The sequence below is a fragment of the Mycobacterium sp. BK086 genome, from assembly GCA_004362315.1.
Taxonomy (GTDB): domain Bacteria; phylum Actinomycetota; class Actinomycetes; order Mycobacteriales; family Mycobacteriaceae; genus Mycobacterium.
Genome location: SNWL01000004.1, coordinates 1,081,038 through 1,138,708, shown reverse-complemented (window position 1 = coordinate 1,138,708; position 57,671 = coordinate 1,081,038). Strand labels below are relative to the sequence as shown.

At 66.4% G+C, this 57,671-nt stretch carries 50 protein-coding genes (2 of these 50 cut by a window edge); 23 read left to right on the top strand and 27 right to left on the bottom strand.

The window, feature by feature from the left end:
• Positions 1–3,970, top strand: partial view of a Calx-beta domain-containing protein gene (locus EV580_RS16235; RefSeq protein WP_286171577.1) — the 3' portion only. The gene continues 626 nt to the left of window position 1, outside the view; 3,970 of the gene's 4,596 nt are visible here — the last part of the coding sequence; its start codon lies beyond the left edge, outside the window; the stop codon is at positions 3,968–3,970.
• 10 nt (positions 3,971–3,980) lie between these two features.
• Here EV580_RS16235 and EV580_RS16230 read toward each other — a convergent pair whose 3' ends face one another.
• From EV580_RS16230 to EV580_RS16195, 8 genes are all read right to left on the bottom strand, one after another.
• Entirely contained in the window at positions 3,981–5,303 is a 1,323-nt protein-coding gene (locus tag EV580_RS16230) for a maltokinase N-terminal cap-like domain-containing protein (RefSeq protein WP_133692161.1), read from the bottom strand.
• On the bottom strand, positions 5,300–7,054 hold the full coding sequence (treS, locus tag EV580_RS16225; RefSeq protein ID WP_133692160.1) for a maltose alpha-D-glucosyltransferase: 1,755 nt from the start codon (positions 7,052–7,054) through the stop codon (positions 5,300–5,302). The genes EV580_RS16230 and treS overlap by 4 nt, the downstream gene beginning before the upstream one ends.
• A gap of 128 nt (positions 7,055–7,182) precedes the next feature.
• On the bottom strand, positions 7,183–8,163 hold the full coding sequence (locus tag EV580_RS16220; protein WP_133692159.1) for an NADPH:quinone oxidoreductase family protein: 981 nt from the start codon (positions 8,161–8,163) through the stop codon (positions 7,183–7,185).
• A gap of 7 nt (positions 8,164–8,170) precedes the next feature.
• A complete protein-coding gene (locus EV580_RS16215) occupies positions 8,171–8,647 on the bottom strand; it encodes a GreA/GreB family elongation factor (protein ID WP_133692158.1) in 477 nt (158 codons plus the stop codon).
• 58 nt (positions 8,648–8,705) lie between these two features.
• Entirely contained in the window at positions 8,706–9,746 is a 1,041-nt protein-coding gene (locus EV580_RS16210; RefSeq protein WP_133692157.1) for an ABC transporter ATP-binding protein, read from the bottom strand.
• Entirely contained in the window at positions 9,743–10,507 is a 765-nt protein-coding gene (locus tag EV580_RS16205) for an ABC transporter permease (protein WP_133692275.1), read from the bottom strand. The genes EV580_RS16210 and EV580_RS16205 overlap by 4 nt, the downstream gene beginning before the upstream one ends.
• Complete coding sequence (locus EV580_RS16200) at positions 10,504–11,349, bottom strand: ABC transporter permease subunit (RefSeq protein WP_166654719.1); 846 nt, start codon at positions 11,347–11,349, stop codon at positions 10,504–10,506. The genes EV580_RS16205 and EV580_RS16200 overlap by 4 nt, the downstream gene beginning before the upstream one ends.
• Positions 11,350–11,368: 19 nt before the next feature.
• Entirely contained in the window at positions 11,369–12,493 is a 1,125-nt protein-coding gene (locus tag EV580_RS16195; protein ID WP_133692155.1) for an ABC transporter substrate-binding protein, read from the bottom strand.
• Between the two features lie 79 nt (positions 12,494–12,572).
• Here EV580_RS16195 and EV580_RS16190 point away from each other — a divergent pair, with 79 nt between their 5' ends.
• Positions 12,573–13,373: a HugZ family pyridoxamine 5'-phosphate oxidase gene (locus EV580_RS16190; protein WP_133692154.1), complete on the top strand. Its 801-nt coding sequence runs from the start codon at positions 12,573–12,575 to the stop codon at positions 13,371–13,373.
• A 1-nt stretch (position 13,374) separates the two neighbouring features.
• Here the strand turns inward: EV580_RS16190 and EV580_RS16185 are convergent, their stop codons facing one another.
• Together EV580_RS16185 and EV580_RS16180 are read right to left on the bottom strand one after the other, a co-directional pair.
• Positions 13,375–13,620 (bottom strand): hypothetical protein, encoded by a 246-nt coding sequence (locus tag EV580_RS16185; protein WP_133692153.1) that lies wholly within the window; start codon positions 13,618–13,620, stop codon positions 13,375–13,377.
• 37 nt (positions 13,621–13,657) lie between these two features.
• Positions 13,658–14,668 (bottom strand): VWA domain-containing protein, encoded by a 1,011-nt coding sequence (locus tag EV580_RS16180; protein ID WP_133692274.1) that lies wholly within the window; start codon positions 14,666–14,668, stop codon positions 13,658–13,660.
• A gap of 105 nt (positions 14,669–14,773) precedes the next feature.
• Between EV580_RS16180 and EV580_RS16175 the strand changes: the two genes are divergently transcribed.
• The gene (locus EV580_RS16175) at positions 14,774–15,769 is read left to right on the top strand and encodes a VWA domain-containing protein (protein ID WP_183504165.1); all 996 of its coding nucleotides are present in this window, start codon (positions 14,774–14,776) and stop codon (positions 15,767–15,769) included.
• 26 nt (positions 15,770–15,795) lie between these two features.
• On the opposite strand, the gene EV580_RS16170 is transcribed toward EV580_RS16175, so the two are convergent.
• Entirely contained in the window at positions 15,796–17,154 is a 1,359-nt protein-coding gene (locus tag EV580_RS16170; RefSeq protein ID WP_133692152.1) for a cytochrome P450, read from the bottom strand.
• A 151-nt stretch (positions 17,155–17,305) separates the two neighbouring features.
• Here EV580_RS16170 and EV580_RS16165 point away from each other — a divergent pair, with 151 nt between their 5' ends.
• Complete coding sequence (locus tag EV580_RS16165) at positions 17,306–17,530, top strand: hypothetical protein (RefSeq protein ID WP_133692151.1); 225 nt, start codon at positions 17,306–17,308, stop codon at positions 17,528–17,530.
• On the opposite strand, the gene EV580_RS16160 is transcribed toward EV580_RS16165, so the two are convergent.
• On the bottom strand, positions 17,520–18,143 hold the full coding sequence (locus EV580_RS16160) for a TetR/AcrR family transcriptional regulator (RefSeq protein WP_370581505.1): 624 nt from the start codon (positions 18,141–18,143) through the stop codon (positions 17,520–17,522). The two genes, EV580_RS16165 and EV580_RS16160, sit on opposite strands and share 11 nt — an antisense overlap.
• 78 nt (positions 18,144–18,221) lie before the next feature.
• Here EV580_RS16160 and EV580_RS16155 point away from each other — a divergent pair, with 78 nt between their 5' ends.
• Complete coding sequence (locus tag EV580_RS16155; RefSeq protein ID WP_255525236.1) at positions 18,222–19,025, top strand: SGNH/GDSL hydrolase family protein; 804 nt, start codon at positions 18,222–18,224, stop codon at positions 19,023–19,025.
• Positions 19,026–19,203: 178 nt separating this feature from the next.
• Positions 19,204–20,445: an MCE family protein gene (locus EV580_RS16150; RefSeq protein WP_133692148.1), complete on the top strand. Its 1,242-nt coding sequence runs from the start codon at positions 19,204–19,206 to the stop codon at positions 20,443–20,445.
• Here the strand turns inward: EV580_RS16150 and EV580_RS16145 are convergent.
• Both EV580_RS16145 and EV580_RS16140 read right to left on the bottom strand, forming a co-directional pair.
• A complete protein-coding gene (locus tag EV580_RS16145; RefSeq protein ID WP_133692147.1) occupies positions 20,435–21,343 on the bottom strand; it encodes an LLM class F420-dependent oxidoreductase in 909 nt (302 codons plus the stop codon). The genes EV580_RS16150 and EV580_RS16145 overlap by 11 nt on opposite strands.
• A gap of 13 nt (positions 21,344–21,356) precedes the next feature.
• The gene (locus EV580_RS16140) at positions 21,357–22,088 is read right to left on the bottom strand and encodes a TetR/AcrR family transcriptional regulator (RefSeq protein WP_221217421.1); all 732 of its coding nucleotides are present in this window, start codon (positions 22,086–22,088) and stop codon (positions 21,357–21,359) included.
• Positions 22,089–22,151: 63 nt separating this feature from the next.
• Here EV580_RS16140 and EV580_RS16135 point away from each other — a divergent pair, with 63 nt between their 5' ends.
• The gene (locus tag EV580_RS16135; RefSeq protein ID WP_133692146.1) at positions 22,152–23,717 is read left to right on the top strand and encodes an MFS transporter; all 1,566 of its coding nucleotides are present in this window, start codon (positions 22,152–22,154) and stop codon (positions 23,715–23,717) included.
• Positions 23,718–23,794: 77 nt separating this feature from the next.
• Positions 23,795–25,462, top strand: coding sequence for an acyl-CoA synthetase (locus EV580_RS16130; RefSeq protein WP_133692145.1), 1,668 nt, complete (start codon positions 23,795–23,797; stop codon positions 25,460–25,462).
• On the opposite strand, the gene EV580_RS16125 is transcribed toward EV580_RS16130, so the two are convergent.
• The gene (locus tag EV580_RS16125) at positions 25,459–26,283 is read right to left on the bottom strand and encodes a mycofactocin-coupled SDR family oxidoreductase (RefSeq protein WP_133692144.1); all 825 of its coding nucleotides are present in this window, start codon (positions 26,281–26,283) and stop codon (positions 25,459–25,461) included. The two genes, EV580_RS16130 and EV580_RS16125, sit on opposite strands and share 4 nt — an antisense overlap.
• 73 nt (positions 26,284–26,356) lie before the next feature.
• On the opposite strand from EV580_RS16125, the gene EV580_RS16120 reads away from it, so the two are divergent.
• Entirely contained in the window at positions 26,357–27,151 is a 795-nt protein-coding gene (locus EV580_RS16120) for an SDR family NAD(P)-dependent oxidoreductase (protein ID WP_133692271.1), read from the top strand.
• On the opposite strand, the gene EV580_RS16115 is transcribed toward EV580_RS16120, so the two are convergent.
• A complete protein-coding gene (locus tag EV580_RS16115; RefSeq protein ID WP_133692143.1) occupies positions 27,148–27,951 on the bottom strand; it encodes an SDR family NAD(P)-dependent oxidoreductase in 804 nt (267 codons plus the stop codon). The genes EV580_RS16120 and EV580_RS16115 overlap by 4 nt on opposite strands.
• A 4-nt stretch (positions 27,952–27,955) precedes the next feature.
• Complete coding sequence (locus EV580_RS16110) at positions 27,956–28,801, bottom strand: TIGR03619 family F420-dependent LLM class oxidoreductase (protein ID WP_133692142.1); 846 nt, start codon at positions 28,799–28,801, stop codon at positions 27,956–27,958.
• Positions 28,802–28,898: 97 nt separating this feature from the next.
• On the opposite strand from EV580_RS16110, the gene EV580_RS16105 reads away from it, so the two are divergent.
• The 3 genes from EV580_RS16105 (at position 28,899) to EV580_RS16095 (ending at position 32,974) form a co-directional block, all read left to right on the top strand.
• Positions 28,899–30,374: an adenylate/guanylate cyclase domain-containing protein gene (locus EV580_RS16105; RefSeq protein WP_133692141.1), complete on the top strand. Its 1,476-nt coding sequence runs from the start codon at positions 28,899–28,901 to the stop codon at positions 30,372–30,374.
• Between the two features lie 64 nt (positions 30,375–30,438).
• A complete protein-coding gene (locus EV580_RS16100; RefSeq protein ID WP_133692140.1) occupies positions 30,439–32,562 on the top strand; it encodes an elongation factor G-like protein EF-G2 in 2,124 nt (707 codons plus the stop codon).
• Between the two features lie 28 nt (positions 32,563–32,590).
• Positions 32,591–32,974, top strand: a complete 384-nt coding sequence (locus tag EV580_RS16095; protein ID WP_133692139.1) for a PaaI family thioesterase — start codon at positions 32,591–32,593, stop codon at positions 32,972–32,974.
• Between the two features lie 8 nt (positions 32,975–32,982).
• Here the strand turns inward: EV580_RS16095 and EV580_RS16090 are convergent, their stop codons facing one another.
• Positions 32,983–33,768 (bottom strand): thioesterase family protein, encoded by a 786-nt coding sequence (locus tag EV580_RS16090; protein WP_133692138.1) that lies wholly within the window; start codon positions 33,766–33,768, stop codon positions 32,983–32,985.
• Between the two features lie 79 nt (positions 33,769–33,847).
• On the opposite strand from EV580_RS16090, the gene EV580_RS16085 reads away from it, so the two are divergent.
• From EV580_RS16085 to EV580_RS16045, 9 genes are all read left to right on the top strand, one after another.
• A complete protein-coding gene (locus EV580_RS16085) occupies positions 33,848–34,414 on the top strand; it encodes a TetR/AcrR family transcriptional regulator (RefSeq protein ID WP_133692137.1) in 567 nt (188 codons plus the stop codon).
• 14 nt (positions 34,415–34,428) lie between these two features.
• Positions 34,429–36,678, top strand: coding sequence for a molybdopterin-dependent oxidoreductase (locus EV580_RS16080; RefSeq protein WP_133692136.1), 2,250 nt, complete (start codon positions 34,429–34,431; stop codon positions 36,676–36,678).
• Positions 36,679–36,789: 111 nt separating this feature from the next.
• Positions 36,790–37,971: a cytochrome P450 gene (locus EV580_RS16075; RefSeq protein WP_133692270.1), complete on the top strand. Its 1,182-nt coding sequence runs from the start codon at positions 36,790–36,792 to the stop codon at positions 37,969–37,971.
• Positions 37,968–38,921: an SDR family oxidoreductase gene (locus tag EV580_RS16070; protein WP_133692135.1), complete on the top strand. Its 954-nt coding sequence runs from the start codon at positions 37,968–37,970 to the stop codon at positions 38,919–38,921. The genes EV580_RS16075 and EV580_RS16070 overlap by 4 nt, the downstream gene beginning before the upstream one ends.
• Positions 38,915–39,427, top strand: a complete 513-nt coding sequence (locus EV580_RS16065; RefSeq protein ID WP_133692134.1) for a hypothetical protein — start codon at positions 38,915–38,917, stop codon at positions 39,425–39,427. The genes EV580_RS16070 and EV580_RS16065 overlap by 7 nt, the downstream gene beginning before the upstream one ends.
• A gap of 95 nt (positions 39,428–39,522) precedes the next feature.
• A complete protein-coding gene (locus EV580_RS16060) occupies positions 39,523–40,491 on the top strand; it encodes an enoyl-CoA hydratase/isomerase family protein (protein ID WP_133692133.1) in 969 nt (322 codons plus the stop codon).
• Between the two features lie 12 nt (positions 40,492–40,503).
• The gene (locus EV580_RS16055; RefSeq protein WP_133692132.1) at positions 40,504–42,852 is read left to right on the top strand and encodes a CaiB/BaiF CoA transferase family protein; all 2,349 of its coding nucleotides are present in this window, start codon (positions 40,504–40,506) and stop codon (positions 42,850–42,852) included.
• Positions 42,849–43,613, top strand: coding sequence for an SDR family NAD(P)-dependent oxidoreductase (locus EV580_RS16050; RefSeq protein WP_133692131.1), 765 nt, complete (start codon positions 42,849–42,851; stop codon positions 43,611–43,613). Before EV580_RS16055 ends, EV580_RS16050 begins: the two co-directional genes overlap by 4 nt.
• A gap of 17 nt (positions 43,614–43,630) precedes the next feature.
• Positions 43,631–44,893 (top strand): hypothetical protein, encoded by a 1,263-nt coding sequence (locus EV580_RS16045; protein ID WP_370629518.1) that lies wholly within the window; start codon positions 43,631–43,633, stop codon positions 44,891–44,893.
• Here the strand turns inward: EV580_RS16045 and EV580_RS16040 are convergent.
• From EV580_RS16040 to EV580_RS16020, 5 genes are read right to left on the bottom strand one after another with little or no spacing between them, the layout of a single operon-like run.
• A complete protein-coding gene (locus EV580_RS16040) occupies positions 44,873–45,991 on the bottom strand; it encodes a M24 family metallopeptidase (RefSeq protein WP_133692130.1) in 1,119 nt (372 codons plus the stop codon). The genes EV580_RS16045 and EV580_RS16040 overlap by 21 nt on opposite strands.
• Positions 45,981–47,189, bottom strand: coding sequence for a M24 family metallopeptidase (locus tag EV580_RS16035; RefSeq protein ID WP_286171574.1), 1,209 nt, complete (start codon positions 47,187–47,189; stop codon positions 45,981–45,983). The genes EV580_RS16040 and EV580_RS16035 overlap by 11 nt, the downstream gene beginning before the upstream one ends.
• Positions 47,186–48,367 carry an amidohydrolase family protein gene (locus EV580_RS16030; RefSeq protein ID WP_133692129.1) on the bottom strand — a complete coding sequence of 394 codons (1,182 nt, stop codon included), beginning with the start codon at positions 48,365–48,367 and terminating at the stop codon, positions 47,186–47,188. Before EV580_RS16030 ends, EV580_RS16035 begins: the two co-directional genes overlap by 4 nt.
• 29 nt (positions 48,368–48,396) lie before the next feature.
• Positions 48,397–51,891 carry a carboxylic acid reductase gene (gene car / locus EV580_RS16025; RefSeq protein WP_133692128.1) on the bottom strand — a complete coding sequence of 1,165 codons (3,495 nt, stop codon included), beginning with the start codon at positions 51,889–51,891 and terminating at the stop codon, positions 48,397–48,399.
• 12 nt (positions 51,892–51,903) lie between these two features.
• The gene (locus EV580_RS16020) at positions 51,904–52,599 is read right to left on the bottom strand and encodes a TetR/AcrR family transcriptional regulator (protein ID WP_166654718.1); all 696 of its coding nucleotides are present in this window, start codon (positions 52,597–52,599) and stop codon (positions 51,904–51,906) included.
• A 93-nt stretch (positions 52,600–52,692) separates the two neighbouring features.
• Between EV580_RS16020 and EV580_RS16015 the strand changes: the two genes are divergently transcribed.
• On the top strand, positions 52,693–53,601 hold the full coding sequence (locus EV580_RS16015; RefSeq protein WP_133692127.1) for an alpha/beta fold hydrolase: 909 nt from the start codon (positions 52,693–52,695) through the stop codon (positions 53,599–53,601).
• The gene (locus tag EV580_RS16010; protein WP_133692126.1) at positions 53,598–54,791 is read left to right on the top strand and encodes a cytochrome P450; all 1,194 of its coding nucleotides are present in this window, start codon (positions 53,598–53,600) and stop codon (positions 54,789–54,791) included. The genes EV580_RS16015 and EV580_RS16010 overlap by 4 nt, the downstream gene beginning before the upstream one ends.
• A 1-nt stretch (position 54,792) precedes the next feature.
• On the opposite strand, the gene EV580_RS16005 is transcribed toward EV580_RS16010, so the two are convergent.
• The 4 genes in view from EV580_RS16005 to EV580_RS15990 are tightly spaced (at most 14 nt apart) and all read right to left on the bottom strand, a layout consistent with a single transcriptional unit that may run on beyond the window.
• A complete protein-coding gene (locus tag EV580_RS16005; protein WP_208114616.1) occupies positions 54,793–56,016 on the bottom strand; it encodes a cytochrome P450 in 1,224 nt (407 codons plus the stop codon).
• The gene (locus EV580_RS16000) at positions 56,016–56,720 is read right to left on the bottom strand and encodes an NIPSNAP family protein (protein WP_133692125.1); all 705 of its coding nucleotides are present in this window, start codon (positions 56,718–56,720) and stop codon (positions 56,016–56,018) included. Before EV580_RS16000 ends, EV580_RS16005 begins: the two co-directional genes overlap by 1 nt.
• A 3-nt stretch (positions 56,721–56,723) precedes the next feature.
• On the bottom strand, positions 56,724–56,918 hold the full coding sequence (locus tag EV580_RS15995) for a ferredoxin (protein ID WP_133692124.1): 195 nt from the start codon (positions 56,916–56,918) through the stop codon (positions 56,724–56,726).
• A 14-nt stretch (positions 56,919–56,932) separates the two neighbouring features.
• Positions 56,933–57,671, bottom strand: partial view of a cytochrome P450 gene (locus EV580_RS15990; RefSeq protein WP_133692123.1) — the 3' portion only. It continues 503 nt past the right edge of the window; the window shows 739 of its 1,242 coding nt (coding positions 504–1,242); its start codon lies off the right edge, out of view — the gene reads right to left on this strand; the stop codon is at positions 56,933–56,935.

The following is a 57,671-nucleotide window of genomic DNA, read 5'->3' as shown; positions in this document are numbered from 1 at the left end:
GTTCAAGCAGACACAGTCGCTACTGGCGGTACCGCAGACAAGCGGAAAGGCAGTCGCGCTCAGTGCGACCACGACGAGTTCGACACCGTCCGTCACCTACAGCGTCGTCAGCGATTGGGGTTCGGGTCATACCTCCAACATGACCGTGACCGCGGGCAGCACCGCGCTCAACGGCTGGACGGTCGAGTTCGACTCCCCGGCCCAGATCTCCAACATCTGGAACGGGCGGATCACCAGCCATGTCGGCACCCACTACGTGATCAGCAACATGGCCTACAACGGCGCCGTCGCCGCCGGCCAGAGCACCACGTTCGGGTATCAAGCCAGCCCGGGCGCTCTCGCGTCGGCCCCGACCAACCTCAAGGTCAACGGGGTCGCGGTCAGCACCCCGCCCACCACGCCGAGCATTTCCATCTCCGATACCAGTGTCGCCGAAGGCAATTCCGGTTCCGGTAACGCCACCTTCACCGTCACGTTGTCCAAGGCCGCCACGACTCCGGTGACGGTCGGGTATTCGACCGCGAACGGCACCGCCACCGCGGGCGCGGATTACACCAGCACCACAGGCACTCTCACCTTCAACCCCGGCGTGACCTCCCAAACCGTCACCGTCAAGGTCACCGGGGACACGGGAGTTGAATCCAACGAGACGTTCACCGTCGCCCTGTCCAACCCATCCGGGGCGACGATCTCCCGCGGCACCGCCACCGGCACCATCACCAACGACGACGTCGCCGCTCCGAGCATTTTGATCACCGATGCGACTGTGGCAGAGGGCAATTCCGGCTCCAGTAACGCCACCTTCACCGTCACTCTGTCCAGCGCCTCGACCACACCGGTCACGGTCGGCTATTCGACGGCCAACGGGACCGCCACCGCGGGCGCCGACTACACCAGCACCACAGGCACTCTCACCTTCAACCCCGGCGTGACCTCCCAAACCGTCACCGTCAAGGTCACCGGCGACACTGCCGTCGAAGCAGGCGAAACGTTCACCGTCGCCCTGTCCAACCCATCCGGGGCGACGATCTCGCGCGGCACCGCCACCGGCACCATCACCAACGACGACGTCGCGACGAACCCCGGCAACAACAATTCCGTCACCTACAGCGTGACCAATGACTGGGGCTCCGGTCACAACGCCAACATCACGGTGACGGCCGGCCAGAACCTCAACGGCTGGACCGTCGAATTCGACACTCCCGCACAGATAACCAACATCTGGAACGGCCAGATCACCAGCCACGTCGGTACCCACTATGTGATCAGCAACCTCGCCTACAACGGCGCCGTCGCGGCCGGCCAGAGCACCAGTTTCGGCTATCAAGCCACCCCCGGAGCGGTCGGCTCGGCACCGACCAACCTGAAGGTCAACGGCGTCGCGGTCAGCACACCACCCACCACGCCGAGTATCTCGATCTCTGATACCAGTGTCGCCGAGGGCAATTCCGGCTCGAGTAACACCACCTTCACGGTCACCCTGTCCAAGGCCTCGACCACACCGGTCACCGTCGGCTACACGACGGCCAACGGGACCGCCACCGCGGGCGCCGACTACACCAGCACCACAGGCACTCTCACCTTCAACCCCGGCGTGACCTCCCAAACCGTCACCGTCAAGATCACCGGCGACACCACGACCGAGGCCAACGAAACCTTCACCGTCGCCCTGTCCAACCCATCTGGGGCGACGATCTCCCGGGGCACCGCGACCGGCACCATCACCAACGACGACACCGTTGCGACCACGCCCGGGCTGAGCATCTCCGATGCGTCAGCGACAGAGCCCGGTTCGTCCGGTATCGCAGCCGGCTTCCTGCACACGTCGGGCAACCAGATTCTGGATTCCCAGGGCAAGCCCGTCCAGATCTCAGGAGTCAACTGGTTCGGCGCGGAAAGCCCGAACGGCGTGCCGGACGGGCTGTGGACACGCAACTACAAGGACATGATCGACCAGATGGCGGCCCAGGGATTCAACACCATTCGGATCCCCTACTCGAGCCAGATGCTGCACACCAGTGCCGCGCCCTCGGGCATCAACTACAACGCGAACCCAGAGCTGCAAGGCCTTTCGCGTCTGGAGGTGCTCGACGCGATCATCGCCTACGCCGGCCAGGACGGGATGCGGGTCATCCTCGACCACCACCGCAGCACCGAAGGTGCCGGAGCCAGCGAGAACGGTCTCTGGTACAACTCCCAATATTCGGAGGACCAGTGGGTTGCCGACTGGCAAGCGCTGGCGACCCGCTACAAGAACAACCCGACCGTCATCGGCTTCGACCTGCACAACGAGCCGTACAACGGGACCTGGGGCGGCGGCGGCGCCAACGACTGGGCGCGCGCGGCAGAGCGCGCCGGAAACGCTGTGCTACAAGTGAATCCGAATCTGTTGATCTTCGTCGAGGGCGTGGCCAACTACCAGGGCCAGAGCTACTGGTGGGGCGGCAACCTGATGGGCGTCAAGGATCGCCCGATCGTCCTCACCGTGCCCGACCGAGTTGTCTACTCCCCGCACGACTATCCGAACTCGGTGTACGCCCAGCCGTGGTTCCAGGGCAGCAACTTCGGCGCCAATCTGCCCAACGTCTTCCGCAACGCGTGGGGCTACATCTACGAGCAGAACATCGCGCCGATCTATATCGGTGAGTTCGGCACCAAACTCCAAGATCCCAAAGATGCCGTGTGGTTCGAGGCGATCACCTCGTACCTGTCCGGTGACTTCGACAACAACGGGACGATCGACATTCGGTCCGGGACCGAGGACATGAGTTGGACGTTCTGGTCGTGGAATCCGAATTCCAGTGATACCGGCGGCATTCTGGCCGACGACTGGAGGACCATCAACCAGAACAAGATGGCCTATCTGACACCGATCGAGTTCACAGGAGGCAGCGGCACCTCGCTCGCGTCGTTTGTGGTGACGCTGGCCGCCCCGTCCACCCAGACCGTGACGGTGCAGTACGCGACCTCGAACGGCACCGCGACGGCAGGCGCGGATTACATCTCGGTGGCGGGCACCATCACCTTTGCCCCGGGCGAAACCCAGAAGATCATCACGGTTCCGGTGAAGAGCGATGCGCTGGCGGAGAGCAACGAGACGTTCACCGTGATGCTGTCGAACCCAATTGGGGCGACCGTCAGCGACGCGACCGGCACGGGAACCGTCCTCGACCGCCCAGTCGGCTCGACAACCGGCGGCGGCACGCAGACGCCGCCGGGTGACACCGGGATGCCGATGCCCGATACCGGCAGTGGTCAATACACCGACATCATGGCGTTCGGCATGTTCCATGGAAGCTCCCACACCGGCATGGACGCGCTCGCGGGCGGCCGAACCGCCATTACGACCGAGGCGCTGGTCGCCTACAACAACCAGCGCGCATTCGCCGGCCTGGCACCGGTCACCCTCGAAGACGTCGGCACGTGGGCGTTCGCCAACAAGCTGACCAACAACGCGCAGGCGTGGGGCGACGACCTGCGAGGCGTCGGGCTCTACTACGCCATGCAGGGCGCCAAAGTGGGATGGATCGACGACAACAAGTTCGACCCGCAAATCGTCGCGGATATCGAGCGAACGGCGCGGCTCGGCTCGGCAGCAGCGGTGATGTCGTTGGTGGCCGAGTACGGACATGACGGCTTCGCGGAGTACCTGATGAGCAGCGGCGGCGAGACCGCCTTCATCGACACCCTGAAGATGGAGCCGCACTATGGCGGATGGATGCACGACCGGGCGAACGGCCGGCTCGTCCTCGAAGGCTCAGCCACCGCCCATGACGTGAATCACCTCACGGTTCTCAGTCACGATCAGCTGCAACCGTTCATGAACGACACCTGGGATTGGCCGCAGTGGCCGGCGCTCAACGTCTCGCGCAAACGGGTGATCGAGTACTTCCAGAGCATGGTCACACTCGGCAATCCGCTGGGCAATAGCCTGACCGCGCTCGACAACACGGCAGCAATGTCGCTCTGAGTTCTGGCCCTTACCCGACCAACCTGGCGATCGACCGCATCGGGATATGCAGCCAGCTCGGGCGGAACTTCGCCTCGTAGGCCGCCTCGTAGACCGCCTTGTCCAACTCGTAGGCGGCGAGCACCGCCGCGGAGTCGCGCGGGTCGGTTTCGGATTCCGCGGCGTACCCGTCGCAGAACGACGCGCAGTTGCGGTCGACCCATTCCTTGGCGCGAGCCGCCAGCTGCCGGTCGTCGGACTGGTCGATCAGCTGTTGGTAGGCCGCGTATTCGAACGAGCGGAGCATTCCGGCAACGTCACGCAGGGCGGAGTCCGGCTTGCGCCGCTCCTCCGACGGCTGGCCCGGCTCGCCCTCGAAGTCGATCAGCAGCCAGCCCTCCGGGGTGCGCAGCGCCTGACCCAGGTGCAGGTCGCCGTGCACGCGTTGCACCGTGACCGGCTCGTCGGCCACCTTCGCGTAGCTTTCCTCGATAGCCGAGAGATACGTCGCGAGCTCGGGCACCGCGGCGGCGGCGGTGGCCAGCCGCTCCCGCATCACGCCGACGGGCAGAACCGCGGTCGAGGTGCCCAGCTCCAGAGCTAGAGTGGCGTGCACCGACGCCACCGCCTCCCCCAATCGGTATGCCTCACCGGCGAAGTCACCACCGACCTCATAGGCGTACAGGTCGCCCTCGGCGTACAGGTCGCGGGTGCTCGCGGTGGCCATTTTCCAGCCCTCCGCGGAATTCGCGGCGTAGGCGGTCACCATGCCCAGCGGACACGGCTGGCCGTCGTCGGTCGTTTCGAACGACCCGAGAAGCCTTGCCACATGCGGGTTTCCGGCCCGACCCAAGACGCGGTTGAGTTCGATGTCGGGGTTGATCCCGGCCGAGACCCGGCGGAACAGTTTGAAGATCGCCTGGTCGTCGAACACCACACTGGTGTTGCTCTGCTCGGCACCCGACACCCGCGGCGCGGCCTCGACCGGCAGAGTGACATCCGGTTCCCTGGTGAAGGTGAGCGAACCGATCGTGGCGCCCGAGTCCACCAGCGACAGCAGGAACTGCGCCGATGACGGATCGTAGAGGCCGTCGTAGGCGGTGTGGTCCTCGTCGGAACCGATCGTGGCCACGGTGTCGTATTCCGCCAACGGCGCCGAATCCCATTGGACCACAATCTGATAGCGCTCCGAGGAGCCGTCGGTGTAGCTGACGTCGAGCAGGATCAGATCCAGGTTTGGGCGCAGCGAAACTACCTCGGCGGTTTCGGTCGAGGACAGGGTGCGGCTGCGGCCGGCGTACCACCGTTGAGTGGGGAGCCAGTCAGCCCAGGGCAGATTCACCGGTGAGGTCATTGCGTCTCCTCCGGCGGATTGAGCTTGAACCAGTAGAACCCGTGCCCCGGCAGGGTCAGCAGATACGGCAGCTGGCCGATTCGTGGGAACGCCACGTGCCCCGTCAACTCCACCGGTGTGTAGGAATTCCAATGCTGAAGATTCAACTCGATCGGCTGCGGAAAGCGGGACAGATTGTTCACACACAACACCGTGTCGCCGTCGTCGATCTCGCGCACATACGTCAGCACCGACGGATTGGAACCACTCAGTTCCCGGAACGTGCCGGTGGCGAACGCGTCGTAGCGCCGCCGGACCGCCAGCATGGTGCGCGTCCAGCTCAGCAGCGACGTCGACATGTCCCGCTGCGCTTCGACGTTCACCGACTGGTAGCCGTAGATCGGATCCTGGTTCGGCGGAAGATAGAGCCGCCCCGGATTGGCGGTGGAGAATCCCGCGTTGCGGTCTGGGGTCCACTGCATCGGGGTACGAACGCCGTCGCGGTCACCCAGCCAGATGATGTCGCCCATCCCAATCTCGTCGCCGTAGTAGAGCACCGGCGAGCCGGGCAGCGACAGCAAGAGCGCGGTGAAGAGCTCGATCTGGTTGCGGTCGTTCTCCAACAGCGGTGCCAGCCGCCGCCGGATCCCCACGTTGGCCTTCATCCGCGGGTCTTTGGCGTACTCGGCGTACATGTAGTCGCGCTCTTCGTCGGTGACCATCTCCAGCGTCAACTCGTCGTGGTTACGCAGGAAGATGCCCCACTGCGCCATCTCCGGGATCTCCGGGGTCTGCGCCAGGATTTCCGAGATGGGGAAACGGGATTCGCGGCGGACCGCCATGAAGATGCGCGGCATCAGCGGGAAGTGGAACGCCATATGGCATTCGTCGCCGCCGGTAGCCGGGTCGCCGAAGTACTCGACGACGTCAGCCGGCCACTGGTTGGCCTCGGCCAACAGCACCCGGCCCGGGTATTCGTCGTCGATCACCTTGCGGCAGTGCTTGAGGAACGCGTGCGTCTCGGGCAGGTTCTCGCAGTTGGTGCCCTCCCGCGCGTAGAGATAGGGCACGGCGTCCAGCCGAAAGCCGTCGATGCCAAGATCGAGCCAGAACCGGAGCACGTCGATCATGGCTTCCTGAACGGCGGGACTGTCGTAGTTCAGGTCGGGCTGATGGCTGAAGAACCGGTGCCAGTAGAACTGCTTGCGCACCGGGTCGTACGTCCAGTTGGACTCCTCGGTGTCGACGAAAATGATCCTGGCGTCGGCGTATTTGTCGTCGGTGTCGCTCCACATGTAGAAGTCGCCGTACGGCCCGTCCGGGTTGTGCCGCGACTCCTGAAACCACTCGTGGCTGTCGGAGGTGTGGTTCATCACCAGGTCGGTGATCACACGGATGCCGCGGCGGTGTGCCGCGTCCAGCAGGGCGACGAAGTCGTCCACGGTGCCGAACTCCGGCAGCACCTTGTAGAAGTCACGGATGTCGTAACCGCCGTCGCGCAGCGGTGAATCGTAGAACGGCGGCAACCACAGGCAGTCGACGCCGAGCCACTGCAGGTAATCAAGCCGATCGATCAGTCCCCGCAGATCGCCGCTGCCGTCGGAATTCGAGTCGTTGAACGCCCGGACCAGCACCTCGTAGAACACGGCGCTCTTGAACCAGGTGCGGTCGGCGGGCAGCGCCCGTGCCTGCCCGAAGTCGTCGGCGGAGGGGTGTTCGACGACACCGCCCTCGACGTGGCTGCCTTCTGCCGGATCGTTGGTCAACTCCATCTCAGTTCCACTACCCCACACTGGCCGAGCCGAATCGTCATCGACGTCTTTGTCGTCCGCCAACCGTTGTAGTAGCCAGGCCGAGCGCAGGCAACCCGACTGTCGAAAATGCTTGGAGCAGTAAGGATTTACCCCGTCTCTCGGACGCGGACGACGACCTTGCCCTTGGCGGTGCGATTTTCCAGTGCGGAGACGGCGGCCGCGGCCTGGTCCAGCGGATAGATTTCGGGCTGCGGCGCCGCCAGCCTGCCGGAGGTGAGCAGCTCAGCCAGGCCGTCCCATTGCTGACGTAGCGCGCCGGGATGCGACATCGTCCAGGCCCCCCAGCCGACGCCGACGACATCGATGTTGTTCAGGAGCAGCCGGTTCACCTTGACGGTGGGGATTTCGCCGCCGGTGAAGCCGACCACCAGCAGCCGCCCGGCCGGGGCCAGCGATCGCAGCGAATCGGTGAATCGGTCGCCGCCGACCGGGTCCATCACGATGTCGACGCCCTTACCGCCGGTCAGCTCGGCGACCGCATCCTTGAAACCGTCCGCCAGCACGACGTCGGTGGCGCCGTTGGCCCGTGCGACATCGGCCTTGTCCTCGGTGCTCACCACCGCGATCACTCGGCTGGCGCCCAGCGCCGGGGCCAGCCGCAGCGTCGAGGTGCCGATCCCCCCGGCCGCCCCGTGCACCAGGATCGTCTCCCCTGCGGACAGCCGGGCACGCACGGTCAGCGCGAAGTAGACGGTCAGGTCGTTGAACAGCAGCCCGGCGCCAGCCTCGAAGCTGATGTTGTCGGGCAGCGGGAACACCCGCTCTTCGGTGAGCTCCACCGTCTCGGCCATCGCACCGGTGATCATCGTCAGGCCGGCCACCCGATCACCCGCCTTGACGGGTGCGTCATCGGGTGCGGAGCGCACGACACCGGCGACCTCGGCGCCGAGGGTGAACGGCAGCTCCGGCTTGTACTGGTAGAGCCCGCGCGTCAGCAGGGCGTCGGGGAAGGCCACACCGGCGGCATGAACATCGACCAGGATCGCGCCGTCACCCGACGGTTCGTCGATCTCGACCAGCTGCACCGACTCCGGGCCGGCCAGCTCGGTAACCCTTATCGCCCGCATCGCACCTCTATCGCTCGTTCGGATACTCGATGGCGAGCAGGTCGACCTGCAGTTCGCCGCGTGGCGTCGAGTAGGTGACGAGCTCGCCGGCTCGTCGCCCGAACAACGCTAAGCCCAGCGGACTGTCGGAGGTCAGGGTGGTGTCCTCTTCGCCGGCCGGCGTCTCCTCCAGGAAGTGGACGATCCGCATCTGGATCGGTGCGTCACCGGGGAAGCGCAACGTCACCGTCGTGCCGTTGGGCAGCTGGCCCGGGTTGTCGGCATTGCCGCCGGCCAGCAACCAGGTCAGCCGGTTGATCCCCTCCTCGATACCGGCCAGATCCTCGGACCGCTGCAACGCGTCGGCGGCGTCACCGCGATCGCCGACGGTGTCGGCGTCGCCCTGGAGTTCGGCGCGCATCTCATCTCGACGGCGGCGCAGGTCGGCCAGCTCCTCCTCGAGTCGGTCGCGTTCCTCACCGGTGAAATCGTTGTCCTGGCCCATCCCGCCAACGTACTGCGCGACGGCCTCGGAAATGCGGTCTTGCCGGTTTGGCGCACACCTAGTTCGACGGCACCACCAGCACGGCGGGCTGTTCGACACCGACGGCGATGCGATCACCGGGCGACAGTGCGGTGGCCTGCGCACTGGAGGTCTGTGCGATCAGCCGCGTTCCATTGTCAAAGATGGAGTGCACCAGCGATATCGGCCCGAGAAACGATACCGAGGCGACGGTGGCCGGTCCGGCGGGATCGGCGCTGACCCGCACCGACTCCGGCCGGATCAGCGCCACGCCGGCGCCGGTGGTGATCGAGCCCTCGGCCGCAGCCAGCGAGGTTCCCAGCAACCGCACTCGGCCGTCGGCCACCTCGGCGTCGACTTTGTTGTTGAGGCCGACGAACTCGGCGACGAACGGGGTGGCGGGATGGGCGTAGACATCCGCGGGTGCGGAAATCTGTTCCAGGCGACCCTGATTCATCACACCGACTCGATCAGCGACGGCCAGCGCCTCTTCCTGGTCGTGGGTGACGAACAGTGTCGTCGTGCCGACTTCGAGCTGCACACGCCGGATCTCGTCGCGAAGCTGTGCACGCACCTTCGCGTCCAGTGCGGACAGCGGCTCGTCCAGGAGCAGCACCCGGGGCTGGATCGCCAACGCGCGGGCCAGTGCGACCCGCTGCTGCTGACCGCCGGAGAGTTGACTGGCGTACTTCTGCTTGTGTTCCGCGAGCCCAACCAGGTCGAGCATGTCACCGGCCAGCGTGGTGCGTTCGGCCTTGCTCTTGCCGCGCAGCTTGAGCCCGAACGCGACGTTGTCGAGAACGGTCAGATGCGGAAAGAGGCTGTACGCCTGAAACACCATGCCCATATCGCGCTTGTTCGGTGGCACGTCGGTGATGTCGATGGCGTCGACCGCGACCCGCCCCGATGTCGGCGCGTCGAGTCCGGCCAGGATGCGCAGTGCGGTGGTCTTGCCGCAGCCCGACGGCCCGAGAAGGGCGACCATCTCGCCGGGTCGCAGGTCCAGCGTCAGTCCGTCGAGAGCACGCACCGCCCCGTAGATCCGTGTCACGTCAGCGAAATCAACGGAGACGCCCGTCATGATCGGCCCTTCCTACGGGTCACCAGCGACAGTGTCAGCAGCAGTATGAATCCGAAGACCAGCGTCGCCAGCGATGCCGCCACCGACGTCGGCCCATCACTCTTACCGAGCGCGACGATCACCACCTGGAGGTTTTCGTATCCGCTCAGCGAGGCGATGGTGTACTCGCCGAGCACCACCGCGATCGAGATGAACGCGGCCGACAAGATGCCCGACCAGATGTTGGGCACGATCACCCGCACGATCGTCGTGGTCCATCCCGCACCCAGCGAACGAGCCGCCTCGGCAAGGGTTTTCAGGTCGATCGCGGACAGTGCGCCGTCGAGGGACCGGTAGGCGAACGGCAGCACCAGCACGACGTAGATGAACGTCAGGGTCAGCGCGGATTCGCCCAGGAAATAGACCACCCACAGGTAGACGTTGCGCAGGCCGACGACGATCACCAGTGCGGGGATGGTCAGCGGCAGAAGGCACAGGAACTCCACCGGGCGCCTGCCCCAGGGGGCGCGCAGCCGGACCCAGATCATCGTCGGCACCAGGATCGTCAACATCAACACGACGGTGAATACCGCCAGCAACAGGGAGATGACGATCGCCTGATACAGCATCTCGTTCTGTACCAAGTTCTTCCACGCCTGCAGCGTGCGCCCACCGTGGATCAGATCCCGGGTGCTGAAATCGGCCATCGCGTACAGCGGGAACAAAAAGAACAACCCGAACAGCGCCAGCGCCGCCCCTCGTCCGATCCGGCCGGCCTTCATTGCAGCCATCTCGACGTGCGCCGCACCAGCAGGTTGTAGGCGATCATGACCACCGCGACCACGACCACCATCTCCAGGGCCAGCGCGTAGGCGAAGCCGGATTGCCCGAGGACCACCTCAGAGGTCAGCGCCGTGCGGATCAGCAGGGGCAGGATCGGGCTGCCCTGACTGACCAGCGCGGCGGCGGTGGCATACGCGGCAAAGGCATTGGCGAACAACAGCAATGCCGACCCGAGAAACGCCGGCAGCAGCAGCGGGAAGCCGACCTCGCGCCAGTACGCCCACCGCGACGCGCCGAGACTGACCGCCGCTTCCCGCCATTCGGCGCGCAGTCCTTCCAGCGCGGGCGTGAACACGATGACCATCAGCGGGATCTGGAAGTAGGTGTAGACCAGGATCAGACCGCGCAGCGAGTAGAGCCAGCCGTCGCCTGACAGGTTGAACCCGAACCAGTCGGACACCCACAGGGTGAGCACGCCGTTGAGGCCGATCGTCGCCAGGAACGCGAAAGCCAAAGCCACTCCACCGAATTGGGCCAGCACGCTGCACAGCGACAGCACTACACGACGCAACCGCGACGTGGGTGAACTGGTGACGACCAGCCATGCCAGCACCGCCCCGAGGATCGCACCGATCGCGGCGGTGCTCGCCGAGAGCAGCACGCTCTTGCCCAGTGCGGCCAACGCGGTATCGGAGAACAGCAACCCGATGCGCTGCAGCGAGAACACGCCGTCGAGATAGAAGGCGGACACGATCACCGTCACCGTCGGGACGATCAGGAAGATCGTGACGAAGACTCCGAAAGGCAGTAGCGGAACGAGTTCTCGGACACGTCGGCCCACGGTGCCCGCCGCCACGATGTCAGCCGACTGCCTTGGCCCAGGTGTCGGCCAGGTACTTGGTGGCGGCGTCGGTCTGTGTCTGGTTGAGAATCACCGGCTTTCCGCTGACCGGCGGGAGCTTCTCGTACGCCGCCGCGTCGATGGTCCCCGACTTGACCATCGCATCGGCACGGACCGGGCGCGCACCACCCTGCAGGTACAGGTTCTGCCCTTCGTCGCTGTAGAGGAACTCCTGCCACAGCCGTGCCGCCGCCGGGTGCGGGGCGTCCTTGTTGATCGCCTGGAAGTAGTACCCGCCCAGCACCGCGCCCTGGGGCACGAACACCTTCCAGCTCGGCAGCTTCTTGGTCTGCGCGGCGTTCAGGTAATCCCAGTCGATGACGACGGGCGTCTGCCCCGATTCGATGGTCGCCGGCGTCGGGTCGACGGGAAGGAAGTTGCCCGCCTGCTTGAGCCGTTCGAAGAACGAGACACCCGCGGAGATGTCGTCGGCCGAGCCGCCCTGCGACAGCGCCACCATCGCAACGCCCGAGAACGCGGCACCGGCCTGGGTGGGATCCCCGTTGAGTGCGACCTTGCCCTTGTACGCGGGGTCCATCAGGTCGTTGACGGTGCTCAAGTCGGGGACCTTGGCCGAGTCGTAGCCGATCGACATGTAACCGCCGTAGTCGTTGACCAGCAGTCCGTCCACCGCCTTCATCGCGTCCGGGATGCTGTCGAACGTCGCCACCTTGTAGGGCGCGAACATCGACTTGTTGGCCAATGCCACCGACTGGCCCAGATCGAACACGTCGGGTGCGGTGCTGCGGCCCTTCTGCTGGACTGCGGCATTGATCTCGTCCTGGCTGGAGGCGTCGGGCTGCGCGGAGTTCACCTTGATGCCGTATTTGTCGCTGAACGCCTTGATGATGGCGGCGTAATTCGCCCAGTCCGGTGGAAGGGCGATGACGTTGAGCTCGCCCTCCTTCTTCGCCGCGGCGATCAGCCCGTCCATCCCGCCGAAGTCGAACGAGGAGGTCGCCAGGGCGGCCGACACCCCGGTGTTGGTTTTGTCCCCACCGCTCTTCTTCTCCGGTGGTGCGCAGGCGATGGCGGTGACCATGACGACGGCCGCGAGGGCCGAGAGCAGACGTACGTTCTTCATGACCGAACCTTCTCTGATAGGAAGCGATGCGGTGACGTCACTTGCATTCCCATAGTAGTGAGCGCGGTATGTTCCACCCGTGGTTACCCGCGATCATGGCGACCCCGGCGACGCGCCCTCGGTTCCGCCGCCGCTGACCGACATCGTCGACGACACCCGCCCCTCGGCGGCCGAAGAGGCGCGCAGCATCGCCGCGTCGACCAATACCGCGACGCTCGCCTCATTGACCGCAACCGGCGATCCGTGGGCGTCCTTCGTCACCTACGGGCTGCTCGGTGGCGCGCCGGTGCTCTGCGTTTCGAACATGGCCGAGCACGGCCGCAACCTGGCCGGCGATCCGCGTGCCAGCCTCGCCATCGTCGCGCCGACAACGGAATCCGACCCGCTGGCCAGCGGACGGATCACCTTGGCCGGTGTGGCCGAACGCCCCACCGGCGACGAGCTGGCGGCGGCACGCGACGCGCACCTGGCAGCGGTCACGGCAGCGAAGTACTACATCGACTACTCCGACTTCACGGTGTGGGTGCTGCGAGTACAACGGGTGCGCTGGGTCGGCGGGTACGGCCGGATGGACTCGGCGACCGCCGCCGACTACGACGCGGCCGCCCCGGACCCCGTTCGCCCGAACGCCGGCGGCGCGCTCGCCCACCTCAATGCCGACCACGCCGATTCCCTTGCCGAGATGGCGCGGGCGCTGGGCGGGTACCCCGACACGACGGTCGCGGTGTGCACCGGCATCGACCGCTACGGGCTGGATCTTCGCGTCGAGACTCCCCGCGGTATGGGCTACACCCGGGTCGGCTTCGGAGCGCCGCTGTCCTCGGCCGACGAATTACGGACGGCGTCAGTAGATCTCGTGCAGCGCGCGCGGGCGCGCTGACCTAGCCGCCGAGTTCGTCGACGGCCATCTCGAGGGCTGCGGCCTGCTCGAGAAGCTCCCGATCCGACAGCTCCTCGCCACCGGCCTGCTCGATCAGTTCCTCGCGGGTGATGACCTGCAGTGCCCCGCGGTATTCGTCGGTGTCCAACGCTGCCGGGTCGATGACGTGGATGCGGCCCTCGACCAGGACCAGCACCGCATCGATCTCGCTGTCGAGTAGTTGGCGGACATTGTCGGCGGTGATCATCGGGCTTCTCCTCCTGCTCTGCTGACGTCCCTACCCATCATGCGGGCAGATTTCGATTCACCGCCAGACCCAGGAACACCGCGATCGTCGCGACAAGGACGGCCAGGCGCAGCCACGCCGTGCCCGCCGGTGCGCTGATCGTTTGGTAACCAACCTGCTGCAGCACGGAACCGTAGCTCTTGTTGAGCTCGTCGATATTGGTGGCCCGGTAGCTCTGTCCCCCGGACAGTTCGGCGATCCGCTTCATCTGCCGGTCATCCGACGGCACCGGGATCGTGTCGTCTTTCAGCGTGACGACTCCACCCTGCGTGCCGAAGGTGATGGTGGAGACCGGGACGCCCTGGTCTTTGGCCGCCCGGGCCGCGGTGTAGGCCCCGCGCGGATTGTCGGGGTTGGCCGGCTTGTTCTCCCCGCCGTCGGACAGCAGCACGATGCGCGCCGGCGGCGGTGTCGCATCTCCTGCGGAGAGCACCGTGCTCACGGTCTGGATGGACTCCAGCGCGGTGAAGAGGGCCTCTCCGGTGGCGGTGGAATTGTCCGGCTGCAACTTGTCCAGTGCGGTGACGGTGGCGCCGTGGTCCGGTGTCGGGGACACCAGCAGGTTGACGTTGCCGCCGAAGGACACCAGGCCCAGGTTCACGCCGGGGGTCAGCTGTTGGGCGAAGGTTTTGGCGGCGTCCTGTGCCGCGCGCAGCCGGGTCGGGGGAACGTCTTTGGCCTGCATGGATTGTGAGACGTCGATGACCAGCATCACCACCGCGCGGTTGCGGGGGATACGAGCCTGATGGGTGGGGCCGGCCAGTGCGAAGACCAGCAGCAGCAGGGCTAGGGCTGCCAGCGCAATCGGCAAGTGCCGCAAGCGATGTGGTCGCTTGGGAGCAAGCCGGCCCAGCGCTGTCGGATCGCTGAATTGGCGCAGGCGCCGCCGCCGCTGGATCTGCATCACCGCGTACAGCGCGATCAGCGCGACGGGCACCAGCGCCAGCAGCAGAAGGCTCGGATGCGCCAGTCCGGCCAGAGTCAACGACCCGATGCCGGGCACCGTCATCACGCTCGACCCACTCCTGTCCTCGCTCTCGGCCAGCCCGTCTTCAGAAAGCGTGGCTACGGTGTCCTTTGTACCGGCGGAAGTTGAGAGGAGGTCACACCGGCTGTGAGTTCACTGTCGCTCTCGGGTTTCACAACCCCGTGGCTGTTCCTGTACCTGCTGATCATCGCGGTCGCCGTGGTGGTCTACCTCCTCGTCCAGCGGGTACGGACCAGGCGGGTGTTGCGCTTCGCGAACATGGCACTGCTGGAACAGGTTGCCGCAGGCCAGAAGCCGCGCAGATGGCGACACCTCCCCGCTGCCTTGCTCGTGGCGGCGCTCGCATTGTTGACCACCGCGATGGCAGGCCCGACACAGGATGTGCGCATCCCCCGCAACCGGGCGGTGGTGATGCTCGTGATCGACGTCTCGGAGTCGATGTCGGCAACCGACGTGGCCCCCAGCAGGATCGAGGCGGCCCGCGAGGCGGGCAAGCATTTCGCCGACCTACTCACCCCGGGCATCAATCTCGGATTGGTCAAATTCTCCTCGGGCGCAACGCTATTGGTGGCGCCCACGATCGATCGCCAGCAGGTCAAGCAGGCGATCGACAAGCTGGTTCCCGAGCCGCGCACCGCCACCGGCGAAGGCATTTTCACGGCGCTGCAGGCCATCGCCACCACCGGCGCGGTGATGGGCGGCGGTGACGGGCCGCCGCCGGCCCGCATCGTGCTGGAGTCCGACGGTAAGGAGACGGTGCCGCCCGATCTGGAGTCGCCGCGTGGGGCGTTCACAGCCGCCCGAGCCGCCAAGGAACAGGGCGTGCCGATCTCGACGATCTCGTTCGGCACGCCGGACGGGATCGTCACCGTCGACGGCCAGCCGATCCCCGTTCCCACCGACGACACATCGCTGGCGCAGATCGCCGATCTCAGTGGCGGCCAAGCATTTCGGGCGACCAGTCTGGGTGAACTGAACCGGGTGTACTCGACACTCGATGAGCAGATCGGCTACCAGGTCGTGCGCGGTGACGCGAGCGGAGGCTGGGTCGCCCTCGGCGCATTGGCGCTGGCGTTGTCCATCGGTGCGGGAATCGTGGTGAACCGTCGCCTCCCCTCCTGACGCGATTCCCAGCAGATTCCCAGGAGCTACCCAGTGATCGATTGTGCGCTCAGCGAATCGACCCGCCGCGTCGCCGTGGAGCGGCGGTGGACGACCGCGAGCCCGCCGTCCCCCGGCGCGTTGGCGATTCCCCGTGAGTGGTAGGCCTCGCCCGCCGCGGCGGTCGGTTCAAAGGTGAACTCGCGCAGCAATGTTCGCAGGGTCACGCGCATCTCCATGTTGGCGAACGCGGCGCCGATGCACCGGCGGATGCCCCCGCCGAAGGGAATCCAGGTGTAGTTGTCCGGCGGGTTGCCGACGAACCGGTCCGGGTTGAATGTCGAGGCGTTCTCGAATCGGTCGCGGTTGGCGTGCGCCGAGGCGATGCTCACGATCACCACATGCTTCTCGGGAATCACCCACTCGCCCAGCCTCATTCGCTGCAGCGTCAGCCGAGAGGTCCCGTCGATGACGGGCCGAGTCCGCTGCACCTCCCAGATCGTCGCCTGTTGGAGATCAGACCCGCCTGCGTCAGCCTCCTTGGCCAGCCGACGCAAGAGCTCCGGGTGCCTGCGCACTCGCTCGACCAGCCAGGCCAGGGTGGTTGCCGTGGTTTCGTGCCCGGCACTGAGCAGGGTGAGGAGTTCGTCGGCGATGTGCTGGTCGGAGATCGCGGATCCGTCTTCGTAGCGTGCCCGCAGCATCAGCGACAGCACATCGGCGCGTTCGGAGAACGCCGGGTCGTTGCGGGCGTCGGCGATCAGCAAGTCGATGATCTCGTCGTAGCGGCGCCGGTAGCGCTGCATCGTCCCGCCGGGGCTGCGCGGGCCGAAGTCGCGGCGGAAGAATTTCGGGAGCAATGCCATCCGGGAGCCGACCACGACGGTCTTGGGCAGCAGCTCGCGCAGCTCGTCGAACGCCGCACCCTCGGCGCCGAACACCGCACGCAGAATCGCATTGAGCGTGATGTGCATCATCGACGGCAGCGTCTCGAACTCGACACCCTCGGGCCAGCCGGTGATCTCGCGCATCACCTCTTCCTCGACGATCGCTTCGTAGCCCTGCATCCGCTTGCCGTGAAACGGCGGGACCAGCAGCTTGCGCCGTTCGCGGTGCTCCTCGCCGTCCAGGCTGAACGTGGAGCCCGGGCCGAGCACCTCACCCAGATTGGTCGCCCGGCCCACCAGGTCACTGCCGGTGGTGAACAGCTCCTTGACCAGGACCGGGTCGCTGATCAGCACCGCCTTGCCGAAGATCGGAAGGTTCAGGGTGACCGCCGGGCCGTAGCGTCTGGTCAGGCCACCGACCGCTGAGCGCCGGGAAGTGAAGAACTGGAGGCCCTGGATCAGCTTCGGAACGCGCGGACCGGGTGGCAGTCGAATCGGATCGCTCGTCGCCTGTGCCATCGTCCTCGCCCCTTCGCTTCGCTTCGGTACGTCACTGTACCGGCCACGGTACGCCGATGTACCGATCGGCACAACGTGGGTCCGAAGGGTGCGCCACAGTAGTGTTGGCCGTCGGGGCCTCATACCCATGCCCCACGAGGAGTGATCACTGATGTCTGGCACCGACGAGCGCGCGGCCCTTGCCGAGGCCGGCGAAGAGAAGGGCTGGCAGCGCCGGGAAAGCGACCGCGTCGACATCTACCTCCGCGACCGCTACCGGGTCCGGGTGATCTGGCAGGGCAACGAGGCGATCAGCGGAGCCTCGTTCTTCGACAACGAGATGTACGAGGGTTACACCCGCGATCTCGCCAGAGTCCGGACCTGGCTCAAGAAGTAGCCGCACGGGGCGGCCCGAGCAGGGCGATAGCCGCGTCGACCGCCTCGTCGGTCACATCGCTCATCCGGCCCCCGCTCTCGACCGTCACCGCGGTCAGTTCTCGCAACCCGCCGATCAACATCAGCGCCCGCTGCCGGGACACCATCGGGATGCCGGCGGCCCGCAATTCTTCGGTGTCCGACAGCGTCCGGACCATCGTGATGAACGACTCCGTCACCTCACGCTGCAGTTCACGGGCGGCCATCCCGAGCGCGGGAACGTCGCGAATCCAGCTCAGCATCACCGCCGGCTGGGACTCGGCGTTGGCGACCCACGCCTGCACCGCCTGCCTGATCTGCGCCTCCCACGGCAACGCTGGGTCGACGGCTGCCGAGATGGTGCCCACGGCACGGCGGTTGGTGTCGGCGAGCAATGCGACCAGGCACGCTTCCCGATCGGTGAAGTTCTCGTAGAAGGTGCGCCGCGAGGTGCGTGCGCGGCGGACGATGTCGGCGACGGTGGTGGCGGAGTAGCCGATGTCGGTGATCGAGTCGGCCAGCGCGTCGATGAGCCGCTGACGCGAGTTCGGGGCGGGTCGGGCCGCGGGCGATGCCGTGGATTCGGCTGTCTCCACCGACTTCACCGTTTGTACACCCTGCCTTCCCCTCGCCTGCCGATGGTACTGCCGTACCTGGCACTAAACTCGAAGATCATGTCGGACATGGGCTTCTCCCGATATGTCGCGATCGGCGACAGCCAGACCGAAGGCCTCTGGGACGGCGACGACACCGTCGGTGTGATCGGGTTCGCCGACCGCCTCGCCGCTCTCCTGGACGACCGCAACCCCGGATTGCTCTACGCCAACCTCGCCATCCGCGGCAAGCGCGTGATCGACGTGCTCGACAACCAACTACCTCGTGCTTTGGCCATGGATCCCGATCTGGTCACCGTCTGCGTCGGCATGAACGACGTGACGAGACCGGGCCGGACGTTCACCAAGGCCATGGCCGACCTCGAGAACGTCTACCAACAGCTGGCGGATTCCGGTGCGACGGTGGTGACGACGTCGTTTCCCGACGTCGCGAAGATGCTGCCGGTAGGCCGGCTGATCGGGTCACGCATCCAGCAGGTCAACGAAGTCATCGTGAGCGCGGCGCAGCGGCACGGTTTCGGGCTGGTCGACCTCTACAACGCGGAAGCGATGAGTGAGCCCTCGATCTGGAGCCACGACCGCATGCACGCGTCGACCAAGGGCCACATCCTGTTCGCCGAAGCCGCCGCCGAAGCGCTGAAACTTCCCGGCAGCAACCATGATTGGGCGCGGTCCAGTGGCGAGAACGTCCAAGACAGCTTCGCGGAACGGATGTACGCGCAGGCCCAGTGGACCAGGAGTCTGCTAATCCCGTGGATCTGGCGGCATGCTCGCGGCCGCTCATCCGGGGACGGTAGAGAGCCCAAAATCGGTGAACTGCAGCCGGTTTCAGAGCACCTCCGAACGGCCCACCAAACCGCCTAGCCAAGGCGATGTGACCGGCGTCACGCCAGTCCCGGGACCACGAGATCATCACTGATATCGATTGGTCTGAAAACCCAGATGGCCCCCACGTGCGTGGGATAGTGGCAACACGAACGGGCAATGTGGCAGCTGAGCTGCTGTCGGTGGGGGGATTCAGTGACCGGTAGGCGCGGACCTGATGACTGAGGATAAATCCGCGCCGCCGAACTGGTTCGAGACCAAGGGCCGACACTGGCAGTACTCGCCACCCCTGAAGACCGCATTCGCTGTGACAACCGTCGTTTTCACCATCATCGTGGTCGCCGCATTCATGCAGTTTCGCGGCGATTTCACGCCCATGACCCAGCTGACGCTGATTTCGCAGCGGGCCGGCCTGGTGATGGATCCCGGCTCCAAGGTCACCTACAACGGCGTGCAGATCGGCCGCGTCACCGGCGTCGACCCGATCGAGCGCGACGGCACCACCAAAGCCAAGCTGTCGCTGGACGTCGAGCCCAAATACATCCCGCTGATTCCCGCCAACGCCATCGCGGAGGTCAAGGCCAGCACCGTCTTCGGCAACAAGTACGTGTCCTTCCGCAGCCCGCCCAACCCGACGCCCCAGCGCATCTCCAGCAAGGACGTGCTCGACGTCTCCCACGTGACCACCGAGTTCAATACGTTGTTCGAGACGTTGACGTCGATCTCGGAGAAGGTGGATCCGGTCAAGCTGAATCTGACGTTGTCGGCGGCGGCCGAGGCGTTGGATGGTCTGGGGACCAAGTTCGGGCAGTCGATCGTCAACGGCAATGCGGTGCTCGATGACGTCAATCCGCAGATGCCGCAGATTCGCACGAACATTCAGCAGCTCTCGAAGCTGGCCGATGTGTACACCAAGGCCAGCCCTGATCTGTGGGACTTCCTCGATCACGCGGTGACCACCGCGCGCACGCTCAATGAGCAGCAGAAGGATCTCGACGCGGCGTTGTTGGCCTCGACCGGGTTCGGCAATACCGGTGCCGACATCTTCGAGCGCGGCGGCCCCTACTTCGTGCGCGGCCAGGCCGACCTGATCCCCACCGCCAAACTCCTGGACACCTACAGCCCCGCGATCATGTGCACCATCCGCAATTACGCGACCTCCAACGCCAAGGACAGCGCCGGCGGCAACGGCTACTCGATCGACTTCCACATCGGGCTGACCGGTGCGCCGAATCCCTACGTGTATCCCGACAACCTGCCGCGGGTGAACGCCAAGGGCGGTCCCGGTGGCGCGCCCGGCTGCTGGCAGGAAGTCAATCGCAACTTCTGGCCGGCACCGTTCCTGGTGGCCGATTACGGCGCATCGCTGGCGCCGTACAACCACTTCGAACTCGGCCAGCCGCTCCTGACCGAGTACGTCTGGGGACGTCAGGTCGGCGAGAACACCATCAACCCCTGAGGCTCAGCACCCCGGCCAGTTCGCGCAGCGCCGGACGCGGGTCCCAGGTGGGATCGCCATCGCCGAGAACCTGAACCACCACATGGTCGGCGCCTGCGTCGAGGTGCGCGGTCACCGACGCGGCGGCCTGTTCCACCGAACCCTGCCCGACGATGCGGCCGGCCAGCCGATCCGAGCCGCCGCGGACGAGATCGGATTCGTCGAAGCCCTGCCGCAGCCAGGAGTTGCGATAGTTCGGCAGGCCCGAATAGACCTCGAGATGCAGGTGCGCCCGGCGCAGCTGCTCCTCGGCGCTCTCACCGACGACGATGGCCTGCTCGGACACGATCCACTTGTCCGGCCCCAGGATCTCCCGGGTGGTGGCGGTCTGCTCGGGCAACACGAGGTAGGGATGCGCGCCGTCGGCGTGCGTGCCCGACAGTTCGATCATCTTGGGGCCGAGCGCGGCCAGCAGGCGGGTGGGCCGGCCCGAGCCGGGCTCGACGAAATCCGGCAGCGCAGCCATCCGCTCGAGGTAACCCCGCATGGTGGCCAGTGGCTTCTCGTAGGTACCGCCCATCATGTTCTCCACCAGCGGGCCGTGGCTGACCCCGAGGCCGAGGATGAACCGGCCCGGGTAGGCCGCGGTGATGCTGCGGCCACCGCCTTCGGCGATCATCGCCAGCCGGGCGTGGATGTTCGCGATCCCGGTTCCCAGAACCAGACGCTTGGTGCCGGCCAAGAAGATCGCCGACTGCACCATCGCGTCCTTGAGCCCGACCTCGGGGATGAACAGCGACCCGTAGCCGAGCTCTTCGATCTCCTGGGCGACCTCGACCGCAGCGGGCATCGACCAACTCTCGCTGGCCCACCACACGCCGATTCGGGACGGAAAGTCGATCGTCGGGCGATCAGTCACGGGCCACTCCTGCTCAGTCGTCGGCGAGGGATTCGATCCTCAATGTGTCACCCGTCAGCATGGCGATCGAACTTCGGAGCTCTTCAGCGGGGGTCGGTGGTGGCAGCGGTCGATGAGGCCCGATCCGGAACGAGTCGACCATCAGCGCGGCGAATCTGCGCCACGCCTCTGGCGCGTGTTCCCGGGTTGCCTCGAGCACGCCGGCATCGGCCAGCAACATCACCACGATGTCGCCGACGCCGATGTCCGGCCGCAGCGTCCCCTCCTGCTGTGCGCGCGCGATGACCTGGCCGAGCTTGGCGATGGCCTCGGTGGCGCGCTGTTCGATCACGGAACTGGCCGGGAACGCGGTGGTGAGCAGGGCCCGCAGGCCGGGGTCGGAGGCCTGCAGCGCGCACACCTCGTAGACGAGGTTCTGGAAGCCCTCCCAGGGCTGTGGATTGTTCAGTGCCTTCTCGACCGCCTCCTCGTAGGAGGACATGTTGCGTTCGAAGGCCGCGATGGCCAGGTCGGTGCGGGTCGGGAAGCGCCGGTAGAGGGTCGCCACACCCACGCCCGCGGCGCGAGCCACATCTTCGAGCGGGACGGACAAGCCCTGCTCAGCAAACAGCCGAGCGGCCGCGGTCACGATCCGTTCGCGGTTGCGTTCGGCGTCAGCCCGTAGTGGCCTGGATCGCTCGACACCCCGTTGTGCGCCAGGAATCACCACCCCAGAGTACTCCCCGAAGTGGAGGCTGACCACCATTTGCAGCTAGGGTTGTGAGCAAGAAGTGGTGGAAATCCTCCACTTAACGAAAGGAGTCGAACCGTGGCCATCACCACAGTTCAGCGCCCCGCGCCCGCGCGTCACGCGCGGCCGAAACAGGGCCTGCGAGGGAATCCGTGGTGGATTCTCGCCGCCGTGTCGGTCGGCGTCATCATGGTCGGCCTCGACGCATCCGTCGTCGCCATCGCCAACCCGCGCATCGCCACCGATCTCAATGCGTCACTGTCGGATCTGCAGTGGATTACCGATGCCTATCTACTTAGCTTGGCGTCGCTGCTGATCTTCGGCGGCAAACTCGGCGACATGTTCGGCCGGCGCCTGGTCTTCCTGGTGGGCGTGGTCGGGTTCGCGGTCACCTCGGTCGGCATCGGCCTCATCGGCTCGGTCGCCGGCGTGATCACCATGCGCGCGCTGCAGGGCGTGTTCGGCGCGCTGCTGATGCCCAGCACGCTGGCGATCATTCGTCAGGCGTTCCCGCCGCACAAGCTCAATGCCGCGATCGGCATCTGGGGTGCCGCGACCGGGGTGTCGGTCGCCGCCGGTCCTGTTCTGGGCGGCGTCCTGGTCGAACACCTCAGCTGGGAGTCGGTCTTCTACATCAACGTGCCGATCGCGGTGGTCGCCGTGATCATCGGTGCCGCCGCGATCGTCGAGAGTCGCAGCGACGAGCAGGGACGCCTCGACGTGGCAGGCATCCTGACCCTGTCCGGCAGCCTGTTCCTTCTGGTGTACGGGTTGATCAAGGCCCCCGAATGGGGCTGGCTCGACCCGCGGACGGTGGCCTTCCTGATCGGTGGCGTCGTGCTGATGGGCGCCTTTGTGATCGTGGAGCGCCATACCAGCGACCCCATGCTGCCGCTGCGGCTGTTTGCCAACCCGTCGTTGTCGATCGGCGCCGCGGTGGTCACCATCAACTTCTTCGCACTCTTCGGCGCGCTGTTCTTCATGACGCTCTACCTGCAGAACCTGCAGGGCTGGAGCCCGGTGGAGACCGGTGTCCGGACCCTGCCGCTGTCCGCGGCGATGATGGTCATGGCCCCGTTGTCGGGTGTCATCACCGAACGGTTCGGCCCACGACCGGCCATGGTTTCCGGCCTGCTCGGTGTGGCGGGCGGCCTGGCCCTGCTGAGCCAGTTGCAGGCCGATTCCGGGTACGGCGCGATGTGGCCGGCCTTCGCCCTGCTGGGGGCCGGCGTCGGCCTGGTGCTGACCGCGAGCTCGGAAGCCATCGTCGGCAATGCCCCGGTCGACGACGCCGGGGTGGCCGGCGGAGTGCAGAGCACGTCGGTGCAACTCGGCGCCGTGCTGGGCACCACGATCCTGGGCTCGGTGCTGTCCAGCAAGGTCGGCTCGACCCTCGTCGACAAGCTGACCGCAGCAGGCACGCCCGAGCCGATCGCCGAAAAACTCTCTCCGGCAAAGGAACTGGTGTCCAAGGGATTGGCCCCCTCGATCCCCGGCGCCCCGCCACAGCTGAGCGCCGCGATCGCCGGCGGCAGCCACGAGGCGTTCATGGCCGGCCTGCAGCTCTCGATGTGGGTCGGCGCGGGCGCGGCGGCCGTGGGTGCGGCGTTGGCGGTGTTCGTCCGGCGCGGTCCCGCTGGGTGAAGTTCCGCAGCGAGCCGGCGTGTGGCGCCGTGGCAGACTAGAACGCGTTCTAGTTCAGGCCACGCAGAGGAGCGCCAATGAGCAGCGACGTCAGCTTCGACCTTTCGTCGGTGTTCCGTACCGTCGCCCAGACCCTGCCGGATCGCGAGGCGCTCATCTGGCGGGATCATCGCTGGACGTATGCGCAGATGGACGCCCGGATCGACGGTGTCGCGCACTATCTCGTCGCTCAGGGACTCGGCTGCCACACCGAACGTGACCAGCTCGCCCCGCACCAGTCCGGCCAGGACCACCTTGGCCTGTACCTGCGCAACGGCAACGAGTACCTGGAAGCGATGGTCGCCGGCTATCGGGCCCGCGTGGCGCCGTTCAACGTGAACTACCGCTATGTCGAGGAAGAACTCCTCTACCTGCTGACCGACTCGAAGGCCAAGGCGCTGGTCTACGGCGCCGAGTTCGCCCCGCACGTCGCCTCGATCCGCGACCGGCTGCCCGAGCTCAAGGTGCTGATCCAGGTCGCCGACGCCTCCGGCAATGAACTGCTGCCGGGCGCGGTCGATTACGAGTCGATTGTCACGACCCCCGCCCCGGCCGGCGGGATGCCCGACCCGAGCGGCGACGATCTCTACATCCTCTACACCGGAGGCACCACCGGCATGCCCAAGGGCGTGCTGTGGCGTCAGCACGACATCTTCATGTCGGCCATGGGTGGGCGGCCGTTCGGATCCGACACCTCGCTCGCGAGCTACGACGAGCTCGCCGAGCAGGCCCGCACCAATGCCGGCTTCCGGTCGATCCTGATGATCCCGCCGCTGATGCACGGCGCGGCGCAGTGGGCCGCGTTCAACATGTTCAGCACCGGCGGCTGGATGGTGCTGCCCGACGACGTCGACCGCCTCAATGCCCCCGCGGTGATGAAGCTCGCCGAACATGAACGGGTACTGAGCATTCCGGTGGTGGGCGACGCGATCGCCCGGCCGTTGCTGGACGAGATCGAGACCGGCAAGTACGACCTGTCCGGTCTGGTGACGATCACCAACGGCGGGGCACCGCTGTCGCCGACGGTGCGGGAGCGGCTGCTGGCCGCGCTGCCCAACCTGATGGTGCTCGACGCCGTCGGCGCGTCGGAGACCGGTATGCAGATGACGACGATGGCGGCCAAGGGCGTCGAGCAGAAGGCGGCCACCTTCACGCCTCAGCACGACACCGCGATCATCTCCGCCGATTTCAGCACGGTGCTCGAAGCCGGCGACGGCGAAGGCTGGCTGGCGCGGCGGGCGTATGTGCCGCTGGGTTACCTGGGCGATGCCGAGAAGTCGGCTCGCACGTTCCCAACCATCAACGGTGTCCGCTGGTCGGTGCCCGGTGACCGGGCCCGGTTCCTGGACGACGGCCAGATCGAGCTGCTCGGCCGCGATTCGGTCACCATCAACTCCGGCGGGGAGAAGATCTTCGCCGAAGAGGTGGAGCGCGCGGTCGCCAGCCACCCGGCGGTCTACGACGTGGTCGTGGCCGGGCGGCCCTCCGAGCGGTGGGGCAGCGAGGTGGTGGCCATCGTGCAGTTCGCCGAGGGGCAGAGCGCCACCGACGACGAGCTTGCCGAGGCCTGCCGTGCGCACATCGCGCAGTACAAGCTGCCGAAGGCGTTCATCCGGACCGAGAAGGTGCTGCGCTCACCGGCGGGCAAGGCCGACTACCGCTGGGCCAAGGAGCTGGCCGTCGAAAGCCTTGGCGCACAAGGCTAGACCTTCATGTAGCCCTTGTCGGCAGGGATCTGTGCGGCCGTCAACAGCGCCGAGGCGTCGCTGGCGAGGAACAGCACGACCTCGCTGACCTGATTCGGCGCGATCAGCGACTCGGTGGGCAGCGCGCCCGGCGAGAAGCTGTAGACGTAGTGCGGATGCTTCTCGAACATCGAGTACATCGACAGGTCGTTGCCCAGCGCTGTGTCAACCCCGTAGGTGTGCACCGAGTTGACCCGGATCCCGAATTCGCCGAGCTCCAGCGCCAGCGAATTCGCCAGTCCCACAACGCCGAACTTGCTGGCGCAGTAGTGCCCCGCGCCGGGAACGGCTTTGATCCCCGCCGAAGAACTGATCGCGATGATCGACCCGCCGTTGCCGGCTTCGATCATCGCCGGGACGCAGGCCTGCACGGTGTTGAAGAACCCGGTCAGGTTGATGTCGATGATCTCCTGCCACATCTCGGAAGGGATCTCCCAGGCCCGGCCCCAGCTCATCACCCCGGCGTTGGCGACGACGACGTCGAGGCGCCCGAATTGCTCGATGGCACTGGCGATTACCCGCTTCTGCCCGTCATGGTCCCGCACGTCGACGCGTTCGGCGCTGATCTTGACGCCCTCGTCCTCAACCAGGCGGACGGTATCGGCCAGGTCTTCGGGCGTCGAGGGCTCGTAGCCGATGTGCTTGCCCACCGGCCCGCAGGCGTCGATGGTCACGATGTCGGCACCGGCCTGGGCCAGGCGAACACAATGTGCGCGGCCCTGACCCCGAGCCCCGCCTGTCACGTACGCAACTTTGCCCTCCAGCGGGCGATCGTTTGTCACGGGCTCACCATACGTTCGCCTGCTTTGTGGATGGTCAGGAATGAGACAACCGCCGATATCGCTTGTGCACGGTATGCACATCAACCTCAGCGGAAAGACGGCGTTGGTCACCGGTTCGACTCAGGGCATCGGGCTCGCGATCGCCAGGGGGCTGGCGAGTTCGGGAGCGCGGGTCGCGATCAACGGGCGCTCCGAGGCCTCCGTCCAGCGAGCGATGGACACGCTGACCGCAGCCGTCGATGGCGCCGACCTGATCGCGGTACCCGCCGACGTCACCACCGATGACGGGGTGGCGACCCTGCAGGCGCAGCTGCCGACTGTCGACATCCTGGTGAACAACCTCGGGATCTTCGAAGCCGTGCCCGCCCTGGAGATCGACGACGAACAATGGCGCCGGTTCTTCGAGGTGAACGTGCTGTCGGCGGCGCGGCTGACACGCATCTACCTGCCCGGCATGACCGAGCGGTCCTGGGGCCGAATCCTCAACATTGCCAGCGACTCTGCGGTGGCGACGCCGGTGGAGATGATCCACTACGGCATGTCCAAGACAGCGTTGCTCGCGGTGAGCCGCGGCTTCGCCAAGGCCGCCGCCGGCTCCGGGGTGACCGTCAACTCCGTCATCGCCGGGCCGACCCACACCGAAGGCGTCGAGGACTTCGTCTACCAGCTCGTCGACAAGGACGTTCCGTGGGAGCAGGCGCAGCGGCAGTTCATGGTCGAACACCGGCCGCAATCGCTCCTGCAGCGGCTCATCGAGCCCGAGGAGATCGCGAACATGGTGGTGTACCTCAGCTCGCCGCTGGCGTCGGCCACGACCGGTGGGGCGCTGCGCGTCGACGGCGGCTACGTCGACGCCATCCTGCCTTAGGTCGGCCCGAACCGGGGCTCGCCCTCCGGTACGTGATACCAACCGCTGGCGGCCTGCGTTCCGCCGTCGACGTGCAGCGTCTGCCCCGTGATGTAGCGGGACATATCGGAGGCGAGAAAGACTGCGGTCGAGGCGATTTCGTCGACATCGCCGAGACGGCCCAGCGGGACCGCCTGACTGAGCTCAGGGCGGATCCCGTCCGGGGACAGCGCCAGCAGACCCTCGGTGATCGTGATGTCGGGGGCGATCGCGTTGACCCGGATGTTGTGCGGCGCCAATTCAAACGCGGCGGTGCGGGTGTAGTTGATCACCCCGGCCTTGGCCGCGGAGTACGCCGCGTAACCGGGTGCGGCGCGCACCCCCTCGATGGACGTCAGCGAAATGACACTGCCACCGCGCCCATCGGCGACCAGCTGCCGGGCGACCCGCTGCGTGCACAGCAGCACGTGGCGAAGGTTGGCCTTGTACAAGGCATCCCAGCCGTTTTCGGTGGTGTCGAGCAGCGGCGAGGAGAACACCCCGCCGGCGTTGTTGACCAGGATGTCGACTCCACCGAGCTCGACGCGAGTACGTTCCAGCGCGGCGTCGACCTGCTCGCCGTCTCGGACGTCGGCGACGATCCCGAGCACCCCCAGTTCCGCGGCGGTGGCAGCGCACGTGTCCGCGTCGCGTTCCCAGATCGCCACCTTGGCCCCGAATTGCGCTAGCCCGGAGGCGATTCCACGCCCGATCCCGGTCCCGCCGCCGGTGACGACAGCGACCCGGTCGGTCAGCAGGATGTCCGACGGTGCGATCGTCACCGCGCTAGCCTGCCCGCGAAACGATGGCGTCGGCGAAGCGCGCGATGCCGTCGAGAGCTTCGCGGGTGCGGCGCCACGGCATGACGATCATCTGGTCGATGCCCGCCTCGGCGGCCCGCGCGACGTCCTCGGGGGAATCGGCCGGTGCCGAGGTGGTGACCTCCGGCCTACCGTCGCGGCCGTGCTCGGACCACAGCGCCGACAGCTTCTGCACGGAGCCGGGGATCTGGTCCAGGGTGTGGTTCATCGGAATCCAGCCCGAGCCATAGCGCGCCACCCGCCGCAACGCCGGAAGGCCGTCACCACCGACGTGGATCGGCGGGCCGCCGGCCTGAACGGGCTTGGGCTCGAAGGCGACGGCGTCGAAATCGAAGAAGCGACCGTGGTGTTCGATGGTCGGCTCGGTCCACAGCGCCCGGCAGACTTCGAGTGCCTCGTCGACACGGGCACCGCGAGTGCTGAAGTCCAGCCCGGCGGCGTCCCACTCCTCGCGAAGCCAGCTCGCGCCGATCCCGAAGTCGAACCGGCCGCCCGAGACGATGTCCAGCGTGGTGGCGGCGCGCGCGCTGACGAACGGATGCCGCAGCCCGATATTGTAGACGTAGGTGCCCATCCGGATCGTGCTGGTCTGCCCGGCCAGATACGAGAGGTAGGCGATCGCGTCGTACATCGGGGTCTGCGACGGGATGGGCGGATGGCTGTCGCCGTGGTGCGGACTGCCCGACATATTGGCCGGCAGCACCAGGTGCTCGGGCAACCAGACCGACTCGTATCCGAGTTCCTCGGCCCGCACGGTCAGATCACGCCACAGGCCGGGGTGAACGCCACCCAGCGGTATCCCGAACTTCATTGGGCGGATGTTACGCAGGCCGCCACCGTGGCGAAAGTACAACTCTCGATTTCGGAGAGCGTGATTCTGCAAGGTCGTCCCAGTAGCGTTTGGGCCTATGACGACGGCGAGCAGATGGAAGGTCCGCTACGCCTCCGCCCTCGTCCTGGCCCAGATTCTGGCCGGGGTCGAATTGCTCGCGCTGGTCATGCCGCTGCGCAAGGATCTGGTCGACTCCGTCGACACGGTGTTCCAGGCCGACACCCTGATCGCCGCCGGCATCCTGTCGGTGTTCGGCATCGCCGGCGTCATCGTCTACGCCGTGCTGGTCGTCGACCGCAAGCTGCGCTGGTTCACCGACGGCACGCCGCCCGACGACAAGGACCGGCTGTTCGTCGAGCGCTTCCTGCGCAACCAGTCCGCTGTGCTGGCAGCGATCTGGGCCACCAGCGCCGCCGTGCTGCTCCTGCTCAATCTCGATGGCGGCGCGTCGGCGGCGTGGCTGATCGGGATGACGCTGTTACTCGGGGTCACCACCTCGACCGGTGCGGCGCTGCTGTTCATCCAGCGACCGATGCGCCCGATCATCGCCGCGGCGACCCGACTCACCGGGCGCGACAACGCACCCGGGGTTCTCCCGCGGCTGCTGCTGATGTGGATGATGAGCAGCGCGCTGCCGATCATCGGCCTCGCCGTCGTGGTCGTCATGCGATCCAACGGCTGGATCATCCAGAAGTCGGCGTCACTGGAGATCCCGGTGATCGTTCTCGCGGTGATCTCGATCTTCGTCGGGCTGCGGGGGATGGCGATCGTCGCGGTGTCGATCTCCGATCCGGTGCACGATCTCGTCGGCGCGATGGCCGAGGTCGAGCGTGGCCAGATGACCACCCGGGTCGATGTCTACGAGCGCTCCGAAATCGGGCGACTGCAAAGCGGATTCAACCGAATGGTCGCCGGCCTGGCCGAACGGGACCGGCTGCGGGATCTGTTCGGCAGGCACGTCGGGACGGACGTGGCCATCCGCGCGGTCAGCGACGCAGGCGCACTGACCGGGGAGGTCCGTGAGGCGGCCGTCCTGTTCGTCGATCTCGTCGGCTCGACCCAGCTGGCCCAAAGCCGTTCGCCGGCAGAGGTGGCCGAGGTGCTCAACCACTTCTTCCAGATCGTGGTCGACGCCGTCGACGAGCGGCGCGGACTGATCAACAAGTTCCAGGGTGATGCGGTGCTGGCGGTCTTCGGTGCGCCATTGCCCAACCCCGACTCCGCCGCCGATGCGCTGGCGACGGCCCGCGCACTCACGGTCGCGCTGCGCGGGCTTCCAGTGGTGGACTTCGGAATTGGGGTCTCCGCCGGGCCGGTGTTCGCGGGCAACATCGGCGCCAAACACCGCTACGAGTACACCGTGATCGGCGACGCGGTCAACGAGGCTGCGCGACTGGCCGATCGGGCCAAGGACTTCGCCGGACGCGCGCTGTGCTCGGATGTCGCGCTGCTGAAGGCCGATCCCGAGGAGCGCGCCCAGTGGGCCGAGTGTGCCTCCGAGGTTTTGCGCGGCCGGCTCGAGCCCACCCGGATGTCGGCGCCCGTCTCCTGAATTCCGCTGATCCCTTGTGTCACCCCGCCCACGGGTGAATGGTGGATGCACAGGAGGAGACGTCATGGCTGACAAGACGAACACTTCCCAGGCCGCCCGCTCGGCTCCCGCCGCGGACAGTCCGGCCGCAGTCCGCAATGTCGTGCTCGTCGGTCCATCGGGTGCGGGCAAGACAACGCTCGTCGAAGGACTGCTCGTGGCGTCCGGTGTGCTGTCCCGACCCGGGTCGGTGGTCGACGGCACCACGGTGTGCGACTTCGACGACGCCGCCATCCGCCAACAACGGTCGGTCGGACTCGCGCTGGCGCCCATCCCGCACGACGGCATCAAGGTCAACCTGATCGACACCCCCGGATACGCCGACTTCGTCGGCGAACTGCGCGCCGGGCTGCGGGCGGCCGAATGCGCACTGTTCGTGATCGCCGCCAATGAGGGGATCGACGAAGCGACCCGGGCCCTGTGGCACGAATGCGACGACGTCGGCATGCCGCGCGCCGTCGCCATCACCAAACTCGACCACGCGCGCGCCAGCTACGGCACCGCTCTGGCCGCCGCACAGGAGGCATTCGGCGAGAAGGTCTTGCCGCTCTACCTGCCGACCGATAGCGGCCTGGTCGGATTGTTGTCGGGCAGCCAGTACGACTACCGCGACGGCAGCCGCACCGTCCATCCGCCCGACAACACCTACACCGCCCAGATCGAGGAGCACCGCGGCACTCTGATCGAAGGCATCATCGAGGAGTCCGAGGACGAGTCGCTGATGGAGCGCTACCTCGGCGGCGAGGTGATCTACGAGGCGGTCCTGATCGACGATTTGGAGAAGGCCGTCGCGCGCGGTTCGTTCTTCCCGGTGATCCCCGTCTGCAGCACCACCGGCGTCGGTACGTACGAACTGCTGGAGGTCGCGACCCGCGGCTTCCCGTCCCCGCCCGAACACGTTCTGCCCGAGGTCTACAACCCGCATGGGGTGGCCCGCGCGGGATTGTCCTGCGATCCGGACGGACCGCTGCTGGCCGAGGTGGTCAAGACGACGTCGGACCCGTACGTCGGCAGGGTCAGCCTGGTCCGGGTGTTCTCCGGCACCATCAGGCCCGACACGACAGTTCATGTGTCGGGCCATTTTTCGGCCTTTTTCGACGCGAACACCCACGCCGACCACGACGAGGACGAGCGCATCGGCACGCTGTCGTTCCCGCTGGGCAAACAGCAGCGGCCGGCCAGCCAGGTGGTGGCGGGCGACATCTGCGCGATCGGTAAGCTGAGCCACGCCGAGACCGGAGATACGTTGTCGGACAAGGCCGATCCACTGCTGCTCAAGCCGTGGACCATGCCTGAGCCGTTGCTGCCCGTCGCGATCCAGGCCCGCGCCAAGACCGACGAGGACAAGCTGTCGGTCGGATTGCAGCGCCTGGCCGCCGAAGATCCGACGTTGCGCATCGAACAGAATCCGGAGACCCACCAGATCGTGCTGTGGTGCATGGGCGAAGCGCACTCCGGCGTCGCGCTCGACGCGCTGGCCAACCGCTACGGCGTCAACGTCGACACCGTCGAGGTACGAATCCCGTTGCGCGAGACCATTACCGGTCCGGCCAAGGGGCACGGCCGTCACGTCAAACAATCCGGCGGCCACGGCCAGTACGCGGTGTGCGATATCGAGGTGGAGCCGCTGCCGGGCGGTTCGGGCTTCGAGTTCGTCGACAAGGTCGTCGGCGGCGCGGTGCCGCGGCAGTTCATCCCCAGCGTCGAGAAGGGGGTGCGCGCCCAGATGGAGAAGGGCGTGCACGCCGGTTATCCCGTCGTCGACATCCGGGTCACCCTGGTCGACGGTAAGGCGCACAGCGTCGATTCGTCCGACATGGCTTTCCAGATGGCCGGTGCGCTCGCGCTGCGGGAAGCCGCCGCCGACACCCATCTGCTCGAGCCGGTCGACGAGGTCACCATCGTGGTGCCCGACGAGCTCGTCGGCGCGGTGATGGGCGATCTGTCCGGGCGACGCGGCCGGGTGCTGGGTACCGAGCAGGCGCGGGAGAGTCACACGGTGATCCGAGCCGAGGTGCCGCAGGTCGAGCTGACCCGCTACGTCATCGATCTGCGCAGCCTGACCCACGGCGCCGCGACGTTCACCCGGTCCTTCGCCCGCTACGAAGTGATGCCGGAAGCCGCCGCGGCGAAGGTACCGGCCGGTTAGTCGGAGATCGCGCGGTAACGTCATTCTCATGACCGCACCGCGCTCGCTTCGGGAACTGTTCGACCAGCTCGGCCTGCAGGTCGTGGAGTCGACAGAAGACACCGTCGTCATGGAGATGCCGGTGGACGAACGCACCACCAACACCGCGGGCGGCCTGCAGGGCGGGCTGATCGCCACCATGGCCGACGTGGCCGCCGGGCAGCTGGCGTCGGTCGCGACCCCGTTCGGATTCGGCATCGCCACCACCGACCTGTTCATCCGCTACCTGCGGCCGATCAAGGTCGGCCCGGCGCGCGCGGTGGCCAAGATCCTGCGGACGGGCAAGCGCTCGGTGGTGGTCCAGGTGGACATCCACCGCGGCAACGACAACGAAGTGGGTGCCACCGCCACGGTCAACTTCGCCGCGGTCTGACTCTGCGCTCAGCCTATGCCGGCGCCCGGGCGGACGGTCAGACTCTGGGAAACCGCGCCGATCGGGCCGGTTTCATCGTGAATGATGCTGTGCGTCAATCCGATTCCACTCGGTCCGATCGACACTGCGGTATCGAAGCCAACCCACTCACCGCTCGGCTCGGCGAAGAAGTGCGCGGTGAGATCCAGATTCGGGAACGCCACCTCGCGCGGATCCACGAGGACCGCCATACCGTTGGCGATGTCCAGCAGCCCGGCGACCCGAGCCAGTGAGCTGACCGGCTCGCCGTCGAGCAGCGGCACTCCGGTACGCACCCAATAGGCCGCCCGTCCCGGCTCGAGCTGAGCACGCCGCACCTCCGCCGACGCGATGAATCCGCCGGGCCACACCGAACTCGGATTCCACTCCGGCATGTCCTCGACCGGCGGGATCGGAGGCAGGCCGCTGCCGCGCACGGCCGACGTGTCGTACTGCTTCATCAGCCACGCTCGCACCAGGACGACCGCTCGACCCTGGTAAGTCAGCGTCGCTTCGACGAGCTCGATCGTGCGCCCCGGCCGAAGCACCCGAACCTCGACGTCCTCGACGACATCGACCGGCACCGGGCCCAGGATGTCGTAACTCAGCCGTCCGATCACCAAATCGGCTTGGCCCCGGCCGTCCCGGTCGGTCTCGATCGCATGCGCGAGCAGGCCGAATGACGGAGCGATGTGCTGTTCGGCGAGGTTCCACGCGCCGCCGGCGTGCTCGCTGGCCCGAAAGGAACGCTCGGACACCCTGCTGAAGTACGACATCCGCGCGACGGTACCGCTGCGCAGACTCGAGCGCATGCACCCTGGCGCCTGGCGATTATGTATGGTTGCATACATAGTCATGACGAGCCCGCGCGACCGGATGGTCGCCTCAGCCGCGCTGTTGATCCGCGAACGCGGAGCGCAGTCGACGGCCATCGCGGACGTCCTGGCGCATAGCGGCGCACCGCGCGGCTCGGCCTATCACTACTTCCCCGGCGGTCGCACCCAGTTGGTGTGCGAGGCCGTCGACTACGTCGCGGACTTCGTCGCGGCCCGGTTGGCCAAGGCGACCAACAGCGTCGAGATGCTCGACGGGCTGACCCGCTTCTATCGCAAGAACCTGATCGAGACCGACTATCGCGCCGGCTGCCCGGTGCTGGCCGTCGCCATCGAATCCGGCGAACCCGATAAGGAGAACCCGGCGATCGAGCGGGCCGCCGAGGCATTCACCCGCTGGAACGGGCTCATCGCCGCGCGACTGATGGCCGATGGCATCGCCAAGGACCGCGCCGAGGATCTGGCGGTGTCCGTGACCGCGGCGCTGGAGGGCGCCATCGTGCTGGCCCGCGCGGCCCGCGACGTCAAGCCGCTCGACGCCGTTCACCGACTCATGCGCGATCTGCTCGAAGCCGAGTGCGGCACATAGGAAAGGAAGTCCAGATGTCTGCTGACTGGCAGCCCACCGCCTGCATCCTCTGTGAGTGCAACTGCGGCATCGTGGTGCAGACCGAGGGCCAGACGCTGGCCCGCATCCGCGGCGATAAGGACAACCCCGCCTCGCAGGGCTATACCTGCAACAAGGCGCTTCGTCTGGACCACTATCAGAACAACCGCGCCCGACTGACGTCGCCGATGCGCCGCCGGGCCGACGGCAGCTACGAGGAAATCGATTGGGATACCGCCATTTCCGAGATCGCGGCGGGCTTCCAGCGGATCGCCGACACCTACGGCGGGCAGAAGATCTTCTATTACGGCGGCGGCGGTCAGGGTAACCACCTCGGCGGCGCCTACAGCGGTTCGTTCCTCAAGCTGCTCGGCTCGCGCTACCGGTCGAATGCGTTGGCGCAGGAGAAGACCGGCGAGAACTGGGTCGACATGCAGCTCTACGGCGGTCACACCCGCGGCGAGTTCGAGCACGCCGAGGTGTCGGTGTTCGTCGGCAAGAACCCCTGGATGTCGCAGAGCTTCCCGCGGGCCCGCACGGTGCTCAACGACATCGCCAAGGATCCCGCCCGCTCGATGGTCGTCATCGACCCGGTGGTCACCGACACCGCCAAGATGGCAGACTTCCACCTGCGGGTGAAGCCGGGTACCGACGCCTGGTGCCTGGCGGCGCTGGCCGGGGTGCTGGTGCAGGAAAACCTTTGCAACGAGGCGTTTCTCGCCGAGCACGTCGAGGGGACCGACGAGGTTCGTGAGGTGCTGCGGACGATCCCGGTCGGTGAGTACGCGCAGCGCAGCGGTGTCGACGAAGAGTTGTTACGGGCCGCCGCACGCCGCATGGCGGCTGCCGATTCCGTCGCCGTCTTCGAAGACCTCGGCGTGCAGCAGGCCCCCAACAGCACACTGTGCTCCTACCTCAACAAGCTGCTGTGGATCCTGACCGGCAGCTTCGCCAAACGCGGTGGGCAACATCTGCATTCGTCGTTCGCGCCGCTCTTCAGCCTCAGCGGTGTCGGGCGCTCGCCGGTGACCGGCGCGCCGATCATCGCCGGCCTGGTGCCGTCCAACGTGGTGCCCCAAGAGATCCTGACCGATCATCCCGACCGGTTCCGGGCCATGCTCGTCGAGAGCGCCAACCCCGCCCACTCCATCGCCGACTCCAAGAATTGCCGGGCCGCCTTCGAGTCGCTGGAGCTGCTGGTCGTGATCGACGTGGCGATGACGGAGACCGCGCGGCTGGCCCACTACGTCCTGCCCGCTGCCAGCCAGTTCGAAAAGCCCGAGGCCACCTTCTTCAATTTCGAGTTCCCGCGCAACGAGTTCCATCTGCGCCACCCACTGTTCGAGCCGACGCCCGGCACCCTGCCCGAGCCCGAGATCTGGGCACGACTGGTACGCGCGCTCGGAGTGATCAGCGATGACGACCTCCGGCCGCTGCGCGAGGCAGCCCAGCAGGGGCTGGAGGCCTACACGGGCGCGTTCTTCACCGAACTCGCCGCCAATCCGGCGCTGGGAAAAGTGCTGCCACACGTGCTCTACGAGACGCTCGGCCCGACGCTACCCGACCGGCTCAGAGGCGCGGCCGCGCTGTGGGGTCTGGCCCAGAAGGCATTCGTCGCCTACCCGGACGCGGTGCGCCGGGCCGGTCACGCCGACGGCAACGCCCTCTTCGACACGATTCTGGCCAGCAAGTCCGGCGTGACGTTCAGCGAGCACGAGTATGCCGACGACTGGGCGCTGATGTCCCACGCAGATCACAAGATCAAGCTGGTGATTCCGGAGATGCTCGACGACATTCGGGCGCTGGCCAGTGAGACTCGAGAGCTGACCAGCCCGGAGTTCCCGATCGTGTTGTCCGCCGGCGAGCGGCGCGCGTTCACCGCCAACGACATCCTGCGTGACCCGTCCTGGCGCAAGCGCGATGCCGACGGTGCGTTGCGGGTCAGTGTCGAAGATGCCGAAGCACTCGGACTGGTCGACGGCGCCCGCGCCCGGGTCACCACCGCCGCGGGCAGCGCCGAGACCGTCGTCGAGGTCAGCGAGACCATGCTGCCCGGCCATGCCTCCCTGCCCAATGGTTTCGGCCTGGACTTCGTCGACGCCGATGGGCAGACCCGCATCCCCGGTATCGCGCCGAACGCGCTGACCTCCACCGACTGGCGTGATCCCTATGCCGGGACGCCGTGGCACAAGCACGTCCCGGCGCGCATCGAGGCGGTGCAGGCCGACCTCGTCACGGCAGGCTGAGCCGCCGCCCGCCCAGCGGGCAATCAAATAAATTGATTGATTTACTGCGCCCGGTGCTGTTCACTGAGACCTGTGACTGCGGTTGATGCGTCGGCTGTGCCCGATTTCCCGATGAGTCGCGCCGCGGGGAAGCCGTTCGCACCACCGCCAGAGTCGTTGGGCGTCAACGAATCCGCGCAAATGGCCCGCGTCCGGATCTGGGATGGCAGCACACCGTGGCTGATCACCGGGTACGAGGCGATCCGCGCGTTGTTCGCCGACGGCCGAGCCAGCGTCGACGACCGCAAGGAGGGTTACCCGCACTGGAACGAAGGCATGAAGTCGACGGTCCACCGGCGGCCCCGATCGGTGTTCACCTCCGATGCCGAGGAGCACACCTTCTACCGGCGCATGCTGTCCAAGCCGTTCACGTTCCGGCGGGTCGAGGCCTTGCGGGCCGCGGTGCAGAAGATCGTCGACGAGCACATCGACGCGATCCTGGCCGGGCCGCAGCCCGCCGATCTGGTCAGCGCGCTCGCCCTGCCGGTTCCATCGTTGGTGATCAGCCACCTTCTCGGCGTGCCCTACGAGGACGCCGACTTCTTCCAAGAGCAGTCCAACATGGGTATGGCCCGCAATGCCTCGGCCGAAGATGCCGCGAAAGGTGCTGGCGCCCTTGCCCGATACCTCAAGTCGCTGCTCGAGAAGAAAATGGACGACCCCGCCGAAGACCTGGTCTCCGACCTCGCCGAGCGGGTGAAGGACGAGGAAATCTCGCTGAAAGAGGCAGCCCAGCTGGCCACCGGGGTGCTGATCGCCGGACACGAGACCACCGCCGGCCAGATCGCCGTCAGCATCGCGGCGCTGCTGGACAATCCCGACCAGCTGGCCATGCTGCGCGACACCGACGATCCCAAGGTCATCGCCACCGCCGTCGAGGAGCTGCTGCGGTACTGCAGCATCATCCAGACCGGCCAGCGCCGCATCGCCACCGAGGACATCGAGGTGGGCGGCGAAGTCATCCGCGCCGGCGAAGGCATCATCCTGGACGTCGCCCCGGCCAACTGGGACCCCCGTCAGTTCCCGAACCCCGACCGGTTGAAGCTCGATCGTGAGGACGGCCCCAACGTCGCGCTCGGGTACGGCCGCCATTCCTGCGTCGGCGGCCAGCTGGCCCGGATGGAACTGCAGATCGTGCTGCCCACCCTGTTCAAGCGCATTCCCACACTGCAGCAGGTCGGGCCGGTCAACGAGTTGCCGTTCAAGCACGATGCGCTGTCCTACGGCATGCACGAACTTCCGGTGACCTGGTGAACCGCCCGGACCTGACGCTGACCGTGCCGGATCTGTCCGGCAAGCACATCGTCGTCACCGGCGCCAACAGCGGCCTGGGTTTCGGCCTGGCCAAGCGTCTTTCGGCTGCCGGTGCCGATGTCGTGATGGCGGTGCGCAGCGCCTCTAAGGGCGAGGCCGCGGCAGCGCAGATCCGGCAGTCGAACCCGGCGGCAAAGGTGGATGTCAAGATCGTCGACCTGGCCTCACTGGCGAGTGTCGAAACGTTCGCCGACGGGCTTCTGGGCGACGGCCGACCGGTCGACATCCTGATCGCCAACGCCGGGGTGATGACCCCGCCGACTCGTCAGGAAACCGGTGACGGGTTCGAGCTACAGTTCGGCGCAAATCATCTGGGGCACTTCGCGCTGACCGGACGGCTGCTGCCGCTGCTGCGCGGCGGACGGGTTGTGACCGTCAGCAGCATCGCGGCCACTCAACGCAATATCCGCTTCGACGACGTCAACGCCGAGCGCGAATACAAGGCGATGTACTCCTACGGAGTCGCCAAGCTGGCGCAGCTGATGTTCGCCTTCGAGCTCGACCGGCGCAGCCGGGCAGGCGGGTGGGGCATCACCTCCAACGGCGCACATCCCGGGCTGAGCAAGACCAATCTGCTCAGCGGGGCGTCCTACGGCCTGGACAAGCCGACTTTGAGTAGCCGGCTCACCCAGCTGACCTGGAAGCTGTTGCCGTTCATGTGGCTCGACGTCGACGAGGGCATCAAGCCGACGCTGTATGCCGCGGTGTCGCCGGATGCTGCGGGGGCGACGTACTACGGACCTCGCGGGCTCTACGAGACCGCGGGCGGCGGTGTCACATTCGCGAAGCTTCCACCACTGACACTGGACGTGGACGAGTGCGGCCGCTTGTGGCAGCAGTCGGAAGCCCTGAGTAAGGTCACCTTTCCGGCCGTCGAGCCCGCATGCTGACCCGGTTCCGCATGGACCTCGTGTCCGAGACCGTTGCCGATGCGGTCGAGCATGCGGGCGGGCTGATCTGCGATCGATCGCTGACCGGTTGGGACGTGCGGGTTTTCGCGGTGCACGACGACGCTGAGTGCGAGCTCTCCTTGCGTATTCTCGGAGCCACGCGCGCCGAGGGGCTGTCACCGGACCCGGCGGCGGACACGTTACTGCGCTCGGTGCTGGTGTCGGACAGTCTGTATCGCACCGACGACGCCATCAAGCGCTGGGTCGACAAGGCCATCGACAATCCGTCGATCGAGGTTCTGGCCTGGGACGCCGGGCGACCGAATGCGCGGGGTGTGGAGATCCCCGTGAGCCGAGCCACCCGGTTCTTCCTCGACCAGGCGCGGACGGCGGCGGGCCTCGAATCGGTCGCCATCACCTCAGAACTTCTCTGCCAGTGGAGAACCGGTCGAATGCGGCAGGCACCCCGGCGGCAGCACATCCTCACGACGGCGAGCGAGGGGTAGATCGTGGACCGATTTGTTCTTGGCTTCGCCCGAATCTCGTTATGTTACAACCAGCATGCTCACATGATCACCGTCACGACAGGAGCGCAATCACGATGAACCACGACTACGAAGAGATGAAGAAGGAAGCCGAACCCTTCATCAAGTTCGAGAAGGACATCGAGAATCGGATCGCCTACATCACGTTCAACCGGCCCGATGAACTGAACTCCACCACCATGGGCATGCGGCAGAACTTCGCCGACATGATCCATAAGTGCAATGTCGACGACGACGTCAAGGTCGTGGTGATCCGCGGCGAAGGCAACGACTTCGGTAGCGGCGGCGACCTGCCCGAACAGCGCGAGATGTTGGAGAATCCGGGAGTTCCTCTGCTGCATGAGCTTTCGATCAACGATGAGAGCGTGAAGTACCCGCCGGGGGATTCCTACCGCTACCTCTACACCCTGACCGATCACTACGCCAAGGCTCGCGCCGGAAACCGGCCGCTGCAGGAGTGCAAGAAGGTCACGATCGTGGAGGCCAAGGGCTACTGCTACGGCTGGCACTTCTATCAGGCCGGCGATGCGGACCTGGTGGTGTCCTCCGACGACGCGTTGTTCGGGCACCCCGCGTTCCGCTACGTCGGTTGGGGACCCCGGCTGTGGTGGTGGGCCGAGACCATGGGCCTGCGCAAGTTTTCCGAAATGTTGTTCACCGGAAGGCCGTTCAGCGCGAAAGAGATGTACGACTGCGGCTTCGTCAACAGTGTGGTGCCACGCGAGGATCTCGAAGCCGAGACGCTGAAGTACGCGATGGCGTGTTCGAAGTCTCGTCCCACCGATACCGTCGTGGTGCAGAAGACGTTCCTCGAGCTCTACAAGCAGCACAAGGGTGAGTACTTCGGCAGCCTGCTGACCGGTGTGGTCGAGGGCATGTTGCCGATGATGACCAACGATCGCCCCAACTACCCCGACCTGACCGAGGGTACGTTCGAGAAGGGCCTGAACAACGTCGTCAAGGACAACGACCTCAACTTCCCGCCCGAATGGCGCCTGAGCCACTCCGGACGTAAGAAGCCCTGACCGAGCCGTAACATGGCGACGCTGAACGGGTTCCGGATCGTCGAACTGGCTGAAGGGGTGGCCGGCGAGTACTGCGGCAAGCTACTGGCCGACCTCGGCGCTGACGTCGTCAAGGTGGAGCGGCCCGGGCGGGGTAGTCCCACCCGGGCCATGGCTCCCCTGCTGGACATCGCATCCGATCCCGAACGCAGCGGACTGTTCGCGTACCTGAACACCAACAAGCGCTCGGTCGCCCTCGACGCGCACAGTCCCGCGGTTCAGGACCTGATCGCAAGCGCGGATGCCGTGATCGACGATCACCATCCAGTAGAACCGCCGAACCGTCGTGGCCTGGTGTTCTGCTCGATCACGCCGTTCGGGGCGAGCGCTCCCCCAGAGTTACAGAACAGCAAGAGCATCAACATCTTCCAGGCCGGCGGCTGGGGCCACCACACACCGAGTCACCCCGATCCGGCCCTGCCACCGCTGAAGGGTCCTGGCCGCTACTCCCCCGACTACGAGGCCGGCCTGGACGCCGCGCTGTGCGTCATGGCGGCACTCTTTCGCCAGATGCACACCGGTGACGGCGAATTCATCGATATCTCCCAGCACGCGGTCATGGTGGCCCGCGCCGACTGCATCCTTGGCCGGTTCATCACCGGGGAGGTGTCGCCGGAGAACACCCGCGACGACTTCGACCAGCAGGGGCCCGCGTCGATGTTCGCCTGCGCAGACGGTTTCGTCTACCTCTACATGACCAGCCGCGGCCACTGGCTCGCGCTCGAAGAGCTGCTCGACCATGCCGACTGGCTCGACGCCTTCGATGACGACTGGCTGGAATTCTCCGTCACCCCGGAGAAGGTCGCCGCATTCAAAGAACACTTCGCTGCCTGGATTTCCGACCGGCCACGCGAGGCCACGGCCGAGGCCGCGCAACGGCTGGGCGTCGCCCTGGTTCCCGTCAACGGCGCCGACGATCTGCTGTGCTCGCCGCAGTACCGCCATCGCCGGTTCTTCACCGACGTCACCCACCCCGTGCTAGGTACCGCCGCCTACCCGGGAGCACCCTATTCGCTGACCACGTCCCCGGCTGAAATCCGCACTCCGGCACCAACCCTCGGACAGCACACCGAGGAGGTCGTCGGCAGCCTCTCGGCACCGCGGGACCGTCCCACCGTCCGAGCCCCTCAACTCAAGAAACCGGCACGGCGACGCGGCGGCCCGCTGGAGGGTGTCCGGGTCGTCGAACTCACCAAAGTCTGGGCTGGTCCCTACACCGGCAAGTTGTTGGCGCTGCTGGGCGCCGAGGTGATCAAGGTGGAGTGCTCGGCACTGCCCGAAGAGATGCGGGCTTACGGTGGAACCGATATCAACCACGCGCCCTATTTCCTGAGCATCAATCCCGAGATCCTCAGTGTCGACCTGGATATCAAAACGACGCAGGGCATGGCGGCGCTGCGCGATCTGGTGGCCGACAGCGATATCGTGCTCAACAATCTGCGGCCGGGCGCGATGGAACGTCAGGGCCTCGGCTACGCCGATCTGGCGGCTGTCAAACCCGACATCATCTCGGTGTCGATCAAGATGTGGGGCAACGACGGCCCACTCGGCTATCAGACGGGCTACGCCCCGTCGTTCTCGTCGCTGGCCGGGCTGGCGTCACTCGTCGGCTACGAGGGCGGCCCGCCATTGGGTGCGAACATGCGTTACGGGGATTCCACGGTGGGAGCCGCCGCCGCGGTCGGGGCGATCGCCGCACTGCTGCACCGCGAGCGCACGGGCCAGGGCCAGTTCGTCGACATCTCCGCGGTGGAAGTGCTCTCGTCGATGGTCGGCGACCGGCTCGCCGAATACTCCATGACCGGTGTGCAGCTGCTACCGGACGGCAATCGGCATCCCGACTTCGCGCCCCACGGCTGCTACCCCTGCGGCGACCAGTGGATCAGCATCGCCATCGGTGCGGACGACGAATGGCGTTGTCTTTGTGCCGAACTCGGCGCCCCCGACCTGCTCGCCGACACCCGCTACGCCACCGCCGCCGACCGACAGGCCAACATCGACTCACTGGACGCGGCGATCACCGCGCTCACCGCACCTCACGACGCCGCGGCTCTGGCCCGACGGCTGCGCGCCGTCGGGGTGCCCGCCACCAAGAGCGCGTCCGCCGTGGAGGTCATCGAAGACGCGCTCCTATGGGAACGCGGAACCTTCCGCTTCGTCTCCGACCATCGAGAGGGCCAGCGGCCCATCCTCGGGGCGTCCTGGCTGCTGTCTCGGGCGCCGGTCACCGTCGAACGGGGCGCACCCGATCTCGGCGAGGACAATGACTATGTGCTGACAGACATCCTCGGCGCCGGCCACCGATCGGCGTCCACTACATGACCGGCACCTTGGCGGGGACCGTCGCGCTGGTGACCGGTGCGAGCAGCGGCATCGGCGAGGCGACCGCGCGCGCCCTGTCCGCCGACGGCGCCAAGGTCGCTCTGCTGGCGCGCCGCGCGGAACGCCTCGAGCACCTCCGGGTCGCCATCGAACAGTCCGGCGGACAGGCCCTTGTGGTCACCGCCGACGTGACACTCGCCGATCAGGTGCAGCGGGCGATCGACACGACCGTTGCCGAGTGGGGCCGCCTCGACACCTTGGTCAACAACGCGGGGCTGATGCGGATGGGCGCCGCCGTCGACGCACCGCTGTCGGATTGGGATGACCTTGTGTCGGTCAACATCCAAGGCGTCCTCTACACCACTCGCGCCGCCCTGCCACACCTGGTGTCCGCGGCCGCCGACTCGCCCCGTGCTGTCGCCGACGTCGTCACGATCAGTTCGACCGCCGGCTGGGTTGCCCGCCCCGGCACGGCCGTCTACTCATTGACGAAGTTCGGTGTCAACGCGTTCAGCGAGGGTCTGCGTCAAGAGCTCATCGACAAGCGGGTGCGGGTCGGCATAGTCGGACCCGGCACCGTCGACACCGAGATCGGTGACCACCTCCCGGCGCCGGCCAGGGCCGCCCTGGATGAACGCACCGCGGGCATGACGAAGCTCCGGCCTGAGGACATCGCGGATGCGGTGCGCTACATGGTCACTCGTGACCGCCGGGTCGCCGTGAATCAGATCCTCGTGCGCGCGGCCGAGCAGACCTGGTAGCCGCGGTGACCACTGCGATAACCGGCGACGACACCGCCGTCGAGTTACCGATGCATCCCGCGGCATTGTCGGCGGCGGGCAGCCGATTCCTGACGACGGCATTGCATGCCTACGGGAGCCTCTCGCCCGGCAACACCGTCACCCGCGTCACCGAATGCACCGAGATCGGCGGCGGGAGCACTGGTCGCAAGGCGCTGCTGTCCGTCGAGTACACCTGGCCTCAACCGCACTTGCCCACAACACTGTTCGCGAAGTTCTCCCGCGACCTCGACGACCCACTGCGCGACGTCGGCCGCACCCAGATGCAGCCCGAGGTGCGCTTTGCCGAGCTCGCCCGGCGTCCGGGGTTTCCGATCACGGTGCCCACCACCGTGTTCGCGGACTACCACGCCGCCTCGGGCACCGGGATCCTGATCACCGAGCGGATCCCATTCGGCGCCGATGGCGTCGAACCCCAGCACCACAAGTGCTTGGACTACGAGATGCCCTGCCCGAAAGAACATTACGACGCCGTGGTGAGAGCCCTCGGTCAGCTGGCCGGCTGGCATCGCAGCGGAGCCGCAGACGATGTGGGTGACCGGTTCCCGGTCGACTTGCAGGCGGCCACCGTCGGCGAACGCCCACCGCTGAACGAAGCCAGACTCGCGCGTCAGCTGAAACGGCTCACCGGGTTCGCCGAAACCCACCCTGACCTGCTGCCAGCCAATGTCCGCGAGCCACAGTTTCTTTCGGATCTCGCCAGCCAGATCCCGCTCATCCTCGCCGGCGAGCGGGCGCTGTGGTCGCATCTGGCCGCGAGCGCCGACCATATCGCGCTGTGCCATTGGAACGCGAACGTCGACAACGCCTGGTTCTGGCGCGACGCCGACGGCAGCCTCCGGTGCGGTCTGCTCGACTGGGGCTGTGTCAGCCAGCTGAACGTCGCGATGGCGCTATGGGGTGCCCTGTCGGCGGCCGAAACCAGCATGTGGGATGCGCATTTCGACGATCTGGTGTCCCTGTTCGCGAAGGAGTACCACGCTGCCGGCGGCCCGCCGATCGTGCCTGAAGCGCTGGCTGCTCAGGTCGTGCGGTACGCGGCGATCATGGGTGCGACCTGGCTGCTCGACGTGCCCGGGCTGATCCGCGCCCGCCTGGGCGAGGAAGCCACGACGATGACGCGGTTCGACCCGGCGATCAAGCACGACGAGGTGCTACGCGCACCCCTGCAGATGCTGACCAATGTGCTCAACCTCTGGCAGACCCGCGATGCCGGAACGCTATTGGCCGCCGTGCACTGACGTCAGCACCACCGGACCGTCCTCGGTGATGTGCACGGCGTCACGGGTGAACACCGACCCGAGACCTTCCTGCCACACATACCCGGTGACTGACAGAACCATGCCGGCGTCCAGCGTTGCGCCGGCGACCGATCGCGCCAGGTCAGCGGAGACGACGGGCGAATCGAAGCCCATGCCCAGCCCGTGGGCGACCGGCATCGGCGGCAGCGCCTCCCCCGCGCGTTCGTAGACGTCGAGCAGATCGGTGGCTGCCGCGCCGGGCCGACACGCCGCGAACAGCCTCTCCGTCAAGGCTTTCGAGCGCCCGAACAGCGCGGCGGCACCGGCCGGTTCGTCACCGGCGACCGCCGTGCGGCCGATCTCGCCGACATAGCCATCGGCGAGCGCGCCGGCCGCGAAGGCCACCAGGTCGCCGGACCGGATGCTTCCGTCAGCGGTGGCCCGGCGCCACGGATGTTCCCTCGACGTCACCCACGCGCCGTTCTGGGTGGCCGGGGTGCTGACCCCGACCATGGTCATGGCTTCCATCAAGGCACCCACCAACGCGGGTTCGCGACTGCCCGGGGCCAGCTCGCGCAGTGCGGCTGCCAGAGCGGTGCCCGCGACATCGACGGCCCTGCGCAGTGCGACGATCTCCTCGGCCGTCTTGATTCGGCGGGCCGCCCGCATCGCGGGCTCCCCGTCGACGAGTTCAGCGTTCGGGAAGGCTTGCGGCAGCAGCTGAGCGAATGTCGGTGATAGCGCGTCGGTTCCGACCCGACGGGCCTTCGGCGACGCCTCGAGGCCCTTGATCACCTCGGTCAGGGTGTACGGACTCCAGGTCAGGCCATAGAGCCGATCTCGGCCGATCTCGTCGGGCACGCCCTCGTCCCAGGTGCTGTTCAGGTGGATCTCGCCGGTGGCGCGTTCCAGCACACAGATGGGGCCAAAGGGCCGTGTGCCGGCGACCCACAGCTGCGGTGTGCCACTGACATAGCGGACGTTGGCCTGCCGGCCCAGCACCAGCAGGTCAAGGTCGTGGATCGCCATCTGGGCCAACACCTTCTCGCGACGCCCGATGCGTAGTGCCCGATCGTCGGGCAGCGTCTCAGTCGCCATAGGGGGTGTAGGGGTAGTCGGTCAACGACTGATAGCCGTCCTTGGTGATGATGACGATCTCCTCACTGCGATAACCACCGGTTCCATCGGTGTAGACCACCGGTTCGAGCACCAGGATCATTCCCTCGGGGAAGACGAAGTTGTCGTCGAACTCCTCCCCGAGATCGGTTCCGATCATGGGTGTTTCGGCAGGATAGGTGCCGATGCCGTGGCCGAGATAGAAGTGCGGCAGCCAGGGCTTGCTGCCGCCGTTGGCGGCGATCGCCGCGCGAGCCAGGTCGCCCGACGTCGCGCCGGCCTTGGTGACCGACAGCACCGCGTCCAGGATGTGCCGCCACTGCCGGTACTGGTCCTGCTGTTCGCTGGTGGGCTGGTCACCGACAATCCACGTGCGACCGAAGTCAGAACAGTAGCCGCCGTAGGTGATGCTGACGTCCGTCCACAGCACGTCGCCGAGTTCGAGGGCCCGTTCGGTCGGCAGCAATGGGAGCGCAAGATCGCCGTGCGTGGTCCACACACCCTCTGCCCGGGTCATTGGCATGACCTGCCAGATCGCCTCCAGCATGTTGGAGGTGGCCCCCAATTCGAATGCCCGCCGGACGAATTCGGCGGACAGGTCGAGCTGACGCACACCCGGGGCCAGGGCTTTCTGCACATCGACCACCGCTTCTTCGGTGATCCGGCAGGCGCGGCGGATGCATGCCATCTCGTCGGGTGTCTTCACCAGCTGCGCGCCGGCCAGTACCGCGGCGGCGTCGATCGACGTGTCGGCGAACAGTCTGCTGCCGGATTGCCGCATGGCCCCGGTCAATTCGTCCACAGCCACGACGGCGCCCGGCCGGATCAATCCCTCGGCCAGGTCGACGAATCGTTCGACCCCGTCCTCGAATTCGAGGTAGGCGGCGCGGTGCCGGTGGTCGGCGGGCACCTGGAACTCGGCGGAGGCACCCTCCCGGAACGGGAGGAACACGTGCGGGTGTTCATCGTCGGCCAGCACGATCGCGACCGGACGTTCGATGTGGGACAGCCCCGCGTCGAGTAGCGGCCAGCTGGCCCCGGTCGCGTAGCTGACGTGGCCGTTCATGAGCAGGATCAGCGCGTCAACACCGCTGTCCGCCATGGCTGTCCGGATCCGCGCGCCGACCTCGCGGTACATCCGGGCGCGGTCGGGCTCGTCGGGGATCACAAAGCCCGTCATGACACTCCCAGGAAGTTCTTGATGTTTCCGCTCACGACCTTGGCGGCGTTCTCCGGCCCCAGCGCGGCCACCACCGCCGACAGCGACTGTTCGGAATAGCCGAAAGTGCTCTCGTTGTGCGGATAGTCGCTGGACCACATCACCTTGTCCACGCCGATCTGGTCGATCAGGCTCAGGCCGAGCGGGTCGACCATGAACGAGGCGGACATGTGGGTGTCCCAGTAGTAGCGGATGTCATGGCGCGGCGGTTGGTCCAGCATGTGCCGGTAGGACGCCAGTACGTGCTCCCCGTCCTGGAGCGCGGACGGAACCCAGGCGATACCGCCCTCGAACCAGCCGACCTTCAGGCCCGGGTGACGATCGAGGATGCCGGAGAAGATATAGCGCGCGAACATGTCCCGGAACGAATCGATGTTGATCATCATCGCCACCGCGACACTGCCGAACTCGCACGGGCTCTTCGGGGGCGTCTCGCCGATGTGATGAGTGACCGGTAGGCCGGCCTCTTCGATGACGTCCCACACCGGCATCATCGCGGTGGAGCCGTAGTCGATCACCACGCCGTCGTCATCGAACCCCGGATACAGTGGCATCAGGAATGTCTTGAGGCCCAGCGACTTCAGTTCGTCCAAGGTGCGTTTGGCGCCGGCCGGCTCCCACCAGTTGATCAGCCCGACGCCGTAGAAGTGCCCGTTGGAGCGTGCCTGGATATCGGCGACGTACTCGTTGTAGATCCGAAAGATCCGCTCGCGCAACGCCTTGTCCGGGTAGTGAAAGAGGGCCAGCACAGCATTCGGAAACGCCAGCTCCTTGTCCACACCATCGTCGGCGAGCTCCTGGATCCGGGTGTCGATAGCAGCCGCCCCGGTGGCCGCACCAGGCAGATCGTCGTACTGCATCAGGACCGCACTGAAATCGCCGACGACGAACGACTGCCCCTTGACGCCGACCATGTAGGCGCCGTCCTCGTACCAGATCCTGGGCGCCTCGTCCTTGAGGTGGTCCGGGAACTTCTCGTAGAAGATGTCCGACGCCACCGACAGGTGATTGTCGGCCGAGAAGATCTCGGTACCGGGCGGCAGCCCGATCTGCTCACGGCTGGCGCGGGCGTGGCCGCGGCGGTCCTTCGGCGCACCGAATCCAGTCGGGGGGTACTGCAGCTTGGTCGGTAGTGACATCGATGTCCCTTCACTGGCTGATGTGGGGGCTAGAGCATGTCCAGAAGTCTCATGTCGTCGACGTACTTGGCGATGAGTTCGCGGGATATACCAGGGATCTCGCGGCCCGCAGATTCGACCGCGGCGCGGAACCGCGCGGCCGGGACAAGGGAGCCGGGCACCGCCGCTCCGGGATGGCGGTAGACGTCGAGCACGGTGAGCACCGACTGCTGTTTCGCGCGTTCGGGCAATGCCTGCATCGCGGTCTCGAACCGGGCCAGCCATTCGGCGTAGTCGTCGATGCGTTGGACCGGGAACCCGCTGTCGGCGATCCAGTCGACGAAACTGTCCAGGGACACCCCGTCGTCGTGCGGATTGGTGGTGTTGTACGTCGCGAAGGCGTCACCGCCGCGCAGACCCACCTCGGCGATCGCACCGGCCAGGAAGTCGACCGGGAGCCCCTCGTAATGCGCCCGGCTCGCGTCCCCGAGATAGAACGACGCCGGGGCGACACCGGTGGCGATGACGCTGAACAGCAGGCGGGTGAAGATGTCCGGCACGTTCAGCTGGCCGTCGTAGCGGCTGTCGGCCAGGATCATGCCCGGCCGGAACACCGCGACCGGCAGAGCGCACAGGTCGTGAGCCCCCCGCAGCAGTACCTCGCTGGCCCACTTGCTGACGCCGTATCCGTTGGCGTAGCCCGCGGACAGCGACACCACCGGCACCTCGAGGCGGATGTCGCGCTCCTCGCCGACGATGTGATCCGTGACGGCGGTGACACCCATCGTCGAGATGTAGTGAATGGTCTTGAGTTTCGTGGTCAGCGCCAGCCTGATCAGCTCGGCGGTGCCTGCCACGTTGGGGGCGAACAGCTGGTCATAGGGCAGCACATGGTTGACGTGCGCAGCGGGGTGCACGATCAGGTCGACCGACTCGCCCAGCCTGGCCCAGGTCGCGTCGTCCAGTCCCCAGCCCGGCTCGCCGATATCGCAGGCGATGATCTCCAGGTGGCCGTCGGCCAGGTCGCGGAAGCGCTGGAGCAACGCCGGATCCGATTCCAACGCGGCTTCGATGCGGGCGCGGGCACCCGCGGCATCTGCGCCGCGGGCCAGATAAGTCACCCTGCCGTCGACGGCGGCCATCCGCTCCAGCCACTCCAGGCCCAGGAAGCGACCGAGGAATCCGGTCACACCGGTCACCAGCACCGACCGGATCTCCTCGGCGGGACGCGGCAACGTGGTTGCGGCCTGCAGGATCTCGGTATCGATGAACTTATCCAGCGCCAGGTCGGCGGCCCTGATCTCGCGAGCGCCCGCACCGTGTACCGAACCGAACGTCATCTTCGAGGCGGAGTTGCGTTGTCGCTCGATGAATGCAGCCACCGAGGCAAGGCTGCCGGTGGGATCGGTCACCACGCCGACGGGTACCTCGGCGCCGACGATATCGGCCAGCAACCGGGAGATCGTCAGGGCCGACAAGGAATCGCCGCCGAGGTCGATGAATCGGGCGGTCGGGTCGATGTTGTCGGCCGACAGCCCCAACGTAGCCTGGACCGCGCGTGCGACGACCTCGTCGATCGGCAGGGCCGTACCCTCGGCCCGCAGTGCCCGCAGCTGCCGGGCCTGGTTGTCGGCCAGCTCTGCGTAGCGCTCTTCCAGTCGCGGCCCGTAGCGTTCTTTGAGGTTGGGGCGCAGGAACTTTCCAACTCCGGAGAGCAGTCCGTTCGCCAGGCTGAAGGGCTCGGTCTCGACGAGTAAGTCCCGCGGGATCTCGTAGCTGTTGAGCTGATTCTCGTGCGCGATCTCCAGCAGGGACTCGGCGATCGCGGAGGCTGACGAGGACGGATCGGTCGGCACCACGATGCCGAGCAGGAAGGCGCGTTCGCTGGTGCCGTAGAGGTAGATCTGCCGGATCAGCGGACTCTTGGTGTACAGCGCTTCGAGCCGGGCCACCGCGACGAACTCGCCCTGGGACAGTTTGATGACGTTGTTGCGGCGGTCCACGAACCGCAGCCGGTCGGGCGCCACCTCGGCCATGATGTCGCCGGTCCGGTAGTAGCCCTGAGCGTCGTACATGGTCGCGGTCAGGTCGGGCCGCTTGTAGTACCCCGCCATGAACCGCTGCGACTTCACCAGCAATTCGCCTCGCGGATAAGGCTTGTCGGTGTTGAAGTAGCCGAGTTCGGGGACGTCGTCGAGCTTGTAGTCGATGACCGGCGGGCGCAGCACATGCTCGTCGGCCAGCAGCATGCCACCGGCGATCTCGGTCGAGGAGTAGCCGATCATCAGGTGCTGGTCGAGCACCGACTCCATGAAGTCCTTGATCTCCGGTGACAGCGCGGCCGAGCCGCAGCCACAGGCCAGCACTCGCCCGCCGAGCACGCGCTCCCGCAAGTCCTCGCGTAGCCGCTCGCCCGCTTCCTGCTCATCGGCGCCGGCGATCGCCGCCTTGTCGAGCTCACCGAGATAGTGGTGATAGAACATCTCGCACACCCGTGGCACCAGGCTGAGCGTCGTCGGCCGAGCGGCCGCCAGGTCGTCGAACAGTGTCGAGAGATCACTACTGGCAGCGAAGTAGCTCGTCCCGCCATTGGCCAGGGTCATCAGCACGTATCCGTAGCCGATGAGGTGGCTCATCGGCATGTAGCTGAGGGTTATCACCGGTTGATCCGATTGCGCCAACCACGAACCGATGCACAGGCTTTCGGTGAGCATCGCGCCCTTGGGTGTGCCCGTCGTGCCCGAGGTGTAGAACACCCAGGCCAGCGGATCCTCGCCGTCGGCCGCGACATGCAAAGGAGCGGCGGGCAGATCCACCGCCGAGTCGGCGATCCCGTCGAGCACCTCGATCACCAAGGGACTGTCCGCGTCGGCCAGCCGCTGAACGGCACCGTCGAAGCGAGCCCGGTGGGTGTCGTCGCGCGGCTCGTAATCGAAGACGATCAACCGCTGCGGGGCAGCGCCCAGGAGCAGCGCTTCGACCGCGGTGTCCAGGGATTCGATGCTGGCCAACAGAATCCGCGGTCCGGTTTCGGTGAGGATCGGCGCATGCTGGGTCGCAGGTGCACTGGTCTGCAGCGGAACCACGACCGCGCCCAGGTGGATACAGGCGAGTTCGATCACCGCGTAGTCGACGCTGGCGAACCCGAGCACGCAGACGAAATCGCCTGTCATTAGGGGATGTTCGGGGTGATGGTGCCAGTCCGCAGCCACCACGCGTACCCGGTCCCACAGCTGGCGGTAGCTGGTGGTGACGAACTCCGGGAGAAAATGGACTTCTGTCTGTCCGGTGGCCGGGTCGGTGGTCAGATCCCTGGCACGGGCACCGAGGGCGGGCCGGTCGGCGTAGCCCTCCATGACGGTGGCCATCACCTGAGCGATTCGCAGACCCGGCTGTCGTGCAGCAGCGGCGACGTCGTCGTCCGGCGTGGCAGCGGCAAACTGGGTGTCCTCAGCGTAGAGACGTCCGCGTCTGCGGGCTATCCGATCCCACTGCTCCTGTTGCGCACCAGGGTCTTTGACATCACTGCGGCCGACAAAAGCCATGGCTTCACACCCTCAGACGGAAATGGAGGAATCCGCGTCGCGACTCGACCCTGCATTGGCGATCCGGGCGGGCGGCGCCTCCCACAATCCGACGAGCGCGGTGATCAGCTCCTCGGCGACCACCGACCAGTTCGAGCTCACCGACGGCTTGCCGATCGCCAGCTCACCCTCGATCTCGGCACAGGTGTGCATCAGGAGATTGGACGCCATCATCCAGCGACCGAGACGCACCCGCTTCGGCCGCTCCGGCAGGCATCGGTTGATCCCCCGGACCGTCTTCAGCATGAGCTCGGAGGTCAACGCACCGGCGACCACCAGATCCCGGTAGGTGGGGTCGGCCATCGCCTGCGCCGCGAAACGCGCGTACGACGTGGGAGTTCCGAGTGCCTCGAGATGCTCGGTGAAGGGGTAGACCAAGACACCGATCCAGTCCCGCAGTTCTTTGGTCTCGGTGATCTCGTCCAGCTTGCGTTGCCGGATCTCGTCGATGGCGATGCGGTGCCTGGCCTCGATCGCACGCAGGAGATCGGCCCGTGATCCGAAGTGGTAGCAGGCCGCGGCGTTGTTGCCCTGCCCGGCGGCCTCGCTGATCTGGCGGTTCGAGACCGCGTGCATGCCATGCTCGGCGAAAAGCCGCTCAGCGGCCACCAGCAGCGCGTCCCGGGTGACAGACGATCGGTCGGTGCGCTGGTCTTTGGCTGGGCTCACCGTTGTAAGTGAACACCACAGGTCAAAGTAAATCAAGGAATTTATTTAGATACCGGGCGCTCCGCACCGCCGGTTGTGTCACCATCGCAACCGATGACCACTTCACCTCAGCTCGACCCGTCGGCTGAGCACACCATCGAGGTGTGCGGCGGCAACGTCGTCTACGAAATCGTCGGTTCGACAGGCGATTTCATCGTGCTCACACCCGGCGGCCGGTTCAGCAAAGACATCCCCGACCTGCGTCCGCTGGCCGAAGCGCTGGCCGCGGGTGGTTATCGGGTCCTGCTGTGGGACCGGCCGAACTGCGGGAAGAGTGACATCCAGTTGTTCGGCGAGTCCGAGTCGCACATGCGGGCAATCATCCTCAGTGAGCTGATCACCGCGCTGGGCATCGGCCCGTGCATTCTCGCCGGCGGCTCCGGCGGCGCCCGCGATTCCATGCTGACCGCCATCCTCTTTCCGCAGCAGGTGACGCGGCTGGTGCTGTGGAACATCGTGGGCGGACTCTTCGGCACGTTTGTGCTCGGCCACGTCTATGCGATGCCCAGCATTCTTGCCGTGCGCGGCAGGGGCATGGACGGGGTGCTCGGCGTCAAGGACTGGCGGGAGTGCATCGAGGCCAACCCGGCCAACCGTGATCGCCTGCTGGCATTCACCGACGACGAATTCCTGAACATCATGTTGCGCTGGCTCAATGCGTTCGTCACCAAACCCGGCCAGACCATCCCCGGCGTCGACGACACCCTCTTCACCGACCTCGCCGTTCCGACCCTGATCATCCGGGGCGGCGAGAACGACCTCAACCACCCAAAACGGACCTCCCTGGAAGTTCAGTGCCTGATCAAGGGGTCCGAACTGATCGATCCACCCTGGCCCGAGGATGCCTGGGAGCGGGCATCGGAGGCGATGGCCCAGGGAAAGTCCAAGCGGTTCAACCTGTTCGACACCTGGGTGCAGGCAGCGCCCGACATTCTCGAGTTCCTCGGAAGGCACCGCACATGACCGACACCCTCGCCTACGACCCTTACGACATCGCACTGAACGCCGACCCCTACCCGACGTTCGCCAGGATCCGGGAGACCACTCCGCTTTACTACAACCCCGAGCACGAGTTCTATGCGCTGAGCCGGTACACCGACGTCGACGGCGCGCTGCACGATCACGAGACGTTCAGCTCCGCCCGGGGCGCGATCCTGGAGATCATCAAGTCCGGCATGGAGATTCCGTCCGGCACGCTGATCTTCGAGGACCCGCCGATCCACAATATCCACCGAAAGCTGTTGTCCCGGATCTTCACCCCCCGCAAGGTGGCGGAGCTGGAACCCCGCATCCGCGAGTTCACCGCGCGCTGCCTGGACCCGCTGATCGGCACGGGTCGGTTCGACTTCGTCAAGGATCTCGGCGCGCAGATGCCGATGCAGGTGATCGGGATGCTGCTGGGAATCCCGGAGGCCGAACAGCAACATGTCGTCGACCATGGTGATTCGACCCTGCGGACCGAGCGCGGCAAGCCGATGACCGAGAACCCGAACGGGACGATCGCCACCGGCGAGGTGTTCGCGGAGTTCATTGACTGGCGCACTGAGCATCCGTCCGACGACATCATGACCGACCTGCTGACCGCCGAGTTCGCCGATGAGACCGGCACCGTCCGGCGCCTGCGTCGTGACGAGCTGCTGTTGTATCTCCAGGTCATCGCGACGGCGGGTGCCGAGACGACGACGCGGCTGATCGGCTGGGCGGGAAAGGTTTTGGCTGAGCATCCCGATCAGCGCCGCGACCTCGTCGAGGACCGCTCGCTGCTGCCCGCGGCCGTGGAGGAGCTGGTGCGCTGGGAGCCGCCCGCGCCACACATCAGCCGCTACGTGACGCGCGACGTCGACTACCACGGGCAGACCGTGCCCGCCGGCAGCCCGATGATGCTGCTGGTCGGTGCCGCCAATCGCGACCCGCGGACGTTCGGGCCGGACAGTGAATCATTCAACGTGCACCGAACACCGCACCAGCACTTGGGTTTCGGTGTGGGCACCCACTTCTGCCTTGGTAACGCCCTTGCGCGGCTGGAGGGGCGCATCGCGCTCGACGAGATCCTCGACCGCTTCCCGGAATGGGACGTCGACCTCACCGATGCCGAGCTGAGCCCGACGTCGACCGTGCGCGGCTGGGAGTCCATGCCCGCGACCGTCGGCTGAGCTACACCTGCACCGGAATGTTGTTCCAGCCCCACTGGAAGCTCGACGGTGGCCGGCGTGCTTCGTCGTCGACGATGTGATAGTCGGGCACACGGCGCAGCCATTCCTGAATCAGCACAGCGATTTCCAGCCGTGCCATGTGGTAACCCAGGCAGAAATGCTGTCCACGGCCAAAGGCCAGCGATCTCTCGATCGGCCGGTTCCAGAGGAAGGTCTCAGGGTCGGCGAACTCCCGCTCGTCGCGATTGGCCGAGGCCAGTAGGGTGATGATCCGCTGGCCCGGCTGAATTGTGGTGTCGTGAATCGTGAAGGGCTTGCGCACGGTTCGGGCGAACCACTGCGCAGGTGCGCAGTAGCGGATGATCTCCTCGCGGGCCACCGGCACATTGGCGGCCGGATCAGCGCGCACCACCGCGAGCTGGTCAGGATTCCGAAGCAGCTCCCACAGACCGTGCGCGACGATCTTCGGTACGGTCTCGGTCCCGCCGATGAACACGCCCAGCATCTGGACGGCGACCTCGCTGTCACTCAAGGCGGACCCGTCCGGCAACCGGTAGGCCAGGAGGTTCTCCACGATGGGGAGTGGCCCGCCAAAGGTGCCGGCCCGGACCTGTTCGACGATCGGGATCAGGTATTCCAGGTAGCCCGGTCGGGCGTTGGCCACCTCGACCCCGCTGCCGGGTTCGGCCAGGCTGCCCGCGTTCACCGTGGCGAGCACATCGGCGGCCGAATCGGTTGACAGACCGACGAGTTCGCACACCACCGATGCGGCGACGATGCCCCCGTAGTCCTGGGTGAGGTCGAAGCTGCCGCGCGGCAGTAGCTCGTCGAGACGTTCGTTGGCCAGCTCCCGGATACGGTCCTGCCACCCGCTGACCGACTTCGGCCGGAACTGGCCCGCCGTGCAACGCCGAACGTCGTCGTAGAGCGGGGCGTCAAAGTTGGCGTGAAACGGCAACGGGTGCAACGGCGGATCGGCGACCGGCCCGTCGTTGCGGCTGCTCAGCACCGCGGCCGCGGGCAACGTTCCCTCCGACGCGACGAACGTGCCGTCGTTGATCGCCAGCACCTGCCAGACGTCGTCGAACCGCGAGAGTGCATAGGTGTCGAGCTCGTCGACGTAGTACACCGGGTGGTGGTCACGCAGCGTCCGGTAGAACGGCCGGGGATCCGCCATCACAGCCGGATCAAAGGGACTGTATGAGAAGTCCTGCAGCACAGTCATTATCGGAGCGGCGACGGAGGTAGGGCCTGCAGGATGGAGTCCTCCCACCCGTCCCGCAGTGCGGGGGCGACGCTCATCCAGGTGACGATCTCGGCCGGGGGGCTGTCCTTCCACGACGGGTAATGGTTCTCGAAGCAATCCCAGTCGCCGTCGAGCGCCCAGTAGTGGATGACCTCGTTGAAGCGGAAGGTCGTGATGAATGATCCGAGCCAGCGCTTGCCCGTCGACTCCGACCACGGGACGTACAGGCGCTCCAACTCACGGATGTAGTCGTCCTGACGGCCCGGCTTGGTCTCCATGATCTCCTGGATCACCAGTCCGGCACCGAACTTCGCGTCCTTCAGCTCGGCGAGCGTGCGGTTGCTGCGACCGGCGTACATGATCCGGCCCTCCCCCGAGGCGCCGACGCCGGCGAGGTAGTCCGTCCAGACGGAGAACGCCTCGCGGTGGCTGCCGCCGGGTGCCTGCGCCTTGCCGATCCTGGCGTAGTCGGCGAAAGCGTCGATCTCCCAGATGATCGTCACCTGCGGCCAGTGGCCGTTGTAGGGAGTGGTCTCCCAGATCGAGAACAACCGCGCTCCAAGTGATTCCATCATCGGCTGGTAGACGCTGGTGAACTGCTCGGTGAACCGATCACTGCGCTCCGCGCCCAGCGCGATCGTCTCGTGCAGATACAGCAGGGTATGGCTGAAGAACTTCTTCACCGATCAGTCCTCGACCAGGCTCAAGGCCGCGGCCGGACATTGGGTGACCGCCTGCTGCATCCGGGCCCGGTCGGATTCCGGACGCTCGTCACCGTGGATGCGGACGCTGCCGTCGTCGTTGACTTCGAACACATCCTCGGCAATGGTCTCGCAGATACCGTGCCCGGTGCATTTGCCGAGATCCACTTCAACGCGCATGAACTGCTCCACACTCACCGGACGAACGCCGGGATCCGCTTGATCCCGTGAACGAAACTACTAAGGAGATAATCGGGCTCACCCAACTCGACGTCTACTCGGAAAAGCAACTCGCGGAACAGATTCCGGATTTCGGTACGCGCAAGCTGGTTGCCGAGGCAGAAGTGCGGACCGCCGCCGCCGAATCCCAGGTGCGGGTTCGGCGAACGCGCCACGTTGAACTCACCGGGCGCCTCGAAGGCCTCGTCGTCCCGGTTGGCCGAGCAGTAGAACAGCCCGACTTTGTCGCCGGCCTTGAGCTGCTGGCCCGCGAGTTCGGTGTCCTGGGTGACGATCCGGGCGAATTGCAGCACCGGTGTGGCCCATCTAATGAATTCCTCGACCGCCGGGCCGATCCTGGCGTCGAAGTCGGCCATCAGCCATGCCCTCTGGTCGGGATTGGCTGCCAGCGCCAGCATGGCGTGCGACGTCGTCTGTTTGGTGGTGTCGTTACCGGCCGACGCGAGCAGGATCAGGAACGCCCCGATCTCCTCGTCGGTCAGGGTGTGCCCGTCGATCTCGGCGTTGACGATGCTTGTCATCAGATCGTCGCCCGGGTGGCGGCGGCGGAACTTGGCGAGTTCGACGCCGGTGCCGGCGAGCAGGAACATCTCGTTGACCGTCGCCTCGGCCCGCTCCTCGATCGTGGAGTACTCGTCGTCGCTCATGCTGAACAGCTTCTCGGCGGCCTTGGCCACGGCCTCGCGGTCGGAG

Coding starts and splice junctions, on each gene's coding strand:
- EV580_RS16230 (WP_133692161.1), bottom strand. CDS start 5,303: ATGACCTCACCGGTGAATCTGCCCTGGGCTGACTGGCTCCCCACTCAA.
- treS (WP_133692160.1), bottom strand. CDS start 7,054: ATGGAGTTGACCAACGATCCGGCAGAAGGCAGCCACGTCGAGGGCGGT.
- EV580_RS16220 (WP_133692159.1), bottom strand. CDS start 8,163: ATGCGGGCGATAAGGGTTACCGAGCTGGCCGGCCCGGAGTCGGTGCAG.
- EV580_RS16215 (WP_133692158.1), bottom strand. CDS start 8,647: ATGGGCCAGGACAACGATTTCACCGGTGAGGAACGCGACCGACTCGAG.
- EV580_RS16210 (WP_133692157.1), bottom strand. CDS start 9,746: ATGACGGGCGTCTCCGTTGATTTCGCTGACGTGACACGGATCTACGGG.
- EV580_RS16205 (WP_133692275.1), bottom strand. CDS start 10,507: ATGAAGGCCGGCCGGATCGGACGAGGGGCGGCGCTGGCGCTGTTCGGG.
- EV580_RS16195 (WP_133692155.1), bottom strand. CDS start 12,493: ATGAAGAACGTACGTCTGCTCTCGGCCCTCGCGGCCGTCGTCATGGTC.
- EV580_RS16185 (WP_133692153.1), bottom strand. CDS start 13,620: ATGATCACCGCCGACAATGTCCGCCAACTACTCGACAGCGAGATCGAT.
- EV580_RS16180 (WP_133692274.1), bottom strand. CDS start 14,668: ATGACGGTGCCCGGCATCGGGTCGTTGACTCTGGCCGGACTGGCGCAT.
- EV580_RS16170 (WP_133692152.1), bottom strand. CDS start 17,154: ATGGCACAGGCGACGAGCGATCCGATTCGACTGCCACCCGGTCCGCGC.
- EV580_RS16165 (WP_133692151.1), top strand. CDS start 17,306: ATGTCTGGCACCGACGAGCGCGCGGCCCTTGCCGAGGCCGGCGAAGAG.
- EV580_RS16155 (WP_255525236.1), top strand. CDS start 18,222: ATGTCGGACATGGGCTTCTCCCGATATGTCGCGATCGGCGACAGCCAG.
- EV580_RS16150 (WP_133692148.1), top strand. CDS start 19,204: ATGACTGAGGATAAATCCGCGCCGCCGAACTGGTTCGAGACCAAGGGC.
- EV580_RS16140 (WP_221217421.1), bottom strand. CDS start 22,088: ATGGTGGTCAGCCTCCACTTCGGGGAGTACTCTGGGGTGGTGATTCCT.
- EV580_RS16130 (WP_133692145.1), top strand. CDS start 23,795: ATGAGCAGCGACGTCAGCTTCGACCTTTCGTCGGTGTTCCGTACCGTC.
- EV580_RS16120 (WP_133692271.1), top strand. CDS start 26,357: ATGCACATCAACCTCAGCGGAAAGACGGCGTTGGTCACCGGTTCGACT.
- EV580_RS16110 (WP_133692142.1), bottom strand. CDS start 28,801: ATGAAGTTCGGGATACCGCTGGGTGGCGTTCACCCCGGCCTGTGGCGT.
- EV580_RS16105 (WP_133692141.1), top strand. CDS start 28,899: ATGACGACGGCGAGCAGATGGAAGGTCCGCTACGCCTCCGCCCTCGTC.
- EV580_RS16100 (WP_133692140.1), top strand. CDS start 30,439: ATGGCTGACAAGACGAACACTTCCCAGGCCGCCCGCTCGGCTCCCGCC.
- EV580_RS16095 (WP_133692139.1), top strand. CDS start 32,591: ATGACCGCACCGCGCTCGCTTCGGGAACTGTTCGACCAGCTCGGCCTG.
- EV580_RS16090 (WP_133692138.1), bottom strand. CDS start 33,768: ATGTCGTACTTCAGCAGGGTGTCCGAGCGTTCCTTTCGGGCCAGCGAG.
- EV580_RS16085 (WP_133692137.1), top strand. CDS start 33,848: ATGACGAGCCCGCGCGACCGGATGGTCGCCTCAGCCGCGCTGTTGATC.
- EV580_RS16080 (WP_133692136.1), top strand. CDS start 34,429: ATGTCTGCTGACTGGCAGCCCACCGCCTGCATCCTCTGTGAGTGCAAC.
- EV580_RS16075 (WP_133692270.1), top strand. CDS start 36,790: ATGAGTCGCGCCGCGGGGAAGCCGTTCGCACCACCGCCAGAGTCGTTG.
- EV580_RS16065 (WP_133692134.1), top strand. CDS start 38,915: ATGCTGACCCGGTTCCGCATGGACCTCGTGTCCGAGACCGTTGCCGAT.
- EV580_RS16060 (WP_133692133.1), top strand. CDS start 39,523: ATGAACCACGACTACGAAGAGATGAAGAAGGAAGCCGAACCCTTCATC.
- EV580_RS16055 (WP_133692132.1), top strand. CDS start 40,504: ATGGCGACGCTGAACGGGTTCCGGATCGTCGAACTGGCTGAAGGGGTG.
- EV580_RS16050 (WP_133692131.1), top strand. CDS start 42,849: ATGACCGGCACCTTGGCGGGGACCGTCGCGCTGGTGACCGGTGCGAGC.
- EV580_RS16040 (WP_133692130.1), bottom strand. CDS start 45,991: ATGGCGACTGAGACGCTGCCCGACGATCGGGCACTACGCATCGGGCGT.
- EV580_RS16035 (WP_286171574.1), bottom strand. CDS start 47,189: ATGACGGGCTTTGTGATCCCCGACGAGCCCGACCGCGCCCGGATGTAC.
- EV580_RS16030 (WP_133692129.1), bottom strand. CDS start 48,367: ATGTCACTACCGACCAAGCTGCAGTACCCCCCGACTGGATTCGGTGCG.
- car (WP_133692128.1), bottom strand. CDS start 51,891: ATGGCTTTTGTCGGCCGCAGTGATGTCAAAGACCCTGGTGCGCAACAG.
- EV580_RS16015 (WP_133692127.1), top strand. CDS start 52,693: ATGACCACTTCACCTCAGCTCGACCCGTCGGCTGAGCACACCATCGAG.
- EV580_RS16010 (WP_133692126.1), top strand. CDS start 53,598: ATGACCGACACCCTCGCCTACGACCCTTACGACATCGCACTGAACGCC.
- EV580_RS16005 (WP_208114616.1), bottom strand. CDS start 56,016: ATGACTGTGCTGCAGGACTTCTCATACAGTCCCTTTGATCCGGCTGTG.
- EV580_RS15995 (WP_133692124.1), bottom strand. CDS start 56,918: ATGCGCGTTGAAGTGGATCTCGGCAAATGCACCGGGCACGGTATCTGC.